Source organism: Paracoccus alcaliphilus, from assembly GCF_028553725.1.
In the GTDB taxonomy this organism is placed as follows: domain Bacteria; phylum Pseudomonadota; class Alphaproteobacteria; order Rhodobacterales; family Rhodobacteraceae; genus Paracoccus; species Paracoccus alcaliphilus.
The window spans coordinates 229,566-286,844 of sequence record NZ_CP067125.1 but is presented as its reverse complement, the minus strand read 5'-3'; the positions used below and the strand labels follow the sequence as shown (position 1 = coordinate 286,844).

The following is a 57,279-nucleotide window of genomic DNA, read 5'->3' as shown; positions in this document are numbered from 1 at the left end:
TTCCGCCTTCATCCTGCCCAAGGGCACGCCGGGCCTTGACGCCGGTCCGCCCGAGCGCACCATGGGATTGAAGGGCGGCCATGTCTTTACCCTGAACCTCGATTGCCAGCTGCCCGCAGATGCGCTGCTGGGCGAGGAAGGCAAGGGTTTCCGTACCGCCATGCAGGTGCTGGACAACGGCCGGATCGAGGTCGCGGCGCAATGTCTTGGCATGGCAAAGGCGGCGATGGATGCCGCCATCGCCTATGCCCGCGACCGGGTGATCGGCGGGCAGGCACTGTCCGAACGGCAGGGCATCCGCTGGATGATCGCCGATATGGGCGTGGCTTATCAGTCGGCGCTGCTTGTGGCGCAGGACGCAGCCCGGCAGCGCGATCTGGCGCATCAGGGCGGCGGGCGGTTTTCGCTGGCGGCCAGCATGGCGAAACTGGCGGCCAGCGAGGCGGCGGGGCGCATTGCCGATACCGCGCTGCAACTGCATGGCGGCTATGGCTATACCCGCGATTTTCCCATCGAGAGGATCAACCGCGATCTGCGCATCATGCGGATCTACGAAGGGTCCAGCGAAATTCAACGCATCATCATTTCCGGCAATATGCTGGCCTGAACGGAGACGAACATGGATAATCCCCGTCACAACACCCGCGACATCTTCCCCGCCACCGGCACCGAGATCACGGCAAAAAGCTGGCTGACCGAAGCGCCGATGCGGATGCTGATGAACAACCTGCATCCCGATGTGGCCGAGAACCCGCATGAACTGGTGGTCTATGGCGGCATCGGCCGCGCCGCCCGGACATGGAAGGATTTCGACCTGATCGTGGACAGTCTGCGCAAGCTGGAAGGCGATGAAACCCTGCTGGTCCAGTCGGGCAAGCCGGTGGGCGTGTTCAGGACCCACAAGGACGCACCGCGGGTGCTGATCGCGAACTCGAACCTTGTGCCGCATTGGGCGAACTGGGACCATTTCAACGAGTTGGATAAGAAGGGTCTGGCGATGTATGGCCAGATGACCGCCGGATCGTGGATCTATATCGGCGCGCAGGGCATCGTTCAGGGCACCTATGAAACCTTTGTCGAGGCGGGTCGCCAGCATTACGGCGGCGATCTGCGCGGCAAATGGGTGCTGACCGCGGGTCTGGGTGGCATGGGCGGCGCGCAGCCTCTGGCCGCCGTCATGGCCGGGGCCTGCTGTCTGGCCGTGGAATGCGACGAGACCCGCGCCGATTTCCGTATCCGCACCCGCTATTGCGACGAAAAGACCCATTCGCTGGACGAAGCTCTTGCGATGATCGACCGCTGGACCAAGGCGGGCGAGGTGAAATCGGTGGCGCTGATCGGCAATGCGGCGGATATTTTCCCCGAGCTTTACAAGCGCGGCATCCGTCCCGATATCGTCACCGACCAGACCAGCGCGCATGACCCGGTGCATGGCTATCTGCCGCAGGGCTGGACCGTGGCCGAATGGCGTGCGCGACAGGAAAGCGATCCCAAGGGCGTCGAGAAGGCCGCGCGGGCATCCATGCGCAAGCAGGTCGAGGCGATGGTGGCCTTCCACGATGCGGGCATCCCGACCGTGGATTACGGCAACAATATCCGCCAGATGGCGCTGGAAGAGGGGTTTGACCGCGCCTTTGCCTTCCCCGGCTTCGTGCCCGCCTATATCCGCCCGCTGTTCTGTCGGGGTGTCGGCCCGTTCCGTTGGGCGGCGCTGTCGGGCGACCCCGAGGACATCTACAAGACCGACCAACGGGTGAAAGAACTGGTCGATGACCCGCATCTGCACAACTGGCTGGACATGGCGCGGGAACGGATCGCGTTTCAGGGCCTGCCCGCGCGGATCTGCTGGGTCGGGCTTGGGGTGCGCCACAAGCTGGGCCTTGCCTTCAACGAAATGGTCCGCAATGGCGAATTGAAGGCGCCTATCGTGATCGGGCGCGACCATCTTGATTCGGGGTCAGTTGCCAGCCCGAACCGGGAAACCGAGGCGATGCGCGATGGCTCGGACGCCGTTTCCGACTGGCCGCTGCTGAATGCGCTGCTGAATACGGCGTCGGGTGCCACCTGGGTCAGCCTGCATCACGGCGGCGGCGTCGGCATGGGATTCAGCCAGCATTCCGGCATGGTCATCTGCTGCGACGGCACCGAGGATGCCGATGCGCGCCTTGCCCGCGTGCTGTGGAACGACCCCGCCACCGGGGTGATGCGGCACGCCGACGCGGGTTATGATATCGCGCTGGACTGCGCGCGGGAACACGGGTTGAATCTGCCCGGTATTCTCTGATCCATAAGGGCGCGGGGTCGCAACGCACCGGACCCGCCCCGCCAGCTTTCCAACAAGGAGAACGACATGACTTTCCAAACCAGCCTCAGGGCCGCCCTGTTCGGCCTGACCGCCTTGACGCTTGGCTCTGCCGCGCAGGCCGACCAGCTTGCCGATATTCAGGCCGCGGGCAAGATTGTCACCGCGACCGACATGCATTACGCTCCCTTCGACATGCTGGTGAACGGCACCTATGAGGGCATGACCAAGGACCTGTTCGACGAGGTCAGCAAGGAAATCGGGGTCGAGCCGGTCTATCAGGACATCCCCTGGACGGCCGAGCTGCCGGGGCTTGAAGTCGGCAAGTTCGACATCGTGATCGCCCCCGTCACCATCACCCCCGAACGACTGGAGCGTTACACCTTCACGCCGCCCATCGCCGATGCCACCGTGTCGCTGGTACGCGCGGCGGCCAACGACGCCATCGGCACGCCCGAGGATATCGCCGGCAAACGCGTCGGCGTGCAGCAGGGCACCGCGCAGTTCCGCCAGTTGCAGGCGTATGGCGAAACCCTTGGCGGGGTCGATGTCCGCGAATACGGCACCACCGACGAAGCCTATGCGGACCTTGCCGCGGGTCGTCTGGATGCGGTGGCCGGATCGCTGCCCAACCTGACCTATCTGGTCAAGAACCGCCCCGAAACCTTCGCGCTGTTCGAGCCTGCCTCGTTCGGTGAACCCACCTATTTCGCATGGGTGCTGCGCAAGGAAGAGGCCAGCGAAAGCTTTGCCGCCGCGATCCGGGATGCGATCCAGAAAATGACCGAGGATGGCCGCGTTCAGGCGATTCAGGAAAAATGGCTGGGTTCCTATACCGAACTGCCGCTGGACGTCGCGGCCGAGTGACGACCACGGGCAGGGACACCCCCTGCCCGCCTTTCAAACGGCGGAGGGCCCATGTTTTCCATCCCGACCTTCCTGACCAGTTTCGAGCCGCTTTTCTGGGCCGCACGCTATACGCTGCTGGTGTCCGGTCTGGGCATCGCGCTGGGGCTGGTCATCGGCGCGCTGATCTGCATCTCGGCGATGTCGCGCTGGATCTGGCTGCGCCGGTTTGCCGCGCTGTGGGTCAGCTTTCTGCGCGGGGTGCCGCTGCTGGTGCAACTGCTGCTGATGTATTACCTGCTGCCGGTCATCGGCATCGACGTGCCCGCGCTGGTCGCCGCCGTGGTGACGGTGGGTATCTGCGCCAGCGCCTATATCTCGGAAATCTGGCGCGGCGCGATTGCCGCCCTGCCACGCGGACAGGCCGAGGCCGCCGTCGCCATCGGCATGGGACCGCGCCATGTCTGGACGCGGGTGATCCTGCCGCAAGCAATGGTCATGTCACTGCCCGCGCTGGTCAATGAACTGATCCTGCTGGTCAAGGCATCCTCGCTGGTGTCCATCGTCGGCATCATGGAGATCACCCGCGCATCCCAGGCGCAGGCCGCCACCACCTTCCGCCCGATGGAGGTCTATCTGGCCGCCGCCTGCATCTATCTGATGATCAACCTGTGCCTTGCCGCGATCGGGCGCTATCTCGAACACAGGATGGCCGTGTGATGGAGTGGTCGATTTTCGCTCAATACGGCCCGATGCTGCTGCGCGGCTTTGGCCTGACGGTGATGTGCTGGCTGCTGGGCACGGCGTTTTCGATGGTTCTGGGGCTGGTGATTGCGCTGATCCAGCGTTACGCCCCCGCCCCCATCCGCTGGCTGATGCAGGTCTATATCGAGGTGATCCGGGGCACCCCCTTTCTGGTCCAGCTGTTCGTTCTCTATTACGGCGGGCCGCTGATCGGGCTGCGGCTGGACGCGGTGCCGGCGGGCATCCTTGGCCTGACCGTCTATGGCAGCCCCTATTTCGCCGAGATCTTCCGCTCGGGCTTTCGTGCGGTGCCGCTTGGCCAGATCGAGGCCGCCCGCGCCATCGGCATGGCAGAGCCCACGATCATCCGCCGTATCCTGCTGCCATTGGGGCTGGTGTCCGCCCTGCCTGCGCTGGTCAACTTCTCGATCATCCTGACCAAGGAAACCGTAATCCTGTCGATCATCACGGTCCCAGAACTGATGTATCAGGTGCAGCGCATGTCCACCGAAACCTTCCGCTATCTCGAAGCCAACCTTGTGCTGGCGCTGTTCTTCTGGCTGCTGGTCGAGACGATTTCCCGTTTCGGCCGCAGGCTGGAGACCCGCATCACCCGCCACCTGATCGAAAGGCCGTAACATGGTCCAAGCCTCTTCCGTCGAGATCAGCCGCGTCAACAAGTTCTATGGGCCGTTTCAGGCGCTGAAAGATGTCAGCATGTCCGTGCCGCCGGGCAAGGTGACCTGCCTGATCGGCCCATCGGGGTCCGGAAAATCCACCCTGCTGCGCTGCATCAACTTTCTTGAGGAATACGATTCCGGCGAGGTCCGCATCGACGGGCAGCTGATCGGCTATGACGCGCCGGGCCGGAAAATGTCCGCCCGCAAACTGCGCGAGATGCGCCGCTCGATCGGCATGGTTTTCCAGCAGTTCAACCTGTGGCCGCATATGACCGCGCTGCAAAACGTGGCCGAGGGGCTGATCCGCGTGCGCGGCCTGCCCCGCCGCGAGGCCGAGACGCGCGCCGCCGAGGCGCTGGAAAAGGTCGGGCTGGCGGACAAGATGGCCAACCACCCCTCGCGCCTGTCGGGCGGCCAGCAACAGCGCGTGGCCATCGCCCGCGCCGTTGCGATGGAACCCCGGCTGATGCTGTTCGACGAACCCACCAGCGCGCTGGACCCCGAACTGGTGGGCGAGGTGCTGAACGTGATGAAGGCGCTGGCATCCGAGGGCATGACAATGGTGGTGGTGACGCATGAGATGGGCTTTGCCGCCCATGTCGCCGATCAGGTGGCCTTCATGGAAAAGGGCGAACTGGTCGGCGTGGACGTTCCCAGCCGCATCCTGCACCAGCCCGAAGACCCGCGCATCCATGCCTTCCTGCGCACCTATCACGAACGCAACAGTTTCTGAGTGTCCAGCCGGGCGTGTGCAGGCAGATCACCGCCTGCACCACCGCCGGATCATTCGATGTCACCCGAAACGATCCTGATCGGCTCTTGCGGATCGCGGCGCGACAGAAAGGCCGGGCGCGGCCGGTCGGCGGCAAACGGTTCCTCGACCCGATTGGACCACGCATTATAGACGAAAAACGCGTTCGAGCGCGGAAACGGCGTGATATTGCCATTCGAGCCATGCATCGTATTGCATTCGAAAAGGATCACCGTGCCCGCCGGACCCGAGGCATATTCAATACCTAACCTGTCGGCCAGTTCGGTCAGCGCGGAGGGGCTGGGCACGCCGACCTCCTGCTTTTTCAGCGAAGCCTTATGATTGTCCTTCGGCGTTTCGCCAGCGCAGGACACATAGTGCTTATGCGATCCGGGCATCAGCATCAGCGGCCCGTTCAGCGCATCATTGTCGGTCAGAAGGATCGACGCCGAGATCGCCCGCATGCGCGGCATGCCATCCTCGGCGTGCCAGGTTTCGAAATCCGAATGCCAGTAGAATTCCTTGCCGGTAAAACCGGGCTTGTAGTTGAGGCGGCTTTGATGAAGGTAAAGATCGTCATCCAGCAGAAACCGGACCTTGCCCGCGATCCGTTCGTCGCGCGCCAGACGGTTGAAAAGCGCGCTTTCATCCTCCAGCCGGAAAATGGTGCGGACCGCGTCGGAACCGGGCTCGGTCACCACATTCCCGGCGCCAAGGCGGGCATCGCCCGACCGAAGCCGGTGCGATTCATCCTGAAGCCGTGCCACCTCGGCGGCTGAAAACACGTCGCGCAGGACCAGAAAGCCATTCTTTTCGAATTCGTCGGTCTGGGCGCGGGTCAGCGGCGCGGCGGGGGTCCATTTCCCCCAGAAAACCGGATCCTTGCGCTGCGACCAGGCCTCTTGCGCCGATCGGGTCGGATAGGTGTCAGGTCGGTTGTGAACGGCCGAGAGTGTCATTTCTTCTCCTTCTCTTTGGTTCGGATATGTGGCCCGCTGTCGTTTTCGCGGGCGGGAGGCAGCCTAACATGACCAGCGCCCGAAACTCCATGCTTCGGGGCGCGGTCCCAGATAACATATTGTTATATAATAAAAACGATTGGTTATCGGATGGCGCCCGGCCTGTCGAACCGGACCGCGCAAACCAAAGCCCGCACAGGGGAGTGCGGGCCAACTGTGGAAAAATGCAGACAGGACACCAGAACCAACCCGACCGCCGCCGTCAATAGTTCTGCCGTCCGGGCGGCGCTTTACCGCCAGTCGGGTGACAACGAACCGACCCCGCGTCAGCACCTGTTTTCGCGGCTTTCTGACACAGAACGGTGGCGCGCGACCTTCGGACCGGGTTATATCAGGCACCGCCACCGGGCGCCTATCCAAGGAGATCTGGCATGACCATCGCTTTGAACCGCCGTCAAACCCTTCTGGGCATGGGCGCCATGGGGGCTGCGGCCGCGCTTGGCACGCCCGCGCTGGCCTCCAGCCGCAATATGGCGGTGCTGCATCTGGGCAGTCATGCGCCCAGCTTCATCGCGTGGGAGCGCGGCTATTTCAAGGATGCCGGGATTGATCTGAATCTGAGGTTCTTCGAAGCCGCGCAGCCCATGGCCGTGGCCATCGCCTCGGGCGACGCGGATTTCGGCGTGACCGCCATGACCGGCGGGCTGATCAGTCTGGCCCAGAAGGACGCGGTCAAGGTGATCGGTGGTGCGCTGATCGAAAAGCCCGGCTCTCCCGGTTCGCTGGTGCTGGCCTCGAACAAGGCGTTCGAGGATGGGTTGACCGATCCCTCGCAACTGGCGGGCCGGTCCTTCGGCATCACCACCGCCGGGTCGTCCTTCCATTTCATGGCCCACAAGATCGCGCAGGCCAATGGCGTCGATCTGGCCGAGGTCGATCTGCGCCCGCTGCAAAAGCTGGGGGCGCTGGTCGGCGCGCTGTCCACCGGGCAGATCGACGCCTGGGCGATCCAGCCCAGCATCGCGACCAAGCTGCTGGCCGATGGCGCCGCGCAGCAGATCGGCACGGTGGCCGATTGTGCGCCTAACTATCAGGTGACGACCGCCTTCACCTCGACCGGCAATGCCGCGAATGAGGGCGAGCTGGTCACCGCCTTCGTCGCCGCCTATTCCCGCGCCATCGCCGATTACAACGCCGCCTTCATCGACCGCACCGCCCCCGCCGAAGAGGTCGATGAACTGGCCGCCATCGTCCACAAATATGTGGAAACCGACAGCCCGGCCGAGGTTGCGAAGGAAAACCTGATCAACGGTGCGCAGCGCATCAACGAAGGTCTGGCGCTGGCCGAGGACAGCATCATCGAACAGCTTGAATGGTATAAATCTGAAGACATGGTCGATCAGAGCGTCACGCGGGAACAGTTGCTGGATACGTCCTACGTCGAAACCATCTGAGACATGGACCTGCAACTTCGCAACATCAGCCATTCCTATGGCCCGGTCGAGGTCCTGCGCGATATCTCGCTTGATATTCCGCAGGGGCAGATCGTCTGCCTGATCGGCCCATCGGGCTGCGGGAAATCGACGCTGCTGCGCTTTCTGGGCGGGCTGGAACAGCCCCTGTCCGGGCAGGTGCTGCAACTGGGCGCCCCGCCTGCGGATTCGCTGAACCCGCTGACCTATGTGTTCCAGCATTTCGCCCTGCTGCCGTGGCGCACGGTCGAGGGGAATATCCGGCTGGTGCTGGAGGATCACGGATTGTCGCGCCGGGAGATGGACCAGATCGTTACCGACGTTCTGGCCCGCACCCGGCTCAGCGAGTTCCGCAAGGCCCTGCCCAAGCAGCTGTCGGGCGGGATGCGGCAAAGGGTGGCGATCAGCCGGGCGCTGGCGGTGCGCCCCGCCGTCATGCTGATGGATGAACCTCTGTCGGCGCTGGACAGCCAGACCCGCGAATTGCTGATGGACGATCTGGTCGCGCTGTGGATCCGCAAGCCCTTCACCTCGGTCTATGTCACCCATAACCTGAACGAGGCCGTCCGCCTTGGCCACCGGGTCGTGGTGCTGTCGCGCCGCCCCGGTCAGGTGCGGGAAATCGTCGATATCGACATCCCCTTGTCCGAACGTCATCTTGGCCATCCCGCGCTGGAGGACCGGCAGGCCCATCTGTGGGACCTGATGCGGGACGAGGCACGCGCCGCCGATCAGGAACTGCTTGATGGATAACAGCACGCAAACCGCCCGCCCGGTCCCCTTCCGGGGCGGCGGGTTCCAGCCCGTGCCGATCCGCGGCGTGGCCATCGCGCTGTTCGCCCTGCTGCTGATCGTAGCCGAGATCGGCACCCGCAGCGGCTGGATTTCGGCGCTGACCCTGCCCCGCCCCTCGGCCGTGTTCGGCACGCTTTACCGGCTGTGGGATACCGGCCTGTTATGGACGCATCTTCTGCCCTCGTTGCAGCGGCTGCTGGTGGGCGGCAGTCTGGGGCTGGCCGCCGGGATCGGGCTGGGGGTGATGATCGGGCTGTTCAGCCTTGTTCGCGCCGGTCTGGTGCCGCTGGTGGCGGCACTGTTCCCGATCCCCAAGATCGCGCTGCTGCCGCTGTTCGTGATCTGGTTCGGCATCGACGAGGCGTCGAAATACGCCCTGATCGCCTTTGGCACCTTCACCCCCACGGTGGTCGCGACCTATGGCGCGGTGGACAATGTTGACCGCACCCTGATCCGCATGGGGCAAAGCTTCGGGATGAGCTGGCTGTCCATCGTTCGCAAGATCGTGCTGCCGGGCGCCTTCCCCGCGATCCTGTCGGGCCTGCGGGTGTCGATCTCGATCGCCATCATCCTGCTGGTCGCGGCCGAGATGCTGGGCGCGCGCTATGGCGTCGGCTCCTATATCCTCGAAGCCGGGTCGCTTTATGATCTGGAAAAGCTGTTCGCGGGGGTCACCATCCTGTCGCTGATGGGCCTGATCGTGAACGCCGTGATCGGCTGGGTCGAGCGTTCCTTCATCAACTGGCGATGACACAACCCCGACCATAACAGAGTTGACGCGCCGGGTGCGCGTCACTACACGCACCCGTGACGGTTTCCGATTTCGGAATGAAAAGGGAACGCAGTGCGGACGCTTGTCCCATGCTGCGGCTGCCCCCGCAACTGTAGGCGGAGAGCCTTTGCCAACGGCCACTGGGTGCGATCCCGGGAAGGCGGCAAATGGTGTTGACCCGCAAGCCAGGAGACCTGCCGTCAGCCGTTGTCACGCGTGAACACATCGGGCGGGGTGCCCCGGTGGGACAGTCATCCGCCCGCAGATGGCGGGCAACCGGATGTCGCGTTTGCAGTGACGGTGAACCTATCGCTGGAGCCACATTCGTGCGCCATCAATCCGCTTTCCGGTCCACGCGCCGTCGCGCGCAGGACAATATCTCCGCTCATGCCCATATCCGAAACCGCAGCGCGGCCCTGCTGGCCCTGCTGATCGGTACGGCATCGCCCGCCGCCGCGCAGGATGATCTGGTGCTGGACACGATCACCGTCGAAGGACTGTCCTTTGGCGCGGGTCTGGATATTCAGACGCCTTCCACCGCGGGCAGCCGTCTGGGGCTGAGTTCCTTCGACACCCCTGCCAGCGTGCAGGTGATCGGGGCGCAGACCATCCGGCAGCGCGGGCAGCGCGATGTCAATCAGGCCATCGCCCAGAACGGCACCGGCATCAGCTTTCACGGGTCTCCGGGCAATGGCGGCACCTCGTTCAGCATGCGGGGCTTCAACGGTCATGCCTCGGTCACGCGGCTTTATGACGGCACCCGGTTATATCCGGGGTCGGGCACCATCACCTTTCCCTTCGACAGCTGGAGCGTGGAGCGGATCGAGATCCTCAGCGGTCCCGCCTCGGTCCTTTACGGCGAAGGCGGCGTCGGCGGCGCCATCAATATCATCCCGAAACGTCCCCTGACCGACCGCAGCCGGAACGAGATCCGCGCGACGGTGGGTACAGACGGCCAGCGCGGACTGGCCTTCGGCAGCGCCGGCCCGATCAACGAGGTTCTTGCCTACAGCTTCGACGTCAATGGCGCGGCAGCGGATGGCTGGCTGGACCGCAACGACACCTCCAGCCTGTCGCTGTCGGCGGCGCTGCGCTGGCAGGCGACCGAGGATCTGGCGCTGACGCTGTCCCATGATTATGGCGACAACAGGCCGGGCAGCTATTTCGGAACGCCACTGGTCGATGGTCGCATCGACGAACGCGTGCGTGATCGCAATTACAATGTCGGCGACGATCTGGTCCGCTTCAAGGACGCCTATACCCAGTTGCGGGCCGAATGGACGCCTGCGGATAACGTGACGATCCGCAGCAACAGCTATTACCTGACCAGCGACCGCAACTGGCGCAATGTCGAGGATTACCTCTATCGCCCCGAAACCGGCGATGTGCTGCGGCAGTTCTATATCGCGATCAACCATGATCTGGAACAGATCGGCAACCGCACCGACGCCACCATCCAGACCACGCCCGGCGGGATGGAAAACACCACCACCATCGGTTTCGACGTGAACCGGATCAAGTTCAGGAACACCAACAACTCACCCTATCCGGGCGAGTCGGAGGTGGATTTCCTCAATCCGCAGCCGGGTTCCTTCGGGCCGCATGACATGGCGACCACCGCCGATACGACCACCGATCAATATGCGCTGTTCATCGACAACCGGTTGCAGATCAACGACCAATGGGCACTCGTCGGCGGGCTGCGCTATGACAATCTGCGCGTCAGCCGCGTCGATCCGGCCTTTGTCCACCGGCTGGATTCCACCAGCTGGCGGTTGGGCGCGGTCTATAACCCGGTGCCCGATGTCGCCATCTATGCGCAATATTCCCGCGCGGCCGAACCGATCGGGAATGTCCTGTCGCTGTCCGAAAGTCAGGCGGATCTGAAGCTGACCAAGGCGCGACAGCAGGAAGTCGGCATCAAGTTCGGCTTTATGGACGGGCGCGGCGATGCCACGCTGGCGGCTTACCGGATCGTCAAGAACGATCTGCTGGCCCGCGACCCCGATGACCCGAACATCACCTTGCAGATCGGGCAGCAAAGCGCCAAGGGGGTCGAGGCGGCTGTCGGGTTCGAAATCACCCCGACCCTGCGCATCGACGTGAACGGGGCGCTGATCTCGCCGCGCTATGACGATTACCTGCAATCGGCGGGTGATTATTCCGGCAACCGTCCCCCGAATACCCCGCGCCGCGTGGCCAATATCTGGGGATCATGGGCCTTTGCCGAGGGTTGGGTGGCCCGCGCCGGCGCGCATTACGTGAGCGAGGTTTTCACCAATGACGCCAACACCACCACGCGCCCGTCCTACACCGTGGTCAATGCCGGGCTGCAATGGAAGCCGCGCGAGAACATGAGCCTGGACCTGAACATCCATAACCTGACCGACCGGCTTTATGCGACCTCGGGCGGGGCGACCCAATGGCTGCTGGCACCGCCGCGCAGCGCATCGCTCGATTTCCACGTCACCTTCTAGGATGGCCCAGGATCTGAAGGTGCGGGGCCTGTGCTGGGGCCCGCATCCCGCCCGGCGGATCATCGAAGAGATCAGCTTTGATGTATCCGCCGGTTCGACCACGGTGATCGTCGGTGCGAACGGGGCGGGGAAATCGACACTGCTGCGCAGCATCTATCGCCAGAACCGCCCCGATGCCGGGCAAGTCATGGTCGGCGGGCGCGATATCTGGCAGATCCCCGCGCGCGATTCCGCACGCCTGATCGCGGCAGTCCTGCAAGAGGTCGCGCCCGATTTCGCCTTTACCGTGCAAGAGGTCGTGGCGATGGGCCGCATCCCCCATCACGACAGCCTGTTTTCGCGCCGCAGGGCGGATGACGCGATCATCGCACAGGCCCTGTCCGATTTCGAGCTGGCGGATTTCGCCGACCGGCCCTTCAGCGGGTTGTCGGGGGGCGAAAAGCAGCGCGCCCTGCTGGCCCGCGCCATCGTCCAGCAGCCGCAACTGATCGTGCTGGACGAGCCGACGAACCATCTGGATATCCGCCATCAGCTTGAGATCATTCAGATGCTGCGGCGTCTGGACATGACCGTCCTGGTCACGCTGCACGACCTGAACCTTGCCGCCGCGCTGGCCGATCAGGTGCTGGTCATGCGCGACGGCCGCATCTGCGCGCTCGGTCCCCCCAAGGCGGTGCTGACGCCGGACACCATCCGCACCGCCTTCGAAGTCGCCGCCGATATCGACTGCCATCCCCGGACCGGCAGACCACGTTTTTCCTTCGATCTGCTGCCTTGAAAGGCCCGCCATGACCCGCCTTTTCGCCACCCTTGCCGCCCTTTGCCTGACCACCCTGCCCGCCACCGGCGCCGACTTCCCCGTCACCGTCACCAGTTGCGACCGTCAGATCAGCTTTGACGCCCCGCCCGAACGTGCCATCGCCCACGGCTCGAACCTGGTCGAGATCATGCTTGCGCTGGGGTTGGAGGATCGGATGCTGGGCTATAGCGGCCGGATCGAGCGGGTTCAGGCCGCGACCGATCTGTTCCCCGCCGCCGCAGCCCTGCGCCCGCTGCAACGCGATTACCCGACGCTGGAGGTGCTGCTGGAGGAAGAAACGGATTTCTATTTCGCGGGCTGGAGCTATGGCATGCGCGTCGGCGGAGAGGTCACCCCCGACAGTCTGGCCCGCTTTGGCATCCCGGTCTATGAGCTGTCGGAATCCTGCATCCGGCTGGGGCAGAAGAACCGGCCCGGCTTCGACTATCTGTTCCGCGATCTGGAAAATCTGGCGGCGATCTTCGGCGTGACGGAACGGGCGGATGCGCTGATCGCGGATTACCGCGCCCGACTTGACCGCGTGGCCCAAAAGGTCGCCGCGCAGGATCAGCGGCCCCGCATCTTCATCTATGATTCCGGCGACAAGGTGCCCATCACCGCGGGCGGCTATGCCATGCCGCAGGCGATCATGGAGGCGGCGGGCGGCACCAATATCGCCGGAGATATCCAGAACAGCTGGGTCCGCATCGACTGGGAAACCGTCGCCGAACGCGATCCGCAGGTGGTCGTGATCGTCGATTACGGAGAGGTTACGGCCGCCGAAAAGATCGCCTTCATGAAGGACCACCCCGCCTTTGCCCATATCGCCGCGATCCGCGACGACCGCTTTCTGGTGCTGGGCTATGACGACCTGACCCCCGGCCCGCGCAATATCCTCGCGGTCGAGCGTCTGGCCGATTTCCTTCACGGTGGTTGAGATGGATTTCCTGCGACAGCGCTTTGCCTTGGTCTGCATCATCGGGCTGGCCCTGTGCTTCGTCTCGGTCACGCTGTCGGTCAGCATCGGCTCGACCCCGATCCCGGCGGGCACGGTCTGGCGGGTCGTGCTGCACAAGCTGTCGCTGCTGCCAGTGACGCCCGACTGGACCGAAGGGCGGGCCAACATCATCTGGGATCTGCGCCTGCCGCGCGCCCTGCTGGCGGCGATGGTCGGCGCCGGGCTGGGCATGGCGGGGGCGGTAATGCAAAGCGTGACGCGAAATCCGCTGGCCGATCCGCATCTGCTGGGCGTGTCCGCCGGGGCGGGCTTCGGGGCCAATCTGGCGATCCTGATGCTGGGCAACCTGCTGGGCGTCTTTACCGTGCCGCTGCTGGCCTTTGCCGGGGCGCTGGCAGCCACCGGCATCGTGGTCTCGGTCGCGGGCTTCACCCACAGCACCGGCCCCACGCGGCTGGTGCTGGCCGGGCTGGCGGTGTCCTTCGTCATCGCGGCGGGCAGCAACGTGCTGATCATGCTGGCCGATCCCCGCGCGATCAGTTCCGTCGTGTTCTGGATGCTGGGGGGATTCGGCCTTGCGCAATGGGGCAATCTGATCTTTCCCGCCGTGGCCCTGCTGTTCAGCGGGGTGGTGTTCCTGCGCTTTGCCGAACCGCTGAACGCACTGGCCATGGGTGATGAAAGCGCGGCAACCCTTGGCGTCAATGTGCGCCGGTTGCGCATCCTGATCCTGACCGTCAGCGCCTTTCTGACCGGCGTGCTGGTCGCCTTTTCCGGAATGATCGGCTTTGTCGGGCTGATGATGCCGCATATCGCGCGGCTGCTGATCGGCGGAGACAATCGCCGCGTCCTGCCCGCCAGCGCGATTCTGGGGGCAATCTTTCTGGTGCTGGCCGATGTCGTGGCGCGGCGGCTGACCGCCCCCAACGACATGCCCATCGGGGTGGTGACCGGACTGATCGGCGGGTTGTTCTTCATCGCTCTGCTGACCCGACAGCGCGGCTGACGCCGCAAGCGGCGATCTGTTGCCTTCCTTGCGCCTTGTCTGCAGTTTGGCCGTTGCTGTTGAAGGTTTGTTGATAAGCTGACCAATTGGCGACGCGGTCGTCATCCAAGGGAATCACGATGAGCTCGGTCAATGTTCTTCTGCAAATGGCTGGATCGGTGGCCTTGCTGCTGTTCGGGTTGTCGCTGGTGCGCAGCGGCATGGACGAGGCCTTCGGCCTGCGCATGAAGATGATCCTGGGCTTCGGGACTCAAACCAGTCCGCGGGCCTTCCTGTCGGGCCTGATCGCGACGCTGGGACTGCAATCCTCGACCGCGACGGCGCTGCTGAGCGCGTCCTTCGTCAAGCGCGGCATGATCAGCGGCAAGATGGCGCAATTCGTGCTGCTGGGCGCGAATGTCGGAACCGCGCTGACGGCCCTGATCATTTCCACCGGGATCAGCGAATTCGCCCCGGTGCTGATCCTGATCGGCTATGTCCTGCGGCGGCGGAAGGGCGCGATCTGGACCGGGGGCGGCCATGCCTTCATCGGAATCGGGCTGATGCTGATCTCGCTCAGCCTGCTGGAACATGCCACCGCGCCGATCCGCGATTCGACCGAGCTTGCGGCCTTCCTGCCGGTTCTGCACAGCGCGCCGCTGGCCGCGCTGGCGCTGTCGGCGGTGATCGCGGTGCTTTGTTCATCCTCGCTGGCGGCGGTGCTGCTGGTGCTGTCACTGGCGCTGCCGCCGGAACTGGCCGTCATCATGGTGCTGGGGGCCAATCTGGGCGGCGCGGTGCCGCCGGTGCTGGCCACCACCGCCGATGGCCCGGCCTCGCGACGCCTGACGACGGGAAACCTGCTGGTGCGGGCGCTTGGCTGTCTGCTGGCCTTTCCCTTCGCCGGACAGATCGGGCATCTGCTGGAAACCCTGCCATTCCAGCCCACCGGACTGGCGGTCGAGGCGCATCTGATCTTCAACCTCGCCCTGACCGTGGTGCTGTGGCCCTTTGTCGGGCTGATTGCCCGGATCCTCCTAAGTCAATTGCCCGATGAGGAGCCGATCGAGGCCGAAGCCAGCCTGTGGCTGGACGAGACGCAGCTGGGCACGCCGCTTCTGGCACTGACCGGCGCCAGCCGCGAGGTGCTGGCCATCGGCGATCTGGCCGAAAGGATGATGATCCAGACATTGACCGCATTCCGGACCAACGACACCAGCTATCTGGCCGAGGTGGTCGAGCTGGAACAGCGCATCGACCGGCGCCAGCAAGAGGTCAAGAACTATCTGTCCCGGCTTGGCGCCCACGGCACCGAGGAAGAGCGGCGGCGGGCGATCAACATCCTCGATTACGTCATCAACCTCGAACATATCGGCGACATCATCGACAAGGGGCTGTGCCCGGACGTTCGCAAGAAGGCGGGTTTCGGGCTGCGTTTCTCGGATGACGGTTATGGCGAACTGGAGCGGATGTTCCTGATGACGCAGGAAAACCTGCGCATGGCCCAGACGGTGTTCATGACCAGCGACCGGGAAATGGCGCGCAAACTGGTCGAGTTGAAGGTCGATATCCGCAATTTCGAGAAGCAATCCTCGGAACGGCACCTGATCCGCCTGCGCGACGGCACATCGGCAAGCCGCGAAACGTCGTCCCTGCATCTGGATATCCTGCGGGACCTGAAGCGGATCAACGCCCATGCGGTCTCGGTCGCCTATCCGATACTGGACGAAGAGGGATTGCTGGTCGAAAGCCGCCTGCGCTCGCACGGGACCGAAGCTTGAAACGCCGGGGCGCATCCGCCCCGGTGTCACGCCTCAGGATGCAAAGGACAGCTGCACCTTGATCGCGCGGCAACGGTCCTGCGCCATATCGAAGGCCACAAGGGCCGAACCGATATCATGGGTCGCACTGATGATGGCCCGGACATCAATGGCGCGACGGTCGATCATCCGCACCGCAGCCGCATATTCCGCCGTAAAGCGATGCGTTCCGATAAAGGCGATCTCTTTGCCGACGATGAGGTTCAGCGGCACCGCAACCTCGCCCGCGACCCCCACGGCCACAACCGTCCCCTGCGGGCGGGTCGCCTGAATGGCGGCCCTGATCGCCGGGGCGGCAGCGGAACATTCGAATGCGACATCGAAATGCCCCTTGCCAGTGGCATAGCCCGCCAGCAGGTCGGGCTGGGTGCGGATGTTGATGGTTTCGGTCGCGCCCATGCGGCGGGCGATATCCAGCGGGTAATCCTCCAGATCGGTGACGACGATCTGCTCGGCCCCGGCATGGCGCAGGGCGGCAACGGTCAGCGCCCCGATCGGACCCGCCCCGGTGACCAGCACCCGTTTCCCCGCCAGATTGCCCGCACTGGTCCCGGCACGTTCAAGCGCATGCAGACAGACCGCCAGCGGTTCGGCGCAGGCGGCCTCGGCCAGCGAGACCTCGGGGTTTTCCAGCCGCACGCATTGCGCGGCATCCACCACCATCAGGTCGCGAAAACCGCCCTGCTCGTGCGGGAACCGCAGGGCAGAACCGAAAAAGCGCATGGTCAGGCAATGTTGCTGCAACCCCTGCCGGCAATAGGTGCAGGCGTTGCATGGGCGGCTGGGATTGATCGCAACGCGTTCGCCTTCCGCCAGCCCCTCGACCCCGGACCCAAGGCCACGGATGGTGCCCGCGACCTCGTGGCCCAGAATGATCGGCTCTTGCACGCGGATGGGACCGAAGCCACCATCCTTGAAGTAATGCAGATCCGACCCGCAGATCCCGCCCGCACCCATCGCGATCAGAACCTGACCGGGACCGGGGGCCGCCACGTCAATTTCCTCGATGCGGATATCGCCTTGGCCATGCAGCCTGCAAACACGGGTTTTCATCGGTTTTTCCCTATTGGCCCATCAGGGTGGTCGGCAGCCAGGTCGCGAAGGGCGGATAGTAAGAGACCATCAGCAGCACGATGATGTTCGAGATCAGGAACGGAATCACCGCCCGGATCACCCCCGCCAGTGGCACCCGCGCAATATTGCAGGCGACGAACAGACAGACCCCGACTGGCGGTGTCGTCAGACCGATCATCAGGTTCAGAACCGCGAAAGTCGCGAAATGCAGCGGATCGATGCCGACGCTGGTCGCCAGTCCCAGCAGCGGCACGAACAGGATGATCAGCGCGGCAATGGTCTCCATGAACATGCCGATGATCAGCAGCAGGATATTGATCAGCAGGATCACCAGAATCGGGTTCTCGGTGATCGACAGGACCGTGCGGACCAGCAGTTGCGGGATCCGCTCGGACGCGAGGATCGAGCCGAAGACATTGGCAAAGCCCACCAGCGCAAGGATCCCCGCCGAGGAAACCGCGCTGTTGATGACAATGCGCGGCACCGCGCGGATCGGCAATTCGCGATAGACGAAAGCGCCGATGATGAAGGCATAGATGCAGGCCACGATGGCCGTTTCCGTGGGTGTGGCCACCCCGGTCAGCAGCCCGCCGATGATCAGGCCGGTCATGGCCAGCGCCCAAAAGGCGGCAAGGAAGGCGGCCAGCAGTTCCCCCCAGCCCTTCCATGCCTGCCGCGGAAAGTTGCGGCGAATGGCAAGGATATAGCAGGTGATCCCCATGCCGATCCCCATCAGCACACCCGGCACCGCCCCGGCAAGGAACAGTTGCCCGACCGAAATGCCCGACAGCGCGCCCACGATGATCATCGGCACGCTGGGGGGCAGCATCGGTCCCACCGTCGAAGAGGCCGCCGTGATCGCCGCCGAGAAATCCGCCGGATAGCCGGACTTCTTCATCCCGGGGATCATCACGCCCCCGGTCGCGGCCACATCGGCGACTGCGGTGCCCGACACGCCGCCGAACATCATCGAATCCGCAACATTCGCCATCGCCAGCCCGCCGCGCATCCAGCCGACCAAGGCATTCGCCAGCCGGATGATCCGTTCGGTGATGCCGCCGAAATTCATCAGGTTCCCGGCAAGAATGAAGCCGGGGATGCACAGCAGCACGAACACATCCATGCCCGCATACATGCGCTGCGGGATGATGACGACCGGCAGCCCCGCCGCAAGAATATAGGCCAGAGACGACAGGCCAAGGCATATCGCAACCGGCACACCAATGGCGAGCGTCCCGAAGAACGTGGCCAGAAGCAGGAAAAGCTCCATTATTCGAAATCCTCGACAGGTTGGGGGCGCCCGTCATCGACGCCCGCAAGCATCGAGATCACACGCAGCAGCGCAAACAGGCAAAGCAGGACCGAAAGCACCAGGATCGACGCATGAATGATGTCCATCGGCCAGCGCAGGCTTGGTGATTGCTGGAACGAGCCGATTTTGGTGAACCGCCATGCAGGCAGGATCATCACCGCACCCAGAATTCCGGTCAGGACCGTGGCGACAAGGCGCATCACCCAGGCGACGCTTTCCGGCACGGTTTCCTGCAACAGATCCACGTTGACCAGTTCTCCGGTCATCAGCGACAGGCCGATGCCAAAGGCCACCATGTACAACAGCAGGTAACGCGAAAGCTCTTCGGTCCAGACCGGCGAGGGCAGCCCGAAGGTTCGGGTCACGATCTGGATCGTGACGACGGCGATCAGCGCGAAGAATGAAACCCCCACCGCCGCCCGGCTGACAAACGCCAGAAGGCGTTGCAGGAAAGCCAGTTTTTGCATCAGTTACAGACCTTTGTCGGCGGCCAAGCCGGGTTGGCCGCCTGTTTGACGGGTTAGTTGGCGAAAAGTTCCTCGACAATCGGACGGATGGTTTCGTCCACGCCTGCGATCACGGCATCGCGGGACGCTTCGGCAAAGGCCTGCTGGTCCACTTCGACAAAGGTCATGCCCTTGGCTTCCAGATCAGCGCGGATCAGCTGCTCATCCTCCAGAAACTGCTCACGCTCGAACGCCTGTGCGACGGCGGCGGCTTCAAGAACATGCGCCTGATCCTCTTCCGACATCTTCTGCCAGACCTGCTCGGCGATGGTCAGATAGATCCAGCCGCGCACATGTTCGGTCAGGTTCACATGGGTCTGCACCTCGTTGAACGACGCCGACTGGATCAGCGCCAGCGGGTTTTCCTGCCCCGCGATGGTGCCATTCTGAAGCGATGTGAAAACCTCGGAAAAGGCCATCGGCATCGGCTGCGCACCAAGCGCGGTCCAGGTATCGACGAACAGCGGCACATTCGGCACGCGCATCCGCATCCGCTGCAATTCCTCAGGGGTGGTGATCGCGCGATTGGCGGTCAGGTTGCGCGGACCACGGGCGAAATAGGCGATGGGGCGGACCTGCGCGCGGGCAATGATCTCGGCCTCGATCTGGTCGCCGATCTCGCCACTGGCAACCGCGTCCATCTCTTCCAGCGAGTTATGGGCATAGGGAATCGCCAGCAGCGCGGCCATCGGTGCCCAGTTTTGCAGGCTCTCGCCGGTAATGGTCATCTCGACCGTGCCCAGTTGCATGCCGTTGATCAGGTCGATCTCGCGGCCAAGCGAGTCGTTGGGATAGACCTCGACCGCGATGCGGCCATCGGTGCGGGCTGCAACCTCTTCGGCAAACAGCATCGAGGCCTTGTGCCACGAGTTCTGTTCATTCGCGAGATGGCCCAGCTTCAGCGTCATCTCCTGCGCCACGGCGCCGGTCGCGAATGCGGCGAATGCGGCGCCCGTCACCAACGTCTTGAACGTCCCGATTGAGATCATGTCCTTCTCCTCCTTGGCAGGTCTTTGGCGCAGCTATCGCGCCGTGTTGAACAGTTCCGGACGTGCTTTCTCCACCTCCGGCAGGGATTTCAGGATCTCTCGCAGATGGGCGCGCATCGCGGCCTCGGCCCCGGTCACGTCATTGGTGCAGATCGCGTCCACGATGCGGGCATGCTGGATGATCAGGGTGCGGATGTGGTCCTTCTGCACGCTGAGATATCGCACGCGGTCCATCTGAGCTTTCACATCTTCGACCACGCGCCACGCATAGGGATTGCCCGCCATCTCGGCCAGCGTGCGGTGGAAAAGCTCATCCAGCCGCACGAATGTGTCGTTGTCGTAATCGTCCATCCGCTTCTGGGCCGCGATCTGATCCTGCAGTTCAGCGCGGATGGGCCCGTCGCAGTTTTCGGCCACCATGCGGACCACATCCGCCTCGATCGCCTCGCGCACGAAACGGGCATCCATGACGGCCTGATGAGAGATGCGGGTGATCATCGTGCCGCGTTGCGGGCGGATCTGGACCAGCCCGGCCTCGGACAGCTTGATGAACGCTTCGCGTACCGGCTGGCGCGATACCTGATAGGCGCGCGCGATCTCGGTTTCCGAGATGACCTCGCCCGGCAGCAGTTCGGTGCGCACGATGCGGCCACGCAGCAGCTGATAGAGCTGCGGCGCAATCGCCACTCCCGCATCAAGGCCACCCGTGTCGTTCATCCGGTATCCTCCTGCTCTATCTATCTTGCATACTTCCATACTAGTCAACTTTATATCGCATGGCCGTCACGACTGCCCGCACATCCGCAAGGCGGTGCCCTATCTTCCATTGACATCACCCATAATAATCATTAGCTGGCTATCGAATAATTCATTAGCCAGCTAACTATTCTTCAAGGGGCGTGTCATGCCGCAGAATACCCGCGTTCTCGAAGTGCTGTTGCAGCTGATGCGCGAGCTTCGCCGCAATTATGATGCGCGGGCCGAAGCCGTGGGTCTGACCATGTCCCGCGCCCGCGCATTGACGACGCTGGTGCAGATGGAGGGGGCGACCCAGGCCGCGCTTGCCGCAAAGCTGGAGATCGAGGCACCGACGCTGAAACGGCAACTGGACGCGCTGGAACAGGGCGGCTTTATCGAGCGGCGCCCGCTGGAAGGCGATGCCCGCAAGAACGCCCTTTTCCTGACCGACCGCGCCCGCAATTCGGATATCGTCGAGTTCACCCGCCGCGTCCGGGCCGACCTGATCGACGGGTTGAGCGAGGCGGAGCTGGCCAATACCGCGCAGGTGCTGGAGCGGCTGCTGGACAACGTCAAGAAGCTGTCCCGGCAATGAGCGATACAGCGGCAAATCCCCCGGCGACGCCCGTTTCCCATCCGCCTTTGCCCGTCCCTGCGGCGCTGGCCTATATGGGTGCGGCGGTCGTGCTGGCCTTGTCGCAGGGTCTGGGTCAGGGCTTTGTTTCGACCAACATTCCCCAGATTGCAGGCGATCTGGGGATCACGACGACGCAGGCAAGCTGGCTGATGGCGGCCTATATGATCCCGCGCGCCTCATTGCCGCTGATGCTGATCAAGATCCGCACCCAGTTCGGTCTGCGCCGCTTTGCCGAAATCGGAATCGTCGCCTATGTCGCGGTGGCCTTCGCCTCGGTCTGGATCAGCGATTTCCGCTCGGCAGTGGTGGTGCAGGTCCTGTCCGGCGCGGCGGCCGCGCCGCTGTCCACATTGGCCTTCATGTACATGCTGGAGCCCTTGTCGCCGCAGTGGAAGATGCGGCTGGGACTGCCGATGGCGATGGCCGTGTTGATGGCGGGGCCGACGCTGGCGCGGGTCGTGTCGCCGGCACTGATCGGCGATGGTGGCCTGACATGGATACATCTGACGGCGCTTGGCATGGCGATGGTGTCGCTGATGCTGGTCTTCCGGCTGCCGCTGCGGCCAGTGCCGCATATGAAGGTGATCCAGCCGCTGGATTTCCTCAGCTTTGCGCTGATCGCCTTCGGGTTCTCGGGCATCACCATCGGCTTTGTCATGGGACCGATCCATTACTGGGGCGACGCCGCATGGATCGGCACGCTGATGGCGGCCTCAACAGGGGCGCTGGCGATCACCGTCGCGATAGAGCTGAACCGCGCCACCCCCCTGCTGGACATCCGCTGGCTTGCCAGTCCGGCCATCCTGCACCTGACGGCGACACTGTTCCTGTTCCGGCTGATCCTGTCGGAACAAAGCACCGGCGCGCCGCGGATGTTTCAGGTGCTGGGCATCGCCCCTTCGCAGATGACCGGGCTGTTCGCGATCATCACGCTGGCCAGCGTTCTGGGCGGGCTGGCCTGCGTGGCGTGGATCAGGCCGCAGCGGGTGCCGGCGTTCCATTTCATCGCGCTGATGCTGATCGCAACCGGCGCGTTCATGGACAGTCAGGCCACCATCGACACGCGCCCGGCGCAGATGGTGGTCAGTCAGGCGCTGATCGGCTTTGCCGGGATGCTGTTCATGCCGCCTGCGATGATGGCGGGGCTGATCTCGGCGCTGGCGAAAGGTCCGCAATACCTGCTGTCCTTCGTGATCGTGTTCATCGCCACGCAAGCCCTGGGCGGCGTGATCGGATCGGGTGCCTTCACCAGCTTCATCAACCACCGTCAGGCCGCGCATTACCAGACCCTGATCGAGCAGGTCTCGGCCACCGACACCCTCAGCACCCAGAGCATCGCCGCCCGGGCGGCAGGACTGGCGCCGCAGATCGGCGACATCGCGGCCCGCAATGCGCAGGCGGCGTCGCTGATCGCGCAGGATGCAACCAGTCAGGCCTATGTCATGGCCTATAACGACGCCTATCTGCTGACCGCGCTGATCGCGGTTCTTGCGGCAGCGGCACTGTCGCTGCATGTGGCCCGCGACCGGATGGCGGCGCGGATGACGCCTGCGCAGACGTATTCTTCGGACGTAAAATCATGAAAAAAGAAAACATCCTTCCCACCGCAATCGCCCTCATCATCGGTCTGGCCGGTGTCCTGCTGCTGCTTTTCGCATGGCACCTGCCGCCCTTCTCAGCCTCGCAGCCGACGACCGAGAACGCCTATATCCGGGGCAGGATCACCATGATTTCGCCTCAGGTCGCGGGCTATGTCAGCTCGGTCGAGGTGGACGATTTCCAAAGCGTCGCGGAAGGCGATGTGATCGCCCGTATCGACGACCGCATCCCGAAACAAAAGCTGGCGCAGGCCGAGGCCCAGCTGGCCGCCGCCCGCGCCGCCTTGCAGGTCGCCACGCAGAATGTCGCCTCGGCCGAAGCGGTGGTGCAGGCCGATCTGGCCGGGGTCGAGGCCGCGCGCTCGGCGCTGGTTTTGGCCCGGACCAGCCGGGACAGGTCCGAGGCGCTGCGGACCCGTGGCGTGGCCTCTCAATCCTCGGCCGATCAGTCCGAGATGTCCCTGCAACAGGCCGAGGCCGCCGTCACGCAGGCGCAGGCGCAACTGGATGTGCAGCACGAAGCCGTCAGATCGGCCCGCGTCGCCCTGCAATCGCGAAACGCCGATATCGCCAGCGCCAAAGCCGCCGTCGAGCTGGCCCGGATCGAGCTGGACAACGCGGTGATCCGTGCGCCCGCCGATGGCGAACTGGGTCAGATCAGCGTGCGCGTCGGGCAATATGTGACACCGGGAACCGCCATGGCCGCGCTGGTCGGTCAGGATGTCTGGATCATCGCGAATTTCATGGAGACCAGTCTCAAGGGACTTGAACCCGGCGAGGTGGTGCATTTCACCGTCGATGCCATGCGTCACCGCGCCTTTACCGGCAGGGTCGAGTCCTTCTCTCCGGCGACGGCATCGGAATACAGCCTGCTGTCGGGCACCAATACCAGCGGCAATTTCACCAAGATCGCACAGCGTCTTCCGGTGCGGATCTCGATCGACCCGGATCAGGACATGGCCCAATATCTGCGCCCCGGCATGTCGGTCATCGTCCGGGTGGATACCGACAGCGCGCCCCGCCACGGCTGACCGGGCGCGTCATGACCACCACTGAATCTGGATCGCGCGATCTGGCCCGACTGGACCCGATGCTGGACAGAGCCGGGGTCAGGGATACGTTGGGGCTGGCCTGACCGCCGGGCGACAAGATGTCGTGGCAGCACATCCATCCGGCGATTTGCGCGATAAAACTGTGCCACTGGGGCGAATGAGCAACAGCTTTGCCCCCTCGGGCCGCAAGCGTGACCTGTTCATGAAAACGCCGCGCTCGCCTGGTGTTTCCGCCAGCGTCTTATGAACCGGTGCTGACGAGGGCACCATTTGTCCAGCCTTCTAAACCGATTACGCCCTTGCCCCGGCAGGCGCCCTGCCCCTCATGCGCGCCCCTGGCGACCTTCGGGAAACAGTCCACCTGACGGGCAGCGGTATCTGGATTGCCGCTGAGTGAGATGGACGAATCGTGAATCCTGCCCACCTGCCCATTAATTCAACCGTCATATACAAATCGGCGGTTTACCGCCTATGGGTCGGTTTGCTATACTTTGCTGGCAGATTGGTCGCAAAGCACAAACAACAAGCAGAGCGGCCGCAAATAATGACGAAAATGTGCCGGACCCGGCCCGCAGGCGACCTCGCGTTGCTGTGGGAGCGTGTGGCTGCGTCCCGGCATCAGTGAGGCAGCGCGGTTGAAACGACTGAGTGGGTTCTGGGGGCTTCTGACCGGCTATTGGGCGTCGGAACGCTGGCGAGAGGCATGGCTGCTGACCGTGATCATCCTTGCGATGACCACGCTGCTCAGCAAGGCCAGCGTCTGGGTCGCCCTTGCCAGTGCCGACTTTCTGGCCTCGCTGGCGAATTTCCATGGCGCAGATGCCGGGATCAATCCCGGACGCACCGTCCTGCTGGCGGCCTCGGCCTATCTGGCCATCTTCCTCAGCCGTTCCACCGGGGTGGCGTTGCGGCATTTCATCTCGGCCACGCTGCATCGCCGGGCGCGGGGCTGGCTGGTCGGTCAGTTCAACGATGCGATCCTGTCCGATGAGCGCGTTGCGCTGGACCTGATGAGCGACCGCTCGGCAACGGGGGACAGCTCGCGGATGCCCGATGCCATCGACCAGCGGGTGGATGAAAGCTCTGCCAGCCTTTATGGCGGGATCATCGGGCTGGCGATGGGGCTGTGGGGGGCGGTCACCTCGATCTATTTCGTGTTCTCGGCCCTGCTGGAACGCAGCCAGACGGTGCCGTTTCTGGACCGCTGGGGGGCGCAGGCGAACAGCACGCTGGAACGCTGGGTCGGCACCGGGCATGTCGATCTGGTGCCGGGCGAATATGGCACGGCGCTGCTGTGTCTGACGCTGATCGTGATCTATGTCCCCACCATCACCTTCGTGGCGTGGAAACTGGGCCGCATCATCGAACGGCTGAGCATCCAGCGGCAGCGCCGCGATGGGGCATGGCGTGGCGAATGGGGCATCATGCTGAACCGGGTCGCGCAACTGGCCGCGGGTCGCGGCGAGCGCGCGCAAAGCCGGATCAACGAGCGGCTTTACACCGATCTGGACCAGACATGGGGCAAGCAGAACTGGCTGGCCGCCGGGATGATGCTGTTCAACAGCCTGTATAACTTCCTGTCCTCGCGCCTGCTGGCCTATCTGCCCGCGCTGCCGGCCTATATGGCGGGAAACCTGAATTTCCGCGATTTCGTGGCCAGCAGCGAACTGACGGCAGAGCTGATCGGCGATGTGTCGTGGTTCATCAACGTGATGCCCGCGATCGCCACGCTGCGCGCCAATGCCGCCCGCCTGACCGAACTGGCCCGCGCCATCGAGAGGGTGCGGGAACGCCAGGAATTCTATGCCGAAACCGGGATCAGCCGGTTCCGGCGCATCCGCAGCCCAAAGGGGCCGGTGCTGGCGCTGGAGGATCTGCACCTGCATCATCGCGGCCATGACACCGCCGCCTTCGTGACGGTGCCGCGACTGCGGCTGTATCCCGGCGACCGGATCTATCTGAACGGCCAGAATGGCTGCGGCAAAAGCAGCCTTCTGAAGGCCGTGGCCGGGATCTGGCCCTATGGCGAAGGACAGGTCGCAATGCGGCAGGGGGCGCGGCTTTTCTTTGCCGGGCAGGAGCCCGACGTGCCCGACCGCCTGTCGCTGAAGGCGCTGGTGACCTATCCCGACCACCCCGAGCAGCATTCCGACATCGCCGCCGCCTCGGCCCTGTCGCGGGTCGGGCTGGGCGGGTTCGTCCATTGCCTTGGCGATGACCTCTATCAAGGCAAGAACTGGCGCGACGTGTTTTCCGGCGGACAGAAGCAGCGTCTGGTTCTGGCGCGCATCCTGCTGGCCAAACCCGATATCCTGCTGCTGGACGAGGCGACCGCCGCGCTGGATGTCGATGCCATCGTGGAGTTCCACATGACGCTGTGCGAGTGCCTGCCCGAGACTGCGGTTCTGGCGGTGCTGCACAGCGAAACCGCACCATTTGACCCCGACGGCGCGCCCTTCTATTCCTCGGTGCTGGAGATCCGGAATGGCGTCGGGCAGTTGCGTCCGGTCCTTATGGGCGAATCCGACGCCCTCCGCCACGCCGCCGAATAGGAACGCAGCCACTGGGGAAGGCGCATGGACAGTCTCGCCGTCGTCAAGGATCTGATGGCCCGGATGACGCTGGATGAAAAGATCGGACAGCTGAACCTGCTGGCCGCGGGCGAAGGGCTGGTGACCGGCGCGCAACAGGCAACCCCGCTGTCGCAGCGGCTGGATGCGGGACAGGTCGGCGCCATCTTCGGCACCAAATCGCTGGCCACCGCCCGAGCCATGCAGGAACGCGCATTGGCCGGATCGAGACTGCGCATCCCGCTGTTCTTTGCCGAGGACGTGATCCACGGGCACCGCACCGTGTTTCCGCTGAACATCGCGCTGGCTTGCAGCTGGGACATGCGCCTGATCGAGGACACCGCCGCCTTTGCCGCCGCCGAGGCCGCAGCCGAGGGGCTGCATCAGGTCTATGCGCCGATGATCGACATCAGCCGCGATGCCCGCTGGGGCCGCATGGCCGAGGGTCCGGGCGAAGACCCCCTGCTGGCCTCGCGCATCGCCGCCGCCGCCACGCGCGGGTTTCAGGGATCCGGGCCGGGCGTGGCGGGTCGCGTCGCGGCCTGCCTGAAGCATTTCGTGGCCTATGGCGCGCCGCAAAGCGGGCGGGATTACGACAATGCCAGCCTGGCATGGGAGGATCTGCTGGAAACCCATTTGCCGCCTTTCGCCGCCGGGCTGGAGGCAGGCGCGGCCAGCGTCATGGTGGCCTTCAACGCCGTGAACAGGCTGCCGATGCACGCCAATGGTCCGCTGATACAGGGCTGGCTGCGCGGGCGGCAGGGCTTCGACGGGCTGGTGGTGTCGGACTATACCGGCGTGAAGGAACTTGTGTCGCACGGACTGGGGCCGGCTGCGGTTTCGGTGGCGCGGGCGATCCATGCGGGCGTGGACATGGATATGGTGGGCGAGGATTATCTGCGCGAATTGCCCGCACTGGCCCACCACGGGCTGCACGCCCCCGAGGCCGGGCTGTCCCTGCCCGCGCATCGGATCGTCGGGCTGATCGACAACGCCTGCCGCCGTGTGCTGACCTTCAAGGCCCGGCTGGGGCTGCTGGGCGATCCGTTCCGGGGAATGGGCAACACGGCGGCGCCTTCGCGCAGCGATGGCCGCAAGCTGGCGCGACAGGCCGCCGCGCAATCGGCGGTGCTGCTGAAGAATGACCGGCTGCTGCCGCTTTCGCCCACGACGAGGATCGCGCTGATCGGTCCCTTCGCAGCGGATCGGGCGAATATGCTGGGCACATGGGCGGTCTCGGGCCGGGCCGGGGATGTCGTCACGCTGAACGATGCCGTGACCGCGCTGACCGGCCAGACCCCGGCATGTGCATGGGGCGCAAATATCGTGGACGAGCCGTGGCTGGAACAGCGCCTGAATGTCCACGGCCAGACCGTGACCCGCGATCCCCGCGGCGAATCCGATCTGCTGGCCGAAGCTGTCGCGGCGGCCCGCGCGGCGGATGTGATCGTCGCGGCGGTGGGCGAGGCCAAGGAACATGCGGGCGAATCCTCGTCGCTTCTGTCGCCGGACCTGTCTGCCCCGCAACGCCGCCTGATCGCGGCGCTGGCCGGGACGGGCAAGCCGCTGCTGGTGGTGGTCTTTGCCGGACGACCGCTGGCCATCGGTGACATTGCCGGGCAGGCCGACGCGCTGCTTTATGCGTGGCATGGTGGCGTGGCAGGCCCCGAAGGCGTGGCGGATCTGATCTTTGGCGCAGCGGAACCTGCGGGGCGGCTGGCGGTGTCGCTGCCCGCGCATCCGGGCGAGGTGCCGCTGACCTATGCCAGCGACCCGACCGGGCGACCCTTTCCCGGACGCTTCGCCAAGTTCCTGACCGGCTGGCTGGACCTGCCCGACGATGCGCCGCGCTTTCCCTTCGGTTTCGGCCTTGGCTTCGGTCAGATCCGCTATGACCCGCCCGGCCTGTCGCAGGAAACCGCCGAGGCCGACCAGACCGTCACCCTGCGGATCACGGTTCAGAATACCGGCACCCGTCAGGCGATCGAGACCGTCCAGCTTTACGCCAGCGACCCGGTGGCCCGCGTCACCCGGCCGGGCCGCAAGCTGATCGATTTCACGCAGATCACGCTGGCCCCGGGGGAAAGCCGCGAGGTCTTGTTTCCGATCACGGCGGATCAGTTCCGCTATCCGCTGGCGCCTTCGCTGGAGGCCGCCGAATGGGTGCGCGATCCGGGCCTGATCCGGCTGCATGTCGGTCCCAACAGCCGCGACACCCAGACGTTGGAGCTGACATGGCTGTCCTGAGGGGCCTTGACGACGCCGCGCTGCGCGACCGCGTGGCGCAGGCCTCCGCGCTCTATTTCCTCGACTGGAGCCATCCTGTCAGCGGCATGGCGCGCGAACGCAGCGGCGGGGCCTTCGGCTATGACGTGGCGGAAACCGTCTGCACCGGCGGCACCGGCTTTGGCCTGCTGGCGCAGATCGTGGCGGCGGAGCGCGGCTGGCGGCCCCGGCGCGATATCCTTGACCGAACCGAGCGGCTGGTGGGCTTTCTGGAAACCGCCGACCGCTTTGACGGGGTGTTTCCGCATTTCCTGCATGGCACCACCGGCCGGGCGCTGCCCTTCATGCCCGGCGACGATGGCGGCGATCTGGTCGAGACCGCCTTTCTGATGCTGGGCCTGCTGGGCGCGGGGGTCTATTTCAGCGAAGAGCCGTCGCTGGCCGCCCGTATTCAGGCGCTGTTCGACGCCGTGAACTGGGCCGCGCATCTGCGCGATGACGGCGCGGTCATGTGGCATCGCCATCCCGACCGCCCCTGGCCCTCCAACGCCCTGCCGATCCGGGGCTGGAACGAGGCCCTGCCGGTCTTTGTCCTTGGTGCCGGTTCGCACAGCCACCCGATCCCTGCGCGATCCTATCATCAAAGCTGGGCGCGGGCCCCCGCCTTTCGGAACGGTCAACGCTATGGCACGGTGACGCTACCGCTTGGTCCCGACTGGGGCGGGCCGCTGTTTCTGTCGCAATATCCGTTTCTGGGCATCGATCCGCGCGGATTGCGCGACGACTATGCCGATTACGGCGTGCAGGCCCGCGCCCATGCGCTGGTCAATCGCCACCACTGTCTGCGCAACCCGCATGGCTGGAAGGGTTACGGCCCGGATCTCTGGGGTCTGACCGCCAGCGATGATCCGGACGGCTATGTCGCGCATTCCCCGACCGAGGATACCGGCACCATCACCCCCTCCGCCGCGCTTGGGTCGTTTCCCTTTGCCCCGGACGAGGCGATGCCGGTGCTGCGCCACATGCATGATGATCTGGGCGACTGGATCTGGGGCGACGCGGGCTTTGTGGACGCCTTCAGCCCGGCGCATGACTGGGCCGCCGACAGCCGGCTGGCCATCGATCAGGCACCCATCGTCATCGGGCTGGAGAACCACCGCTCGGGCCTTTTGTGGCGACTGGTCTCGGGGCGGCCCGAGGTGCGGCGCGGCTTGCAGGCCCTTGGCTTCACCGCCCCCTATCTGGCCTGAAGCGCGGCATCCCTTGCGGCCACGGCCTCCAGAAACGCCGCCGCCGACCATGTCAGGTCCATGCAGGAACGCGGCGCACCGGTGCGGCGGTCGAACTGCTCGGGCAGCGGGCCGGGCGGGCGCGGGGCAACCGTTTCGATCAGATGCATCCACGCCTCGGCCTTGGTGAATGCCGCCGCCTCGCCGCTGTCCGCAGCGATGCGATAGTGCAGCTCGGCAAAGCCGAGGGTCGTCGGATACCACGGATTGCCATCGAAATAGGCATCCCCCGCCCATCGCCCGATGGCGGGAACGGCCCTGCCGCCGTTGATCGGGTAAAGCGCGGTAAAGGTCTTTTCCAGCGCGGCAATCGTTGCGCGGGTTCGTGGGGCGGAGATGGCAAAAGGGCCGTGCCTGCGCCGGAGGTGCAGAATGGCAAGGCAGGTGGCGGCGTCCGTATGGCCCGCTGGCGCCTCGATGCTTTCCCGCCAGCCGCCGGTCGTGTCATCCTGCGCCGTCCCGATCAGCGCGGCAAGCCGGTCGGCGGAAGCCCGGCAATCCGGGCAGGCAGCCGCGCCCCGGTCCAGCGCATCCCATTGCGCCAGCAGGGTGAATGTCGTGCGACGCGGCGGGGCTTCCTCCCACGGGCCGACCGAGGGTCGACCGGCCATGCGCAGGGTATGGGCAAGGTCGCGGGCGATCAGCATTTCGGCCTGCGGGCTGGCGGCTTCGGGCAAATCCTCAAGGATCGCCATCATCGCCGACGCCCTCAGCGCGGGCCCGTCGTCCTGCGGCCTGCTCCATCGTTCAAGATCGGGCAATCCATCCGCCGCCACGCGCGGCTCGGCCAGCCACGCATCCCCTGTCAGGGCCGCAAGTTCCGCATCGGGGCGCAGGAATTCAGCGTGGCCGGGCCGGGTCGATGCCCGCAGCGGATTGACCGCCGGACCCTTGCGCTCCGGGTCCGAGACGGCCAGCGAAAAGGTGACGAAATCGGCGATGAAACGCAGCCAGAACGGCCGCGCCTGCGGGTCCGCCCTGATGGCCAGCGGAACGGCCCGCAGAACGATGGCGGAATCGCGGATCCAGTGATGGAAATAATCCGGCTCGGGGTCCCACCCGGCTATGCGCGGCGAAGCCAGAACCGAACCCGCCGCGGGCCGGACGCGCCAGCCAAAGCCCTCTCGGTGGTGGATCAGATGGGTGGCGGAACAGGCATTGCGCATGGCGCGGGCCGAGGCCAGCCGCTGCGCCTCGATCCAGCCCGGATCAGGTGCATCCATCCCCGACCCCAAGCGCCGAAAGCGCGGCGGCGAACATGCGGCCGCATGCCTCGCCCGCCGGGCAATGATGCGCGTTCGGCAGGGCGGCAAAGAAGCGCCCGTTCGCCGCTGCCGCGAAATAGGCGCGGGCATCGGGCAAGGGGATCAGCCCGTCCACCTCTCCGGTCACGACCGCAAGGGGCGCTGTCACGCTGTTCAGCGCGGGTTCGGCATCCGCCGTCTGCATCTCGACGAAATAGAGCGGTGACTCGCGCCGGGCGGCCTCGATCGCAGATGGCCCCATCGCCTCGCGCGCGCGCAGCAGAACCCGGCCCGACATGGGCGGCGACACGGCAAGAACGTGATGCGTGTCGGGCGAGGCGCTGGCCAGATGCGCGATGGCAAAGCCGCCAAGGCTGTGCCCCGCCAACCCGCGCGGCGCGTCCGGCCATTGCTGCGCGACCCAGGCCCAGACCCCGGCGGCGGCATCGGTATGGCCGGCGAATGTCACCTGTTCGGGCGGGCCGGACATGGGCAAAGCCGCCGAATTCGGCAGTTCCGGCGCAGCAACCCGCCATCCGCGCGCCAGATAGGCATCCGCGATCTCGGCGATCTGCGGCTGTCCGGGCGCGCCATTCCGGCCATGAACCAGCAGCACGGTGCCGTCCGGCCTGCCCTCCGGCTCGGCCACGACCACCGGCATGGCGCCAAGGGCGGTCGGCGCATCAAGGCGCCGGGCGGAGTCGGTCCAGATGGTTCGCGTCTGTGTCATCCCGCCGATCCTATCGCGATCCGTTGCCGGGTCAAATGCTGACTGGCCCGACCTTCGTGGGAGGCGACAGGGTCAGGTCATACGCGCGACGACCCGCGCATTCAGCTTGCCCAGCCCCAGCGCGGCACGGCTGCGGCGCGAAATCATGTCGATCACGATCGTCGCCAGCATGGTGACCAACAGCAGGAACACCGCCCGGTCCACCCGGATTTCCTGAATGGCCGCGCCGACATAGAAGCCAAGCGTGCCCATGCCCAACAGCCCGACGATGGCGGATTCGCGCACGATGATCTCCCACCGGTAAAAGCACAGGGCAAGGAAATTGCCATAGATCCTCGGCAGGATCTCCCACGCATACAGATCGACCCCCTTGGGCGCATCGGGTCGCAGATCCGCATGCACGCCCTCGGATTGCCGCCCCAGCAGATGGGCGATGATTGCACCGTTATGCAGGCCAAGGGCGATCACGGCAGGCAACATCGAGGGTCCGAACATCTGCAACATGATATAGGCCAGCATGTATTCCGGGGTCGAGCGTCCGATCACCAGCCCCAGATGCCCGGCCCATGCCCCCCAGCGCCCGACCAGAGGGCGCAGGATCAGCGGAAACCCGATCAGCGCCACCAGTCCCGCGACCACCAGCGCCAGCTGCGCGACGATCATCGTGGCGCCCAGTCCCGGCAGCGCCTGATTGAAGAACAGGTTTCCGATCCAGTCCCCGAAGCGCTGCCATGTCGTGGCATCACCCCATGCGCCGTAGCGCAGCGGGGCGGGCACGATGTCATGGCCCAGAAAACGCATCAGCGCGCCCGACGCCATCGGCGGGGTCTGAAGCCGGGACAGGAACCAGACCGACAGCAGGATATAGACCGGCGCCAGCGGCCAGCGCATCCACAGCCGGATCGTCGCGATCAGCAGGTAATAGATGATCAGCACCGCCGCCACCGCACCATACATCCCCTGCTTGAAGAAGGTGTCCAGCTCGAATCCAAGGGTGGGCAGGCCGACAAAGCCCAGAACCGCGCTGGACCTCAGCCCGCATTCCAGCCGGTACAGCGTATAGGTGCCGAATTCCCTCATCGCCAGCGGCAGCCGCGCGAAGAAAAACACCGAGATGAAATCCGAACCCGGAGGCATGGCGCGGGCAGGACGCGGGTCGGCCTCGTCAAGATATTCGGAATAGACCTTGGCGAAGATCCCGGCATAGGGGATCGCCAGCGCCAGAATGCCGGTCGTGGCCGACAGCCCGGTCACCTGCATCAGCAGGATGGCCCAGAACAACTCGTGGATCGAACGCGCCGCCACGCAAATGATCCGCACGGTGACGAAACGGTAAAGCGGCGCCAGCAGGAAACCGGCCAGCGCCCCCGCCGCCACGCCGCAGACACCAAAGGCGATGGTCAGGGCCGCCGCGCGCGACAGCGAACTGATGGCCGAGAAATCCGGCGACAGCAGCCCCTGCACCATCCGGCCCAACTCGGCCCAGGGGTCATGGCTGGCGATGCGCAGATCCGCGGCGGGCAGCAACGCGACGGCGATGGCGACAAAGACCAGCGAGGTGAATATGCGCCCCTTCGGCCAGCGCCAGCGGCGGTCAGAGACGATAGAGCGCATCGATCTCTCCATCGCTAACTTGCTGCGCGGGCCGGTCGATCATCAGCCGCCCGCCCTTGATCCCGACGATCCGCGTCGCGATCAGCCGCGCCAGCGCCACATCGTGCAGCGCCAGAACCAGGGTCTCGAACCGCTGGCCCAACCGCGCGATCAGCTCTGCCGCGTGACGCTCGTCCACCGCCGATACGGGCTCGTCGCCGATCAGAACCGTGCCGCCGTGATGGATGGCCCGCGCCAGTGCCGTGCGCTGTTTCTGCCCGCCCGACAGGGCGCCCACCGGCTTGCGCCCGAGCCCTTCAAGACCCACCGCGACCAGCGCCTTTTCGACCTGCCGGCGCTGCGAGGTCAGCGGCCAGACCAGATTGACCAGATTATAGGCCGCGCGATGCCGGTTCAGCCGCCCCATATAGACGTTGTGAAACACCGACAACTGCGGCACCAGACCATGTTCCTGCGGCACCAGCGCCAGATCCCGGCGCCCCTGCGCCACCAGCCGCGCATGGATGGTGTTCAGCAGCGTACTCTTGCCGCTTCCGCTGCGCCCCAGAAGCACCACACGCTCTGCCGGGCGCAGACGGAAATCCACATCCGGCAGAACCACATGATCCCCATAGGCGAGCCGTTCGCCCTGAAGATGCAGCATCGTCAGTCGAGGATGCCCAGAGCGCGTCCGGTTTCAAGGATCGGCTCGTAATCCTCGTTCCCGGCGGGCACGAAGGCCTTGCGCGGGAAAGAGGCCAGCAGCTCGGGATCGTCCATCCCCACCAGCGCCGCCTGCACCTTGTCGGCAAAGCCTTCGCCGAAACGCGCATCGACATCGCCGCGAATGGTCCAGTTGTAATCCGGATAGGGCGGGGTCTGCCAGATCACCCGGGTCGTCGCGATCTCGGGCGCGTTTTCCCGCACCGCGGTGTCATAGACGGTATAGTTGAGCGCCCCGACCTGATAGGCCCCGGTCGAAACCAGCCGCAGCGTCTGGCCGTGATCCCCCGAGAAACCCACCTGCGAAAAGAACTCGTCCGGCGCTTTGCCGGTCTCTTCGCGGATATAGAAATCCGGGAACAGCCGCCCCGAGGTCGAGGTCTGCGCGCCAAAGGTAAAGCTCAGCCCCTCGGCCTCCAGCGGGAAACCGTCGCCCTGTTCCAGCCCGGTGCTTTCATGGGCGATGAAATAGGAAATGAAGCTCATGTCCTCGTCGCCCTGCGCCAGCGCACGGGAATCCGGAACCGCCAGACGCGCCTGCACGCCCGAAAGCCCGCCGAACCAGCCCAACTGGATCTGATCGTTGCGAAAGGCCACGACCGAGGCCGCGTAATCCTTGACCGGAACATATTCGACCGGCACCCCCAGTTCGGTCTCCAGATAATCCGCGACGGCTGCAAACCGCTGCATCAGGCGGCTTTCGTCATCGTCGGGAATGGCCGAGAAATAGAGGGTCGGCGTGTCCTGCGCCTGTACCACCGGCGCCGCGCCCACCAGAAAGCCGAACGCTGAAACAGCACCGGCCAGCAGACCAAGCGTGGTCCGGCGTCCGAAGCTGTCCATGTCGACACAAACCTTGCCAGACTTGGACATTGCGATCTTTCCTTTGCAATAAGGGTTTCACATGATTGGAGTTTGCCCGCTTCATGGGCTGGGAAAAACTAGCCAACTACCCGTGATCCGACAACCCGTGACGGAAGCCGGACCGCAGATTCCCAATCAGGTGCCCCTCAGGGATAGATCATCACCGGCACGCCGGGACTCAGCATCGCATAGATATCCTCGATTTCCTCATCGGTGACGGTGATGCATCCTGCCGTCCAGTCGCGGTTCCTCGGCGCCAGCTTGTTGCCTTCCGGTCCACGGCCATGAAACATGATGTCGCCCCCCGGATGCCGCCCGAACTGCGCCGCATAGGCCCGGTCGTGCTCATTCGGATAAGAGATCCCGACCGACAGGTGATAGCGGCTGCGCGGATTGAAGCGGTCCACGAAATAGAGGCCCTCGGGTGTCTTGCCGTCGCCATCGAACTGCTTGTGCCCGACAGGCTGGTTGCCCAGACCGAAATCATAGGATTTCAGCACCGTCCGGCCGCTCAGCAGATGCATCCTGCGCTGGCCTTTATAGACGACGATCTGCGTGACCGGCGGCCCGGAATAGGTCTTGAACTGCGGGCGGGGCGGCTGCGCGCCGCAAGCCGCCAGAACGGCAAGCAGCGACAGGGAAAGCTGGCGTCGGCTCAGACGGAACATTCCGGTCATCGATCATTGTCCTTCATCCGGTCGCGCCTGATTTGCAGGTGATGGCGCTGATTGCGACCGATCATAACCGCTAACCCGGCCGCAGGTCGAAACACGAATGCGCTGGCGGCAAAAGCACGCCTGCCACTGCCGGAGCGATCGGGATCCGAAGGGTCCTGCGTCATGGTTTCAGGATCAGGAACAATCCGCTGATGATAGCAAAGGCAAGCACCGCAAAGCGCAGGAATGGGCCATTGATCCGCGAATGCGCCATCCGCGACAAGGCGCTGCCCAGCAGGACGGCGGGCACCAGAATCAGCGCCGCCAGCAATTGTTCGCCATGCAACCGGCCCGCGATGGCAAAAATGACCAGCGAGATCACCTCGCCCACCAGAAAGCAGGCCGCGACGGTCGCACGCAGGACCGGCCCCGCCGCATGTTGATACAGCAACGCCAGCGGCGGGCCACCGATGCCGGTCGCGGTCTCGGTCACGCCGGTGAACAGTCCGACCCCCAGCGCCGAGCTTTTGCCCGGCGAAAAGGGCGGTGCGATCAGCGCCACCAGCGCCGCCAGCACGGTGAACAACCCGACCGCCAGTTCCAGTTGTTCGATCGACAGCGCGATCAGGACGCCAAGGCCCAGAAAGGTGCCAAAGAACCGGCCAATGGTGATCCAGCCCGCGCCGCGACGGTCGATCCAGTGGCGTTCACGCCAGGCGACATGGAAGTTCAGCGGCAGCATCAGCAGCAGCAGCGTGACCGGCAGATAGCTGGCGTCAATCAGCCCGAAAACCGGCGCGACGATCAGCGCAAAGCCGATGCCGACCGCGCCCTGAACGAAAGCCGCCGCGCCGACGACGGCCGACAGCAGAAGGAAGGTGGCAAGGGTCACGATTGCCTCGTCATGGCGCGGTGGCGGTCGGCGACCGGGTGGATGCGCTGGATCGGGGCCTGCGCGATGGCCGCCGCCGTCACCTCGCGGATCTCGGCCAGCAGCGCGCTTGCGTCCCAGTCAACCGGCCAGCCCTGCCACATGCGCAGTCTGCCATTGGTGAACACCGCGTCGATCTGATCGCGGTTGCCGTATCGGACCAGTTCCCATGTCAGGTCGTGCGAGGGGGTGAATTCCGGCAGGTCCAGATCGACCAGCAGGAAATCGGCGGCAAGGCCCGGCGCGATCCGCCCGGTCACCCCGGCCAGCCCGCTGGCATCCGCCGCCATCCGGGTGGCCGCATCCAGCCACAGCCAGCCGCCGCCGCAGGAACTGTCGCCCGAGGCCAGCCCGTAACCCGTCCGTTGCAGCGTCTCGGCCGCGTCCATCAACCGGAAGCCGTCGGCGCGGGTGCCGTCGGTGCCCAGCCCGAACCGCACCCCCAGCGCCTGCATCTGCACGGCAGGCGCGATGGCATTGCCCTTCCAGACCGAGGCGACGGGATTATAGGCGATGGCGGTGCCGGTGTCGCGCAGGATGTTCAGCTCGGACGGCGTGACCAGTGTCGCATGGGCAATCAGCGCATGCGGCCCCAGCGCGCCGATATGGGCCAGATGCTCCAGCGGGCGGCGGCCATTGGCGACCAGCGACCGCTCGACCGCCACCAGATGCTCATTCACATGGGTCTGGAATATCGCCCCCGCCTCGCCTGCCATGGCCGAGATCCGGCGCAGCATGTCGTCGCTGCCGACCTCGGGGATCGAGATCGCCAGCGACGGGTGGATCAGCGGATCGCCGTCATAGGCGGCCAGATGGCGCCCGGCGGTCGCGGTGATTTCCGCCGGATCGGGCAGCAGCGCCGCCCCACCCAGATCGTTGCAGATCTGCGCGACCACCAGCCGCAGCCCGCTTTCGCGCGCCGCATCCACCAGCCGCCCGATATGCCCGGCGGAACGGGTCCCGGCATCGACCGCCGTGGTAAAGCCGCCGCGCAGACATTCCAACGCCGCCAGCCGCGAGGACAGATGCACCATATGTTCGTCAAGACTGCCCTCCAGCGGCACCCAGATGCGGCGGAAGATCTCGGACGGCTCGCCAAAAACCAGCGACTTGCCAAGCGATTGCGTCAGATGGGTGTGGCTGTCGATGAAGCCGGGCATCAACAGGTGATGCGGCAGTTCGATCCTGCGCATCTCCGGGTGGCGGGCGGTCAGTTCACCCACCGGGCCCACTTCGGCAAAGCGCCCGTCGCGCAGCAGTACCGCCATGCCGGGTCGGGTGCCCTCGTCCAGCAGCATCTGCCCGGGCAGGATCAGCAGGTCCTGCGTGTCGTCGAATATCCGCGGCTTGTCGGTCATCAGGCCCGCCCCTCGTTGGTTTCGGTTTTGTGGTTGTTCTGCGCCCCGATCTGGAACATCGCGTTGACCACGGCGGCGGTGATCGTGCCCATGGCCAGACCGTTGCCGAGGATCATCTGCGACCATTGCGGAAACTGGCTGTAGATCCCTGGCACAAGAATCGGCAGCATCCCCATCGCAAGCCCCGATGCCAGCGTGAACATCGCGCCATGTTCGCGCAGATCGGCGCGGCGCAGCAAGTCGATGCCGATAACCCCGATGATCGAGAAGACGATTACCGCCGTGCCGCCAACAACCGGCCCCGGCAGCGCCGTCGCCATGCGCGAAACCGGCGCCAATAGCGCGATCACCACAAGGATCACCCCGGCCATCGCCGTGACATAACGCGATTTCACATTGGTCGCGCGGACGATGCCGACATTCTCGCCCGAGGTGATGATCAGCGAGGTGCCGAACATGCCGCCGACCAGCGAGGCGGCTGCATCGCCGCGAATGGTGCGCGGCACGATGGCAAGGGGGTTGCCCTTGCGGCCCGCGATCTCGGCGGTGGCGATGGTCTGGCCGGTGGCCTCAGCCATCGAGATCACCGAGAAAACGATCAGCGGCAACGAGGCGATGATGTCGAATTTCGGCATCCCGAAGGGAAACAGCTGTGGCATCGTCAGGACCGATCCTTGCAACACCCCTGACGTATCGATCCGGCCCAGTGCGGCCGCCAACAGCGTGCCGCCGATCAGCCCCAGCATGACCGCGATCCGTTGCAGCGTCCCGGTGAAGATCCGCGCGAACAGGATCGTCATCCCGATGGTCGCCAGCGCCAGCCCGACATTCACCGGGTCGGCAAAATTCTCGCTGCCCGGCTTGCCGGTGATCGTGCCGCCATAGATCCGCACCAGATTGACCGCCACCAGCAGCAGCATCGTCCCCACGACGATGGGCGGAAAGAATCGCAGCAGCCGCTGAAAGACCGGCAGCGCCAGCAGATAAAAGACCGAGGTCAACAGCACCGCGCCCACCGCAGTCTGAATGTCGGTCTGCACCGCGATGGCCAGAAAGATCGCGATGGGCGCGCCGCCCGGCACCATGATGAAGGGCAGCTTCGCACCGAATCCGCCCGGCCCGAAGCTTTGCAAAATCGAGCCGAGCCCGCAGATCAGAAAGGTCGCGCTGATCAGCGAGGTGGTCAGTGCAGTGTCGAAATTCAGCGTCTGCGCGACCAGAAACACGGCGGTGATCGGAGAGGCGGCCATGACCAGCACGTGCTGAAGCCCGAAAAGGAACAGGCTGCGCGGCGGCAGGCGCTCATCCGCCGGATCGCCTGAACTTGCGAGTCGAGATGTCGTCTTCATTCGTTTGAACCCTGTTGGATATGCCACGCTTGGGACGTCCGACCGCTGCGTGATCGTTTCAATTGCGGTGGCAAAACGCTTTAGCAAAACGTTTTGCTATCGACTCGCATATCACTTTCGACGATTCTCGCAAAACGTTTTGTATGCATCTTGCGATTTTCCCCTCGGATATGCTTCCATTCCGGTCGGAACGGCGCCCATCGCGAATGAGAGAAAAGCATTGAGCAAACCCACGATCATCGATCTGGCCAAGGCCGCGGGCGTCTCGCCGACGACGATCTCGCATGCCTTCAGCGGCCGCCGCCCGGTGGATACCGAGACAAAGGAACGGATCCTGAAACTTGCGCAGGAAATCGGCTACCATCCCAGCAGCATGGCACGCGGCCTGCGCAGCGGGCGGACCGGCACCATCGCGATCGCCTCGTCAATGCCCTTCTCGGTTGCGGCTGGTCCGTCGCGGCTGGGCTTTCTGATGGAGATCGCGGCCTCGGCGGCGATGTCGGCGCTGACCCGCAATATCGCGCTGTGCCTGATCCCGCCGCTGGCACCGCAATCGAACCTCGATTCGCTCGGCTTCGACGGCGTCATTCTGGTTGAACCAAGCGCGAAGGACCCGCTGATTGCGCATTTCGAGGCCCGGCACACGCCAATCGTCTCGATCGGCAGGGTCGCGGGACGCGCGGACATTCCTTCGGTCGATCTGCGGTCTGGCGACACGGCCCGGATGATGCTGGACCACCTGCGCCAGATGGGCAGCCGTCATATCGCGCTGATCCTCGGCGCGGCTGAGCGGACCTCGCAGCTTGAGACAGAGGCCGCCTATGCCGCCTTCTGCGACGGATACGGCATAACACCCCATCTTGTCAGGCTGGACGAAAGCGGCGGAGAACAGGTCGCGCAGGACGCGACGCGGGATCTGCTGGCGGCGTTTCCGCATCTGGACGGGCTGCTGGTGCCGGTCGATGCCTTCGCCAGCGGCGCGCTGGCCGCCGCCCATGCGATGGGCCGCAAGGTGCCGCAGGACCTGCGGCTGGTGACCAGATATGACGGGTTGCGCGCCAAGCTGGCCAGACCCGGCCTGACGGCGATCGATCTGGGCCTGACCGAGGTCGCCGGTCTGGCGGTGGAACTGCTGCTTGCGCGACTGGACGGCACCCCCGCCGATGTCATGGCACCGTGGCCACGGCTGGTCGTCAGGGGATCCACGGACCCCGGTGCGGGGTCAGGCTGAACGTCAGGTTTCACGCGCGTCAGCCCGGCGGGCGTTTGCGACGGCGGCGGGCAAGCTCATAGGCGATCGCGCCGATGATGGTGACGGCGATCATGATCAGTGCCAGCGCGTTCACCGCCGGGGTCAGCCCGGTACGCACCTTGGTCGCGATGAACACCGTCAGCGGCGTCTCGAAGCCGCGCACGAACAGGGTGGTGTTGTAGTTCTCGAAGGATTGCAGCACCGCCAGCCCCGCCGAGGCCAGCAGCGCGGGGCGCAGGAACGGCAGCAGCACCCGGCGGAACACCATGAAGCGCGAGGCGCCAAGGCCAAGCGCGGCTTCCTCTTGCGTGCGGTCGAACCGTTGCAGCCGCGAGACGACCATCAGCATGACATAGCAGATGATGAAACTGGCCTGCGCCATCACGATCAGCAGCAGGCCCCCGCCCACGCCCACCTGCCGCCACAGGATCAGCGTGGCGATGCCGATCACCACCCCCGGCGTCAGCAGCGGCGACACCATCAACGCATAGGCGAAGCTGCGCGCGCGGGCGTGCAGTGTGGTCAGCACCAGCGCCGCCGCCGTGCCGACCGGGATCGAGATGACCACGACGAAGAACGCCACCACCGCCGAGGTCCACAGCGCGTCCCACATGGCGCGGTCGGCCCACATGGCGCGAAACCACTCCAGCGTCGTGCCCTGCCAGGGGATCACCGTCGGAAAGCGGCTTTCGTTGAAGGATGCCGCGCTCATGATGACCAGCGGCGCGAACATGTAAAAGGCGAACGCCGCGATGTAGAAGACGAACAGCGCCCGGAAGATGCGATCCACCCCGCTCATTTCGCGACATCCGCCAGGTTGACGCGGAAGATCCGCAGCGTGACCAGCACCACCAGCAGGCACAGCCCCAGCAGCACCAGCGCATAGGCGGCACCGCGGTTCCAGTCGCCGCCCTCGAAGAACCAGTTATAGATGATCTCGGTGAACCAGCGACTGCCGGGAGAACCCAGCAGGGCAGGCGCGACATAGGACCCCGCCGCCAGCATGAAGGTAAAGACGCAGCCGGTGGCGATACCCGCCTTGGCATGGGGGATCACCACACGCCAATGGGTGCGCCAGACCGGCGCGCCAAGATCGCGCGCGGCATCTATCTGCGCCTTCTCAAGGCTTTCGATGGCGTTGTAGATCGGCAGCAGCATGAACAGGATATAGGCATAGACCATCCCCGCCAGCACACCCAGATCGCCCTGCCAGCGCACCGGTCGGTCGATGATACCCAGTCCCAGCAACGCCGCGTTCAGCGGGCCGCGATAGGCAAGGATGATATACCAGCCAAGCGTGCGCAGCACCTCGTTGACGAAGAAAGGCACGATCAGCGCCATCAGCGCGATGGACAGTTGCGCGCGGGTGGCGCGTTGCGCCATCCAGAAGGCGATGGGATAGCAGACGACGAAGGTGGTCAGCGTGACCAGCCCGCTGGCCCAGATGGTTTTCAGGAAGATGGTCCGGTGGACGGCCTCATTCGCCAGATAGGTGAAATTCGCCAGCGAATAGATGTCATCCGGCCCGCCGATCCGTGCGGGCGGCAGGTTCGGGCGCAGCGCATAGTCCAGCGTCATCAGGTTCGGCGCCAGCACCATGCCAACCAGCCAGATCGCCACAAGGATCAGGAAGAACGAGGCCAGCCAGCCCCCGAAGCGCTGGAACAGGTCACGCATCGGCCAGCACCACGCCATGCCGGGGCTGGAACGAGAAACTGGCCCGCGCCCCCGGCTCGGGCGCGTCGGACAGCCGCGTACTGGGAACCGAAGCCGCCAGCGCCGCGCCGTCGTCGAAGCGGCCATGGACCAGCGCAAAGGCACCCTCGAAATCCACCCGCTCGATGGTGGCGGGCAGGTTGTTGGCGCCATCCGCGCCGGGGATCAGCGCCTCGGGGCGGACATAGAGCGTCGCCTGCCCGCCGACCTGCGCGCCCGGACCAGCGCGGCCGACGAGCGCGCCAAGCCCGGTTTCCAGCGTCGCGGTGCCACCGTCGATGGCGGTGATCCGGCCGGTGATGGCGTTGGTTTCGCCCACGAAACGGGCGACGAAGGGGGTGGCGGGGTCGTCGTAAAGCTGGCGCGGGGTGGCGACCTGTTGCAACAGACCCTCGCTCATGACCGCGACGCGGTCGGACATGGCCAGCGCCTCGGACTGGTCGTGGGTGATGTAGATGAAGGTGACACCGGTGCGCCGTTGCAGCGCGCGCAGCTCGGCCCGCATGTGCTGGCGCAGCTTCAGGTCCAGCGCGGACAGCGGCTCGTCCAGCAGCAGCACGCCCGGTTCCACGGCCAACGCGCGGGCGATGGCCACGCGCTGGCGCTGACCGCCCGACAGCTCACCCGGCATGCGGTCGCCGTAACCCTCCAGCGCGATCAGCTTCAGCAGCTCGTCGGCCTTGCGGCGGCGTTCGGCCCGGCCCACGCCGCGCGCCTCCAGCCCGAAGGCGATGTTTTCCCAGACCGGCATCAGCGGGAACAGTGCCAGCGACTGGAAGATCATCGCGGTGGGGCGTTGATTCGGACCCAGCCCCTGCATGTCGCGGTCACCGATCAGTATCCTGCCATCGGTCGGCTGGATGAAGCCCGCGATCATCCGCAGGATCGTGGTCTTGCCACAGCCCGACGGCCCGAGGATCGAGAAGAATTCCCCCGCCCCGACCTTGAAGGACACGTCGCTGACCGCGCGCGTCGTCCCGAAGCTCATGCCGATGCCGGACAGTTCCACCGAATGCGACATTGGTCCCCCGTTGCTGGTGACGGGGCGGGATGCGTGCCCCGCCCCTTGTTGCGATCATATCAAGCCGACAGGAAGCGGTCCTGATATTCGTTGCGCTTGGTGATGTACCAGTTTTCCTGAATCGGCCACCACCACAGCTTGTCCAGCGCGTCACCCGGATAGGCGGCGGCAAAGAAGGCCTTGGCCTCGTCCGACAGCAGGTCGGCAGAGCCCACCGCGGTCGAGTTGATCGAGGTGGCGTTGGTATACATCGCCCCGGCCTCTGGCGTCAGGAACCAGTTGATGAAGGCATAGGCCTCGTCCAGATTTTCCGCGCCCGAGGGGATCGACAGCCCCTCCATCCAGGCCAGCGCGCCTTCCTTGGGCGCGATGAAGCCCACAGGCAGACCCTCGCGTGACAGCGCGGCGGCGGTGGAATCCCAGGTCTGGCCAACTGCGGCGCCATTGACGCGGAAGGCGCCCTGCGCCTCGTTCTCGTTGTTCCAGAACTGGATGATGTTGCCCTTGCGGGCGACGGCCTCGGCCAGGATCGCGTCGAAGATCTCGATCTGCGCATCGGGATCGGTGAAGGCGTCCAGCAGCGGGCGCGGCAGTTTGCCCTCGGCCTCCAGCCACAGGCCGAGGCCGACCAGCGCCGAATGGGCGCGCACGGTGGCCAGACCGTCGGCGGCCTCGCCCCAGATGTCGCCATAGGAGGCGCTGCCATATTCCAGCGGCATCTGGTCGCGATCGAAGGCCACCGCCTCGGTGCCCCAGTCGGTCGGCACCTGATAGCGTTTACCCTCGACCACCGCGCCCAGATTGGTCGAGTTCTCCCACGCGCTTGGCAGGACCTTGGCGACCTCGATCTTCGATTCGTCCAGTTCCTGGACCAGCCCGAATTCGACATAGTTCGGCACGCGGTCCACGGTCGGCCAGATCAGGTCGAAGCCGCCGCCATTGTTGGCGCGCAGCTGGTTCAGCAATTCGTCATTGGTGCCATAGGGCGTATAGTTCGGCGTGATCCCGGTGGCCTCGCGGAAGGCGTTCAGGATCTCGTCGTTCAGATAGCCGGCCCAGGCGAAGATGTTCACCGTGCCCGCGCTCTGCGCCATTGCGCGCCGGGACAGATAGGGCGTGGCCAGCAGCGACAGCCCGGTCGTGGCTGCGGCGCCTTTCAGAAGCCCGCGCCGATGGATTCTGTTCATGGAAGAGACTCCTTGTTGGATAAACAGAATTCAGCCTCTAGTCGCTTCGCAAGTCAATACGGCGACAACCGTCGCAACGCGACCGGATCAGTTGCGCGCGCCGACCCTTGGGGCGCGAAAGACCCCGGTGCGGGCAAAGACATCCTCAAGCTGGTTCAGCCGCTCTTGAACCTGATCGGCCAGATGGCCCTGAACCTGCGCCAGCAGCGCCTCGACCACCACCATCAGCGTGGCGGTGGAATCCCATGCGGCGGGCATGCCGATCTGGCAGGGCAATGTGTGACGGGCATGGGTGGCGGCGGGCGACAGCCAGCGGTCGGTGATCAGCACCACCTCGGCCCCCTGACCGGTGGCGAGTTCGGCCAGATGGACCGCGCTGGCCTCATAGCGGCGGATATCGAAGATCACCACCACATCCCCGGCCCGCATGTCCAGCAGGGCCTGCTGCCAGTCGGTCAGATGATCCGAGAGATAGGAGACATCGGGGCGGATGACCCGCAGCAGCGTCGCCATGTAATCGGCATGGGCATGGGTCAGCCGCCCGCCCATCACCGCCACGCGCCGCGCCGTATCGGCCAGCAGGGCGGCCGCGCCGTTGAAGTCCTGCGCCGGTATATGGCCAAGCGTCGCCTCGATATTGCCGACGACCTGCGCGGCGAATGACTGGATCGGATGGGATTGCGGCTCTCGGGCGCCCTCGGGCAGCGACAGGGGGGCGACCAGCAGCCGCTCGACCTCGGCCCGCAGCACCGCCTGATAATCGGAATAGCCGCGAAAGCCCAGTTTCTGCACCAGCCGCACGATGGTGGGCGAGGATACCTCGGCGGCGCGGGCCAGCGCGGTGATCGACCCCAGCGCGGACATCGGGAAATGCGACAGGATATGCGTCGCCGCCTGCCGTTCGGCACGAGTCAGACGGCCAAGGGACGCCCGCATCCTTTCCTCGATCTTCATCCATCCCTCATCGCTTGTCGCCCCGTGGAGAACAGAAACGATTGTAACAGACAATGCCATTCAGAAATATTCTTGACAGAAGTGGCAAAGCGGGACGACCCTTGGTTCAAAAAACAGGGAGACGACTCGCATCATGGCACGGACATCCTCCGGGCATCGGCGCATCGGACCGGCGCGCACGCCCCATATCTCCGCCCGGTCAGGGCCGTAAGCGATGCCGCGCGCAGCCATCGCCTTCGTGCGCATCGTCGAGGCGCTGAATTACCGGGTCGGCCGCGTCGCCATGTACCTGATCTTCGTACTGGCCGGCGTGCTGATGTGGTCGGTGATCGCCAAGGCGTTCTTCCGCCCGGCATTGTGGACGCAGGAAATGGCGCAATTCACGATGGTCGCCTATTTCGTTCTTGGCGGTGCCTATTCGCTGCTGCTGGGGACCAATGTGCGGATGGATCTGCTTTATGGCCGCTGGTCGGTCAGAACCCGCGCCGCCGTCGATTGCGTGACCATCCTTGCGCTGATCTTCTTTCTTGCGGTGATGCTGTGGGGCGGGATCGACAGCACGATCTATGCCTTCGAGGTGAACGAGCGGTCCCGGACCGTCTGGCGGCCCTATATGGCGCCGATCAAGATCGTGATCTGCGTGGGCGTGCTGCTGATGCTGCTGCAATCGGTCGCGTTTCTGATCCGCGATATCGCCACCCTGCGCGGAGAGCGGATCTGATGTCCTATGAGATGATCGCCATCACCATGTTCCTTGGCATGATGGCCATGCTGCTGACCGGGCAGCGCGTCTTTGCCGGGATCGGCTTTGTCGCGGTGGTGGCGGCGTTGCTGCTGTGGGGCGACCGGGGCGGCCACGACATCGCCTTCACCAGCGCCATCAAGCTGATGAACTGGTATCCGATGCTGACCCTGCCGATGTTCGTCTGGATGGGTTATGTCATGTCGGAAACCCGGCTGGCGGATGATCTTTACCGGATGTTCCATGTCTGGTTCGGGCCGGTGCCGGGCGGGCTGGCCATCGGGACGATCCTGCTGATGGTGCTGGTCTCGGCAATGAACGGGCTGTCGGTGGCGGGGCTTGCCATCGGGGCCACCATCGCGCTGCCCGAACTGCTGAAGCGCGGCTATGACAAGCGCATGGTGACCGGGATCATTCAGGGCGGCTCGTCGCTTGGGATCCTTGTGCCGCCCTCGATCGTGCTGGTGCTTTACGCGATGATCGCGCGTCAGCCGGTGGGGCAACTGTGGCTGGCGGGCATCTTTCCGGGGCTGCTGATGGCGGGGCTGTTCCTGCTGTATGTCATCATCCGCTGCGGGCTGAACCCGCGCCTTGGTCCGGCCCTGCCGCGCGAGGAACTGGACGCCATCACATGGGCCGAACGGTTCAGCCTGCTGCGCGCGGGTATCCTGCCGGTGGTGATCTTCGCCTCGATGATGGGGCCGTTCGTGATGGGCTATGTCAGCCTTGTCGAAAGCTCGGTCATCGGGGCGACCATCGCCACGCTGGTCGCGGTGCTGAAACGGCGCATGACCCGCGCGGTGTGGGAGAAATGCACCGTCAGCTCGCTTGGCGTGTCCTGCATGTTCATGTGGATCCTGCTGGCGGCGCTGGCCTTTGGCGCGGTTTTCGACGGGCTGGGCGCGGTGCGGGCCATCGAGGCGTTCTTCCTTGAGGATCTTGGCCTGACGCGGTGGCAGATCATCATCCTGATGCAGGTGTCTTTCCTGCTGCTGGGGATGTTCCTCGACGACACAGCCATGCTGGTGATCGTCGCGCCGCTTTACATCCCGCTGGTGCGGGCGCTGGAATTCGACCTGATCTGGTATGGCGTCCTTTACACCATCACCTGCCAGATCGCCTATATCACGCCACCTTTCGGCTATAACCTGTTCCTGATGCGGGCGATGGCGCCCGATCAGGTATCGCTGACCGATATCTATCGCTCGATCGTGCCGATCGTGGGGATCATGCTGCTGACGCTGGTCATCATCATGGCCTTTCCGCAGATCGCACTGTGGCTGCCCCATCAGGTCTATGGACCATGACACCATGAGGGGCGGCCTGAACCGCCCCCGCCCCTTATGCCAACGGAGGTAACGACAATGACCACGACCAGACGGAAATTCCTGTCATCCGGCGCGCTTGCCGCAGGCGCCGCCACGCTTGCCGCCCCTGCCGTTCATGCGCAATCCACGCCGATCAGGTGGCGGATGCAGACCTATGCCGGCGCGGCGTTGGGCGAGCATGTCTGCAAACCCGCCATCGACAGGTTCAACGCGATCGCCGACGGGCAGATGGAGATCGAGCTTTACTATGCCGATCAGCTTGTCCCCACGTCCGAGCTGTTTCGCGCCATGCAGTCGGGCACCATCGACGCGGTGCAATCCGACGACGACTCGATGCAGTCGCCGACCGAGGTGACGGTCTTTGGCGGCTATTTCCCCTTTGCCAGCCGCTACAGTCTGGATGTGCCGGTGCTGTTCAACCAATACGGCCTGAAACAGATCTGGGAGGAAGAATACGCCGCCGTCGGAATCCAGCATATCTCGGCCGGGGCATGGGATCCCTGCCATTTCGCCACCAAGGACCCGATCAACAGCCTTGCCGATCTGGAGGGCAAGCGGGTCTTTACCTTCCCGACCGCTGGCCGCTTCCTTGCACAATTCGGCGTCGTCCCGATGCAGCTGCCGTGGGAGGATATTCAGGTCGCCCTGCAAACCGGGGAACTGGACGGCATCGCGTGGTGCGGCATCACCGAGGATTACACGGTCGGCTGGGCCGATGTGACAAGATACTTCCTGACCAACAATATCTCGGGCGCGTGGATCGGACATTTCTTCGCCAATTCAGAGCGTTGGGCCGAGGTTCCGGACAATCTGAAACTGCTGATGCAGGTCTGTTTCGAACAGTCGCATTACTATCGCCAGTGGTGGTATTGGGGCGGCGAGGCCGATCTGCGCGTGAACGGACCGCGGCTGGAGCTGACCTCGATCCCCGATGATGAATGGGCGACGGTCGAGGAAAAGGCCCGCGAATTCTGGGACGAGATCGCAGCGGAATCCGAGGTCAAGGCCAGGGTCGTCGAAATCTTCAAGCAATACAATGACGTGATGTCCAAGGCCGGGCGACCCTATCGCTATGGCTGATGCGCTTTGCCGGGCGGCGCAACCGTCGCCCGGCAGACAGACCACCCTTCCCCTGAACGGACAAGGTTCACATGCCCGCAAATCTGACGCTCGAGTCGCTGCAAGCCGCCTTTGACGCGGCAGAGATCGACACCGTTCTGGTGGTCGCCCCCGACATGCAGGGCCGCCTGATCGGCAAGCGTTTCCACGCCGCCTTCTTTCTGGATGGCGGACACAAGGAAACCCATTGCTGCAACTATCTGCTGGCGCTGGACATGGAGATGGCGACCGTGCCCGGTTATCGCAGCGCCAGCTGGTCGCAGGGCTATGGCGATTATGTCATGAAGCCCGACCTGTCCACGCTGCGCCGCCTGCCATGGCTGCCCGGCACGGCGATGGTCATGTGCGACCTGCTGGACCACCACACCCATGAGGAAATCGCGGTTTCACCCCGCGCGATCCTGAAACGTCAGGTGGCCCGCGCCCGCCAGATGGGGTTTCAGCCGATGATGGCGACAGAGCTGGAATTCTATCTGTTCGAGAACAGCTATGAGAGTTTCCGCGACCGGGGTTTCAACGACCTGACCGCGATCTCGGCCTATAACGAGGATTACCACATATTCCAGACCACCAAGGAAGAAGGGGTGATGCGCGCCATCCGCAACGGCCTTTTTGGCGCCGGCATCCCGGTCGAGAATACCAAGGGCGAGGCCGATGCCGGTCAGGCCGAGATCAACTATCGCTATTCCGACGCGCTGGACACGGCCGACAATCACACGATCATCAAACAGGCGGTAAAGGAAATCGCCTGGGCGCAGGGCCAGTCGGTCACCTTCATGGCCAAATACGACCACCGCAGGGCGGGGTCTTCCTCGCATGTGCATCAGAGTCTGTGGACGGCGGATGGCCAGCCCGTCTTTCACGACCCGACCGATCCGCATGGCATGTCGGCGCTGATGAGGCATTTCGTGGCCGGACAACTGGCGGCGGCGCGGGACATGACGGTGTTTCTTGCGCCCTATGTCAACAGCTACAAGCGGTTCACCATCGGCATGTTCGCCCCGACCCGCGCCGTGTGGTCCATCGACAACCGCACCGCCGGGTTCCGCGTCTGCGGCGCGGATAGCAAAGCGGTGCGGATCGAATGTCGCATTCCGGGATCGGACGTGAACCCCTATCTGGCCTGCGCTGCGCTGCTGGCGGCCGGGCTGGATGGGATCGAGCGCGAATTGCCGCTGGAACCCGAAATGACCGGCGACACCTATCACGCCGATGACGCGCCAGAGATCCCCCGCAACCTGCGCGACGCGGCGGCGGCGCTGAAAGGCTCTGATACCTTCCGGCGCGCCTTCGGCGATGAGGTCGTTGACCACTATCACCACGCCGCCGAATGGGAGATCGCCGAGACCGACCGCGTGGTCACCGATTTCGAGCTTCAGCGCCTGTTCGAGCGCTCGTAACCGCAGACCGCGCCCACAAGAGGACAAGATGAAACCGATCCAATTGATTTCCCCCGCGGATGGCACGGTCTATGCCGAACGAATGCCCCTGCCGCCCGCCGTGGCCGAAAACGCCGTGGCCCGCGCCCGCGCGGCACAGCGGGAATGGGCCGCCCGCCCGCTTGACGACCGCATCGCGCTGGTTCGCGCGGGCGTGGCGCAACTGACCGCGATGCAGGACCGGATCGCGCGGGATCTGGCCGGGCAGATGGGCCGCCCGATCCGCTTCGGCGCGGGCGAGATGGGCGGCGTCAATGCCCGCACCGACTATATGGCCGAAATCGCCGCCGAGACACTGGCGCCCAAGGTGATCGAGGACAGCGACGCCTTCCGCCGCCTGATCGCGCGCGAACCGCTTGGCGTGGTTTTCGTCATTGCACCGTGGAACTATCCCTATCTGACCGCGATCAACACCATCGTTCCGGCGCTGATCGCGGGTAACAGCGTGGTGCTGAAACATGCCAGCCAGACCCTGCTGGCGGGCGAGCATCTGGCCAAGGCCTTCCACGCGGCAGGCATCCCCGAGGACGTGTTCCAGAACATCGTGCTGGACCATGCCACGACCGAAAGCCTGATCGCGAGCCGGGCCTTCGATTTCGTCAACTTCACCGGCTCGGTCAGCGGCGGGCGCACCATCGAACGCGCGGCGGCGGGCACCTTCACGCCACTGGGGCTGGAGCTTGGCGGCAAGGATCCCGGCTATGTCCGCGCGGATGCCAATCTGGACGCGGCGGTGGATACGCTGATGGACGGGGCGATGTTCAATTCCGGCCAGTGCTGCTGCGGGATCGAGCGGATCTATGTCCATGACAGCCTTTATGACGCCTTTGTCGAAAAGGCCGTCGCATGGGTCAACGCGCTGAAACTGGGCGATCCCAACGATCCCGAAACGACGCTTGGCCCGATGGCGCATGTCCGTTTCGCGCAACTCGTGCGCGATCAGACCGCTGATGCCGTGGCGCAAGGCGCACGACCGCTGATCGACCCGGCGAATTTCCCCGCCGATGACGGTGGCGCCTATCTGGCGCCGCAGGTCCTTGTCGATGTCGATCACTCGATGCGGGTGATGCGCGAGGAAAGCTTTGGCCCCGTCGTCGGCATCATGAAGGTGTCCTCGGACGATGAGGCGATCGAACTGATGAATGACAGCCCCTATGGCCTGACCGCCAGCATCTGGACCGAAGATGCCGACCGTGCCGCCGAAATCGGCGCGCGGATCGAGACCGGCACCGTGTTCATGAACCGCGCCGATTACCTTGACCCGGCACTGTGCTGGACCGGCTGCAAGGATACCGGCCGGGGCGGTTCGCTGTCCTATCTGGGTTACCTGTCGGTCACCCGCGCCAAATCCTATCATATGAAGAAGGTGTGACATGAGCCACGGCGATCATGGCGTTCCCGACCGCAACTGGTCCTATCCGACCGCAATCAAATTCGGCGTGGGCCGGATCGCGGAACTGGCCGAACATGCGGCATCCCTTGGCATGGCCCGGCCGCTGCTGGTGACCGACAGGGCGCTGGCCAGCCTGCCGATCACCGCCGCCGCGCTGGATGTCCTGGACGGCGCGGGCCTGGGTCGAGCGGTGTTCTCGGATGTCGATCCGAACCCGGATGAGGCCAACATGACGGCGGGCATCGCCGCCTTCAAGGCGGGCGGCCATGACGGGGTGATCTGCTTTGGCGGCGGCTCGGCGCTGGATCTGGGCAAGATGATCGCGCTGATGGCGGATCAGCGCCCCGATCTGCCGGTCTGGGATCTGGAAGATATCGACGATTGGTGGACCCGCGCCGATGCCGACCGGATCGCGCCCATCATCGCCGTGCCGACCACCGCCGGCACCGGCTCCGAGGTCGGCCGTGCAGGCGTGCTGACCGATTCCACGACGCATAGAAAGAAGATCATCTTCCACCCGAAGCTGATGCCCGGCGTCACGATCTGCGACCCGGCGCTGACGGTGGGGATGCCGCCAGCCATCACCGCAGGCACCGGCATGGACGCGCTGGCGCATTGCCTCGAGGCCTATTCCTCGCCGCATTATCACCCCATGTCGCAGGGCATCGCGCTGGAAGGGATGCGGCTGGTGCTGGAAAACCTGCCGCTGGTCTATCGCGAACCGGATAACCTGATGGCCCGCGCCCATATGATGAGCGCGGCGGCAATGGGCGCGGTTGCCTTCCAGAAGGGGCTGGGCGCGATCCATTCCCTGTCCCACCCGGTGGGCGCGGTCTATGGCACCCATCACGGCACCACGAATGCCGTGGTGATGCCGATGGTGCTGGATTTCAACCGTCCCGCCATCGAGGACCGCATCGCACGGGCCGCCGCCTATCTGGGCATTGACGGGGGCTTTGACGGCTTTCGCGCGCGGATCATGGAGTTGCGCGCCGAACTGGCGATCCCGGAAAACCTGAAAGCGCTGGGGGTAGAGGAATCGCGTCTGGACGAGTTGACCGCGATGGCGCTCGAGGACCCCTCTTGCGGCGGCAACCCGATCCCGATGATGCAGGAAAACACCCGCACGCTCTATCAGTCCTGCATGTAGGCAGAGTTCACGATCATCCACCGTCCGAGGCGCGTTCCAGCGTGGCGATCAGGGCCTGCGCTTCGGGGCGGGGCTCATCGCTGGCGCGCAGGGAAATGCCGACCGGGCCGCCCAGCAATTCGTTGCGGATCGGCAGGATGACCAGCGCGCCGGTCTCGATCTCGGCCCGGACCACACCTTCCGAGATGAACCAGACCGTATCGGATCGCAGCACCACCTCGCGCCCGAAACTGAGCGACACGTTCTCATAGGCGGGCTGCGGTTCGATGATGCCCACCGAATGCAGCCATGTGCGTACCGAATTCGCGATCAGCGCCCCGGCGGGCGGCAGCATCAGCGGGTGGCGGGTCAGATCGGCATAATCCCAATCCTGCCGTCGCAGCAGCGGATGGCCCGCCCGCACCACCGGCACGACCCGCTCCCAGTAAAGACGGCGGAAATTCAGCCCCTCGGTATTACCGGCAGATGGCATCCGGCCAACCACCAGATCAAGCTGCCCCTCGCGCAGCAGCGACAGCAGCAGCCAGTTCGGCCCGGTCATCACATCCAGCAGAACCTCGGGATGGGTATCGCGAAAGGCCAGCGCCGCGCGCGGCACCAGCCCGGTCGCCGCCGTCGGCAGGACACCGACATGCAGGCGCGGGCGTTCGAGCGGCGGCGACAGGACAAGGCGCTGCGCCCGCTCCAGATCGGCCAGCGCGGTGCCCGCATGGGTCTGATAGACCTTGCCCGCCGCAGACAGCACCAGCTTGCGCCCCGAACGGTCGAACAGCTGCGCGCCAAGGATCTCTTCCAACTCGCGGATGGTTTTGGAGGCGGCGGGCTGGCTGACATGCAAAGCCTCGGCAGCCGCGGACAGGCTGCCCAGCCGGGCCGTTTCCAGAAAGCAGCGCAGGTGGCGCAGACGCAGGTGGCTGTGCAGCATGAATAACCCTTGGGTTATGTGACTTTTGCATCATTATAATTTTCATCGCCCGTCCTGTCATGCCATAATTGCCCAAGGGGGATATCATGCAAACCATTTCCACATCCGAAATCCGGCTGCATATCCGCGACGAAGGACCGCGCGACGGTCGCGTAGTGATGTTCGGCAACTCACTGGGCACCGATCTGCGGGTCTGGGACGCGCTGCTGCCGCTGCTGCCTGCCGGACTGCGGATCATCCGCTTTGACAAGCGCGGCCACGGGTTGTCGGACGCCACGCCCGCACCCTATGCGATGGATGATCTGGTCGCTGATGCCGAGGCGGTCTGTGACGGGCTTGGGCTGCGCGACATCACTTTCGTGGGCCTGTCCATCGGCGGGCTGATCGGTCAGGGGCTGGCGGCGAAACGCCCCGATCTGCTGCGGGCGCTGGTGCTGATGGATACGGCGGCGAAGATCGGCACGGCCGACATGTGGCAGGACCGGATCGACACCATCAACCGCGACGGCATCGACGCGCTGGCGGGTCCAATTCTGGAACGCTGGTTCACGCCCGGCTTTCGCGCAGACAATCCCGAATTCGCGCTGTGGCGCAATATGCTGAACCGCACCACGGTCGCGGGCTATAGCGGCTGCTGCGCGGCCATCGCGGGGGCGGACCTGACCGAAAACACCCGTGCGCTGCACCTGCCGGTGATGGCGATGGCAGGCGATCAGGACGGCTCGACCTCGCCCGATCTGGTCCGCGCGACGGCGGAACTGTGCGGCGCGGAATTCCACCTGATCGCGGATGCGGGCCATATTCCCTGCGTCGAACAGCCCGGCGCGACTGCGAAACTGCTGACCGATTTTCTGGAAAGGACCGCCTGATGAGTGACCGTTATGCCATGGGCATGCAGACCCGCCGCGAGGTTCTGGGCAATGCGCATGTGGACCGGGCCGAGGCGGCGAAATCCGATCTGGACCAGCCCTTTCAGGACCTGATCACCGAATCCGCCTGGGGTACCGTCTGGGCCTCGGACGCGATCACGAAACGGGAACGCTCGATGCTGACGCTGGCGCTGCTGGCCGCGACCGGCAATTTCGAGGAAATCCCGATGCATATCCGGGCCACCGCCCGAACCGGCGCAAGCAAGCGCGATGTCATGGAGGCCTTCCAGCACGTCGCCATCTATGCCGGGGTGCCACGCGCGAACCACGCCATCAAACTGGCGAAACAGACCTATGCCGAGATGGAGGCGGCATCCGAATGACAGACCTTGGCCCGCTGATCCCTCGCAACCGCGAGGCACACCCGCTAGCTTACTATCCCGATTACAAGACCAGCATCGCAAGGTCGCCGAACCTGCCACTGCTGTCGATGGAATCGGGTCCGTCCGAGGAAACCGGCCCGACCTTCGGGCACGGCATCATCGGCGCGCTGGACAACAACCTGATCCTGAACTGGACCAAGGGCGCGGCCCCCGCCGTGGGCGAACGCATCCTGATGCATGGTCGCGTGCTGGACGAGAACGCCCGGCCCGTGCCCAATACGCTGGTCGAGATCTGGCAGGCCAATGCCGGTGGCCGCTATCGCCACAAGAAGGACAGCTATCTTGCGCCGCTGGACCCGAATTTCGGCGGCTGCGGACGGACACTGACGGATGAGAACGGCTATTATCAGTTCCTGACCATCCGCCCCGGCGCCTATCCCTGGCCGAACCGGGGCAATGACTGGCGGCCGATGCATATCCACATCTCGGTCTATGGTCACAGCTTCGGCCAGCGCCTCATTACCCAGATGTATTTCGAGGGCGATCCGCTGATCGACCGCTGCCCGATCGCGGCGACGATCCGCAACCGGTCGCAGCTTGACCGGCTGGTCGCGCCGCTGGACATGGCATCTTCGCGCCCGCTGGATTTTCTGGCCTACAAGTTCGACATCGTCCTGCGCGGTCGCCGCCAATCCATGTTCGAAAACAAGATCGAGGGGATGTAAGATGGTCCAGCCGCTGAATTATCTGCCCGAGACGGCCTCGCAGACCGCCGGACCCTACGTCCATATCGGGCTGATGCCAACCTATGCGGGCAATGCGAACTATTACCAGCAAGAGATCGGCGTGTCCCCGATCTCGGGCGAGGCGAAGGGCCAGATCATCGAGATCGTGGGCTCCGTCTATGACGGCACCGGCTGGGCGCTGCGCGATGCGCTGATCGAAAGCTGGCAACCCGACGCGGCGGGGAAATTCCCCGGGCAGGAGGGCGCCGACCCTGCGGTCAGTGGGCTGTGCCGTTTCGCCGCCGATGCCGTCACCGGCGAATTCACCCTGCGCACGGTCAAGCCGGGCGCGGTGCCGTCGCGCTATGGCAAGCCCTTCGCGCCGCATATCTCGCTTTGGATCGTGTCGCGCGGGATCAATATCGGCCTGCAAACCCGCATCTATTTCGAGGATGAGGACAATAGCGAGGACCCGCTGCTGGCCCGGATCGAACAGCGCCCGCGCGTCGATACGCTGATCGCCCGAAAGACCGGCGAGGGGACATACCGTTTCGATATCCGCCTGCAGGGCGAGGGCGAGACGGTGTTTCTCGACATCTGATCGGCTGATAAGGATGGAAACGGCGCGGGGCTCTCGCGCCGTTTTGCCATGTTCGCAAAGGGGCACCCATGACCGATGTTTTCGATCACCCGTGGCTTGGCGGCCTGTTCGCTGACGCCGAAATGGCCGCATTGTGGTCGCCCGATGCGCAACTGGCCGGGATGCGCGCCTTCGAGGCCGCCTTCAGCCGCGCGCTTGGCCGCGCCGGTCTGGCCGGGACCGCGCAGGCCGAGGCCGCGGCGCAGGCCATCGAGGCAATGGATTTCGACATGGCCGACCTGCGCGCGGGCAGCGGCAATGACGGCGTCGTCGTGCCGCGCCTGGTGGCGCAGATGAAGGCAGCGGCGGGCGATGCGGCGGGCGCGGTCCACAAGGGCGCGACGTCGCAGGACGTGATCGATACGGCCACGGCGATGGCGATGCGGGACAGCCTGTCGCTGATCGACAACCGGCTGGCCACGCTGACCCGCGCGCTTCAGGCGCTGGACGCCCGCTTCGGGGATGCGCCGCTGATGGGCCGCACCCGGATGCAGGCCGCGACCGAAATCACCGTGCGCGACCGGATCGCGCCGTGGCTGCTGCCGCTGGCCGATCACCGTGCCCGCATCACCGATGCCCGCCCCCGCATCGCCCGGCTGCAACTGGGGGGCGCCTCGGGCGACCGCAAGGCGCTTGG

Annotated in this window: 53 protein-coding genes and 1 riboswitch (2 of these 54 running past the window's edge); of the genes, 32 read left to right on the top strand and 21 right to left on the bottom strand. The window is 64.9% G+C overall.

Annotated features, from left to right (window positions below; all coding sequences use genetic code 11):
• The 6 genes from JHW40_RS19710 to JHW40_RS19685 all read left to right on the top strand — a co-directional run.
• Positions 1-607, top strand: partial view of an acyl-CoA dehydrogenase family protein gene (locus tag JHW40_RS19710; RefSeq protein ID WP_090610447.1) — the 3' portion only. Its footprint begins 551 nt before the window's first position; the window shows 607 of its 1,158 coding nt (coding positions 552-1,158); its start codon lies off the left edge, out of view; the stop codon is at positions 605-607.
• Positions 608-619: 12 nt separating this feature from the next.
• Complete coding sequence (hutU, locus tag JHW40_RS19705) at positions 620-2,284, top strand: urocanate hydratase (protein WP_090610448.1); 1,665 nt, start codon at positions 620-622, stop codon at positions 2,282-2,284.
• Positions 2,285-2,350: 66 nt separating this feature from the next.
• Positions 2,351-3,169, top strand: a complete 819-nt coding sequence (locus JHW40_RS19700; RefSeq protein WP_090610449.1) for a transporter substrate-binding domain-containing protein — start codon at positions 2,351-2,353, stop codon at positions 3,167-3,169.
• 51 nt (positions 3,170-3,220) lie between these two features.
• Positions 3,221-3,868 (top strand): amino acid ABC transporter permease, encoded by a 648-nt coding sequence (locus tag JHW40_RS19695; RefSeq protein ID WP_090610450.1) that lies wholly within the window; start codon positions 3,221-3,223, stop codon positions 3,866-3,868.
• Positions 3,868-4,530, top strand: coding sequence for an amino acid ABC transporter permease (locus tag JHW40_RS19690; protein ID WP_090610451.1), 663 nt, complete (start codon positions 3,868-3,870; stop codon positions 4,528-4,530). The genes JHW40_RS19695 and JHW40_RS19690 overlap by 1 nt, the downstream gene beginning before the upstream one ends.
• Before the next feature lies 1 nt (position 4,531).
• Positions 4,532-5,305, top strand: coding sequence for an amino acid ABC transporter ATP-binding protein (locus JHW40_RS19685; RefSeq protein WP_090610452.1), 774 nt, complete (start codon positions 4,532-4,534; stop codon positions 5,303-5,305).
• A gap of 50 nt (positions 5,306-5,355) precedes the next feature.
• On the opposite strand, the gene thpD is transcribed toward JHW40_RS19685, so the two are convergent.
• Positions 5,356-6,282 (bottom strand): ectoine hydroxylase, encoded by a 927-nt coding sequence (thpD, locus tag JHW40_RS19680; protein WP_090610453.1) that lies wholly within the window; start codon positions 6,280-6,282, stop codon positions 5,356-5,358.
• A gap of 431 nt (positions 6,283-6,713) precedes the next feature.
• Here thpD and JHW40_RS19675 point away from each other — a divergent pair, with 431 nt between their 5' ends.
• The 8 genes from JHW40_RS19675 to JHW40_RS19640 all read left to right on the top strand — a co-directional run bounded on the left by JHW40_RS19675 (position 6,714) and on the right by JHW40_RS19640 (position 16,321).
• Positions 6,714-7,736 carry an ABC transporter substrate-binding protein gene (locus JHW40_RS19675; RefSeq protein ID WP_090610454.1) on the top strand — a complete coding sequence of 341 codons (1,023 nt, stop codon included), beginning with the start codon at positions 6,714-6,716 and terminating at the stop codon, positions 7,734-7,736.
• Positions 7,737-7,739: 3 nt separating this feature from the next.
• The gene (locus tag JHW40_RS19670) at positions 7,740-8,507 is read left to right on the top strand and encodes an ABC transporter ATP-binding protein (RefSeq protein ID WP_090610455.1); all 768 of its coding nucleotides are present in this window, start codon (positions 7,740-7,742) and stop codon (positions 8,505-8,507) included.
• Positions 8,500-9,300 (top strand): ABC transporter permease, encoded by an 801-nt coding sequence (locus JHW40_RS19665; protein ID WP_090610456.1) that lies wholly within the window; start codon positions 8,500-8,502, stop codon positions 9,298-9,300. Before JHW40_RS19670 ends, JHW40_RS19665 begins: the two co-directional genes overlap by 8 nt.
• Positions 9,301-9,343: 43 nt before the next feature.
• A riboswitch (cobalamin riboswitch) is annotated at positions 9,344-9,537 on the top strand.
• Positions 9,538-9,647: 110 nt separating this feature from the next.
• Positions 9,648-11,798 (top strand): TonB-dependent receptor, encoded by a 2,151-nt coding sequence (locus JHW40_RS19660; protein WP_244519101.1) that lies wholly within the window; start codon positions 9,648-9,650, stop codon positions 11,796-11,798.
• Between the two features lies 1 nt (position 11,799).
• Complete coding sequence (locus JHW40_RS19655) at positions 11,800-12,576, top strand: ABC transporter ATP-binding protein (RefSeq protein ID WP_090610457.1); 777 nt, start codon at positions 11,800-11,802, stop codon at positions 12,574-12,576.
• 10 nt (positions 12,577-12,586) lie between these two features.
• Positions 12,587-13,534, top strand: a complete 948-nt coding sequence (locus tag JHW40_RS19650; protein ID WP_090610458.1) for an ABC transporter substrate-binding protein — start codon at positions 12,587-12,589, stop codon at positions 13,532-13,534.
• 1 nt (position 13,535) lies between these two features.
• The gene (locus JHW40_RS19645) at positions 13,536-14,561 is read left to right on the top strand and encodes a FecCD family ABC transporter permease (RefSeq protein ID WP_090610459.1); all 1,026 of its coding nucleotides are present in this window, start codon (positions 13,536-13,538) and stop codon (positions 14,559-14,561) included.
• Positions 14,562-14,680: 119 nt separating this feature from the next.
• Positions 14,681-16,321, top strand: a complete 1,641-nt coding sequence (locus tag JHW40_RS19640) for a Na/Pi cotransporter family protein (protein WP_090610460.1) — start codon at positions 14,681-14,683, stop codon at positions 16,319-16,321.
• A 33-nt stretch (positions 16,322-16,354) separates the two neighbouring features.
• Here JHW40_RS19640 and JHW40_RS19635 read toward each other — a convergent pair whose 3' ends face one another.
• The 5 genes from JHW40_RS19635 to JHW40_RS19615 are packed head-to-tail and all read right to left on the bottom strand — an operon-like array spanning position 16,355 to position 20,958.
• A complete protein-coding gene (locus JHW40_RS19635; protein WP_090610461.1) occupies positions 16,355-17,413 on the bottom strand; it encodes an L-idonate 5-dehydrogenase in 1,059 nt (352 codons plus the stop codon).
• 10 nt (positions 17,414-17,423) lie between these two features.
• Positions 17,424-18,704 (bottom strand): TRAP transporter large permease, encoded by a 1,281-nt coding sequence (locus JHW40_RS19630; RefSeq protein WP_090610462.1) that lies wholly within the window; start codon positions 18,702-18,704, stop codon positions 17,424-17,426.
• Positions 18,704-19,213: a TRAP transporter small permease gene (locus JHW40_RS19625; protein ID WP_090610463.1), complete on the bottom strand. Its 510-nt coding sequence runs from the start codon at positions 19,211-19,213 to the stop codon at positions 18,704-18,706. Before JHW40_RS19625 ends, JHW40_RS19630 begins: the two co-directional genes overlap by 1 nt.
• Positions 19,214-19,266: 53 nt before the next feature.
• On the bottom strand, positions 19,267-20,241 hold the full coding sequence (locus JHW40_RS19620; RefSeq protein ID WP_090610464.1) for a TRAP transporter substrate-binding protein: 975 nt from the start codon (positions 20,239-20,241) through the stop codon (positions 19,267-19,269).
• A 33-nt stretch (positions 20,242-20,274) separates the two neighbouring features.
• Positions 20,275-20,958 carry a GntR family transcriptional regulator gene (locus tag JHW40_RS19615; RefSeq protein ID WP_090610465.1) on the bottom strand — a complete coding sequence of 228 codons (684 nt, stop codon included), beginning with the start codon at positions 20,956-20,958 and terminating at the stop codon, positions 20,275-20,277.
• A 187-nt stretch (positions 20,959-21,145) separates the two neighbouring features.
• On the opposite strand from JHW40_RS19615, the gene JHW40_RS19610 reads away from it, so the two are divergent.
• From JHW40_RS19610 to JHW40_RS19585, 6 genes are all read left to right on the top strand, one after another.
• Positions 21,146-21,574 carry a MarR family winged helix-turn-helix transcriptional regulator gene (locus tag JHW40_RS19610; protein WP_090610466.1) on the top strand — a complete coding sequence of 143 codons (429 nt, stop codon included), beginning with the start codon at positions 21,146-21,148 and terminating at the stop codon, positions 21,572-21,574.
• Positions 21,571-23,199, top strand: a complete 1,629-nt coding sequence (locus JHW40_RS19605) for an MFS transporter (RefSeq protein WP_090610467.1) — start codon at positions 21,571-21,573, stop codon at positions 23,197-23,199. The genes JHW40_RS19610 and JHW40_RS19605 overlap by 4 nt, the downstream gene beginning before the upstream one ends.
• Positions 23,196-24,245, top strand: coding sequence for an HlyD family secretion protein (locus JHW40_RS19600; RefSeq protein ID WP_090610468.1), 1,050 nt, complete (start codon positions 23,196-23,198; stop codon positions 24,243-24,245). Before JHW40_RS19605 ends, JHW40_RS19600 begins: the two co-directional genes overlap by 4 nt.
• 656 nt (positions 24,246-24,901) lie before the next feature.
• Positions 24,902-26,818, top strand: a complete 1,917-nt coding sequence (locus JHW40_RS19595; protein WP_170851724.1) for an ATP-binding cassette domain-containing protein — start codon at positions 24,902-24,904, stop codon at positions 26,816-26,818.
• Between the two features lie 24 nt (positions 26,819-26,842).
• On the top strand, positions 26,843-29,083 hold the full coding sequence (locus JHW40_RS19590; RefSeq protein WP_090610470.1) for a glycoside hydrolase family 3 N-terminal domain-containing protein: 2,241 nt from the start codon (positions 26,843-26,845) through the stop codon (positions 29,081-29,083).
• Positions 29,071-30,312: a glucoamylase family protein gene (locus tag JHW40_RS19585; RefSeq protein ID WP_090610471.1), complete on the top strand. Its 1,242-nt coding sequence runs from the start codon at positions 29,071-29,073 to the stop codon at positions 30,310-30,312. Before JHW40_RS19590 ends, JHW40_RS19585 begins: the two co-directional genes overlap by 13 nt.
• Here JHW40_RS19585 and JHW40_RS19580 read toward each other — a convergent pair.
• The 9 genes from JHW40_RS19580 to JHW40_RS19540 form a co-directional block, all read right to left on the bottom strand.
• Positions 30,300-31,574, bottom strand: coding sequence for a glycoside hydrolase family 15 protein (locus JHW40_RS19580; protein WP_090610472.1), 1,275 nt, complete (start codon positions 31,572-31,574; stop codon positions 30,300-30,302). The genes JHW40_RS19585 and JHW40_RS19580 overlap by 13 nt on opposite strands.
• Entirely contained in the window at positions 31,561-32,325 is a 765-nt protein-coding gene (locus JHW40_RS19575) for an alpha/beta hydrolase (RefSeq protein WP_090610473.1), read from the bottom strand. Before JHW40_RS19575 ends, JHW40_RS19580 begins: the two co-directional genes overlap by 14 nt.
• Before the next feature lie 72 nt (positions 32,326-32,397).
• Entirely contained in the window at positions 32,398-33,939 is a 1,542-nt protein-coding gene (locus JHW40_RS19570; protein WP_090610474.1) for a PhnE/PtxC family ABC transporter permease, read from the bottom strand.
• On the bottom strand, positions 33,920-34,582 hold the full coding sequence (locus tag JHW40_RS19565) for an ATP-binding cassette domain-containing protein (RefSeq protein ID WP_090610475.1): 663 nt from the start codon (positions 34,580-34,582) through the stop codon (positions 33,920-33,922). Before JHW40_RS19565 ends, JHW40_RS19570 begins: the two co-directional genes overlap by 20 nt.
• A gap of 2 nt (positions 34,583-34,584) precedes the next feature.
• A complete protein-coding gene (locus JHW40_RS19560; protein ID WP_090610593.1) occupies positions 34,585-35,484 on the bottom strand; it encodes a putative selenate ABC transporter substrate-binding protein in 900 nt (299 codons plus the stop codon).
• A 167-nt stretch (positions 35,485-35,651) separates the two neighbouring features.
• Complete coding sequence (locus tag JHW40_RS19555) at positions 35,652-36,173, bottom strand: L,D-transpeptidase family protein (RefSeq protein WP_090610594.1); 522 nt, start codon at positions 36,171-36,173, stop codon at positions 35,652-35,654.
• A gap of 169 nt (positions 36,174-36,342) precedes the next feature.
• A complete protein-coding gene (locus JHW40_RS19550) occupies positions 36,343-37,053 on the bottom strand; it encodes a sulfite exporter TauE/SafE family protein (RefSeq protein WP_090610476.1) in 711 nt (236 codons plus the stop codon).
• Positions 37,050-38,450, bottom strand: coding sequence for an amidohydrolase family protein (locus JHW40_RS19545; RefSeq protein WP_090610477.1), 1,401 nt, complete (start codon positions 38,448-38,450; stop codon positions 37,050-37,052). The genes JHW40_RS19550 and JHW40_RS19545 overlap by 4 nt, the downstream gene beginning before the upstream one ends.
• Complete coding sequence (locus JHW40_RS19540; protein WP_090610478.1) at positions 38,450-39,799, bottom strand: uracil-xanthine permease family protein; 1,350 nt, start codon at positions 39,797-39,799, stop codon at positions 38,450-38,452. Before JHW40_RS19540 ends, JHW40_RS19545 begins: the two co-directional genes overlap by 1 nt.
• A gap of 220 nt (positions 39,800-40,019) precedes the next feature.
• Between JHW40_RS19540 and JHW40_RS19535 the strand changes: the two genes are divergently transcribed.
• A complete protein-coding gene (locus JHW40_RS19535) occupies positions 40,020-41,030 on the top strand; it encodes a substrate-binding domain-containing protein (protein ID WP_090610479.1) in 1,011 nt (336 codons plus the stop codon).
• A gap of 19 nt (positions 41,031-41,049) precedes the next feature.
• Here JHW40_RS19535 and JHW40_RS19530 read toward each other — a convergent pair whose 3' ends face one another.
• The 5 genes from JHW40_RS19530 to JHW40_RS19510 form a co-directional block, all read right to left on the bottom strand.
• Positions 41,050-41,850: an ABC transporter permease gene (locus tag JHW40_RS19530; protein ID WP_090610480.1), complete on the bottom strand. Its 801-nt coding sequence runs from the start codon at positions 41,848-41,850 to the stop codon at positions 41,050-41,052.
• Entirely contained in the window at positions 41,847-42,728 is an 882-nt protein-coding gene (locus tag JHW40_RS19525; RefSeq protein ID WP_090610481.1) for an ABC transporter permease, read from the bottom strand. The genes JHW40_RS19530 and JHW40_RS19525 overlap by 4 nt, the downstream gene beginning before the upstream one ends.
• Positions 42,721-43,788, bottom strand: coding sequence for an ABC transporter ATP-binding protein (locus JHW40_RS19520; RefSeq protein WP_090610482.1), 1,068 nt, complete (start codon positions 43,786-43,788; stop codon positions 42,721-42,723). The genes JHW40_RS19525 and JHW40_RS19520 overlap by 8 nt, the downstream gene beginning before the upstream one ends.
• Positions 43,789-43,847: 59 nt before the next feature.
• On the bottom strand, positions 43,848-44,975 hold the full coding sequence (locus JHW40_RS19515; RefSeq protein WP_090610483.1) for an extracellular solute-binding protein: 1,128 nt from the start codon (positions 44,973-44,975) through the stop codon (positions 43,848-43,850).
• A gap of 87 nt (positions 44,976-45,062) precedes the next feature.
• Entirely contained in the window at positions 45,063-45,929 is an 867-nt protein-coding gene (locus JHW40_RS19510; RefSeq protein ID WP_090610484.1) for a MurR/RpiR family transcriptional regulator, read from the bottom strand.
• Positions 45,930-46,143: 214 nt separating this feature from the next.
• Here JHW40_RS19510 and JHW40_RS19505 point away from each other — a divergent pair, with 214 nt between their 5' ends.
• From JHW40_RS19505 to JHW40_RS19480, 6 genes are all read left to right on the top strand, one after another.
• Entirely contained in the window at positions 46,144-46,650 is a 507-nt protein-coding gene (locus JHW40_RS19505) for a TRAP transporter small permease subunit (protein WP_090610485.1), read from the top strand.
• On the top strand, positions 46,650-47,978 hold the full coding sequence (locus JHW40_RS19500) for a TRAP transporter large permease (RefSeq protein ID WP_090610486.1): 1,329 nt from the start codon (positions 46,650-46,652) through the stop codon (positions 47,976-47,978). Before JHW40_RS19505 ends, JHW40_RS19500 begins: the two co-directional genes overlap by 1 nt.
• Positions 47,979-48,035: 57 nt before the next feature.
• A complete protein-coding gene (locus JHW40_RS19495) occupies positions 48,036-49,079 on the top strand; it encodes a TRAP transporter substrate-binding protein (protein ID WP_090610487.1) in 1,044 nt (347 codons plus the stop codon).
• Between the two features lie 71 nt (positions 49,080-49,150).
• Positions 49,151-50,518 (top strand): glutamine synthetase family protein, encoded by a 1,368-nt coding sequence (locus tag JHW40_RS19490; protein ID WP_090610488.1) that lies wholly within the window; start codon positions 49,151-49,153, stop codon positions 50,516-50,518.
• Between the two features lie 28 nt (positions 50,519-50,546).
• Positions 50,547-51,929 (top strand): aldehyde dehydrogenase family protein, encoded by a 1,383-nt coding sequence (locus JHW40_RS19485; RefSeq protein WP_090610489.1) that lies wholly within the window; start codon positions 50,547-50,549, stop codon positions 51,927-51,929.
• A gap of 1 nt (position 51,930) precedes the next feature.
• The gene (locus tag JHW40_RS19480; protein ID WP_090610490.1) at positions 51,931-53,100 is read left to right on the top strand and encodes an iron-containing alcohol dehydrogenase; all 1,170 of its coding nucleotides are present in this window, start codon (positions 51,931-51,933) and stop codon (positions 53,098-53,100) included.
• Positions 53,101-53,113: 13 nt separating this feature from the next.
• On the opposite strand, the gene JHW40_RS19475 is transcribed toward JHW40_RS19480, so the two are convergent.
• Positions 53,114-54,025 carry a LysR substrate-binding domain-containing protein gene (locus JHW40_RS19475; RefSeq protein ID WP_090610491.1) on the bottom strand — a complete coding sequence of 304 codons (912 nt, stop codon included), beginning with the start codon at positions 54,023-54,025 and terminating at the stop codon, positions 53,114-53,116.
• An 86-nt stretch (positions 54,026-54,111) separates the two neighbouring features.
• Between JHW40_RS19475 and pcaD the strand changes: the two genes are divergently transcribed.
• From pcaD to JHW40_RS19450, 5 genes are all read left to right on the top strand, one after another.
• Positions 54,112-54,894: a 3-oxoadipate enol-lactonase gene (gene pcaD, locus JHW40_RS19470; protein WP_090610492.1), complete on the top strand. Its 783-nt coding sequence runs from the start codon at positions 54,112-54,114 to the stop codon at positions 54,892-54,894.
• A complete protein-coding gene (gene pcaC / locus JHW40_RS19465) occupies positions 54,894-55,277 on the top strand; it encodes a 4-carboxymuconolactone decarboxylase (RefSeq protein WP_090610493.1) in 384 nt (127 codons plus the stop codon). The genes pcaD and pcaC overlap by 1 nt, the downstream gene beginning before the upstream one ends.
• Complete coding sequence (gene pcaH / locus JHW40_RS19460; RefSeq protein WP_090610494.1) at positions 55,274-56,002, top strand: protocatechuate 3,4-dioxygenase subunit beta; 729 nt, start codon at positions 55,274-55,276, stop codon at positions 56,000-56,002. The genes pcaC and pcaH overlap by 4 nt, the downstream gene beginning before the upstream one ends.
• 1 nt (position 56,003) lies before the next feature.
• Positions 56,004-56,603, top strand: coding sequence for a protocatechuate 3,4-dioxygenase subunit alpha (gene pcaG, locus JHW40_RS19455; protein WP_090610495.1), 600 nt, complete (start codon positions 56,004-56,006; stop codon positions 56,601-56,603).
• 68 nt (positions 56,604-56,671) lie between these two features.
• Positions 56,672-57,279: the 5' portion of a 3-carboxy-cis,cis-muconate cycloisomerase gene (locus JHW40_RS19450; protein ID WP_090610496.1), read on the top strand. It continues 451 nt past the right edge of the window; 608 of the gene's 1,059 nt are visible here — the first part of the coding sequence; its start codon is at positions 56,672-56,674; its stop codon lies off the right edge, out of view.

Excerpts from the sequence above, each read along its gene's own strand:
- JHW40_RS19700 (WP_090610449.1), top strand. The coding sequence starts at position 2,351 with ATGACTTTCCAAACCAGCCTCAGGGCCGCCCTGTTCGGCCTGACCGCC.
- JHW40_RS19480 (WP_090610490.1), top strand. The coding sequence starts at position 51,931 with ATGAGCCACGGCGATCATGGCGTTCCCGACCGCAACTGGTCCTATCCG.
- JHW40_RS19685 (WP_090610452.1), top strand. The coding sequence starts at position 4,532 with ATGGTCCAAGCCTCTTCCGTCGAGATCAGCCGCGTCAACAAGTTCTAT.
- JHW40_RS19580 (WP_090610472.1), bottom strand. The coding sequence starts at position 31,574 with ATGGATGCACCTGATCCGGGCTGGATCGAGGCGCAGCGGCTGGCCTCG.
- JHW40_RS19590 (WP_090610470.1), top strand. The coding sequence starts at position 26,843 with ATGGACAGTCTCGCCGTCGTCAAGGATCTGATGGCCCGGATGACGCTG.
- JHW40_RS19630 (WP_090610462.1), bottom strand. The coding sequence starts at position 18,704 with ATGGAGCTTTTCCTGCTTCTGGCCACGTTCTTCGGGACGCTCGCCATT.
- JHW40_RS19540 (WP_090610478.1), bottom strand. The coding sequence starts at position 39,799 with ATGAAGACGACATCTCGACTCGCAAGTTCAGGCGATCCGGCGGATGAG.
- JHW40_RS19675 (WP_090610454.1), top strand. The coding sequence starts at position 6,714 with ATGACCATCGCTTTGAACCGCCGTCAAACCCTTCTGGGCATGGGCGCC.
- JHW40_RS19655 (WP_090610457.1), top strand. The coding sequence starts at position 11,800 with ATGGCCCAGGATCTGAAGGTGCGGGGCCTGTGCTGGGGCCCGCATCCC.
- pcaH (WP_090610494.1), top strand. The coding sequence starts at position 55,274 with ATGACAGACCTTGGCCCGCTGATCCCTCGCAACCGCGAGGCACACCCG.
- thpD (WP_090610453.1), bottom strand. The coding sequence starts at position 6,282 with ATGACACTCTCGGCCGTTCACAACCGACCTGACACCTATCCGACCCGA.
- JHW40_RS19650 (WP_090610458.1), top strand. The coding sequence starts at position 12,587 with ATGACCCGCCTTTTCGCCACCCTTGCCGCCCTTTGCCTGACCACCCTG.
- JHW40_RS19605 (WP_090610467.1), top strand. The coding sequence starts at position 21,571 with ATGAGCGATACAGCGGCAAATCCCCCGGCGACGCCCGTTTCCCATCCG.
- JHW40_RS19530 (WP_090610480.1), bottom strand. The coding sequence starts at position 41,850 with ATGAGCGGGGTGGATCGCATCTTCCGGGCGCTGTTCGTCTTCTACATC.
- JHW40_RS19635 (WP_090610461.1), bottom strand. The coding sequence starts at position 17,413 with ATGAAAACCCGTGTTTGCAGGCTGCATGGCCAAGGCGATATCCGCATC.
- JHW40_RS19505 (WP_090610485.1), top strand. The coding sequence starts at position 46,144 with ATGCCGCGCGCAGCCATCGCCTTCGTGCGCATCGTCGAGGCGCTGAAT.
- JHW40_RS19485 (WP_090610489.1), top strand. The coding sequence starts at position 50,547 with ATGAAACCGATCCAATTGATTTCCCCCGCGGATGGCACGGTCTATGCC.
- JHW40_RS19665 (WP_090610456.1), top strand. The coding sequence starts at position 8,500 with ATGGATAACAGCACGCAAACCGCCCGCCCGGTCCCCTTCCGGGGCGGC.
- JHW40_RS19565 (WP_090610475.1), bottom strand. The coding sequence starts at position 34,582 with ATGCTGCATCTTCAGGGCGAACGGCTCGCCTATGGGGATCATGTGGTT.
- JHW40_RS19585 (WP_090610471.1), top strand. The coding sequence starts at position 29,071 with ATGGCTGTCCTGAGGGGCCTTGACGACGCCGCGCTGCGCGACCGCGTG.
- JHW40_RS19620 (WP_090610464.1), bottom strand. The coding sequence starts at position 20,241 with ATGATCTCAATCGGGACGTTCAAGACGTTGGTGACGGGCGCCGCATTC.
- JHW40_RS19695 (WP_090610450.1), top strand. The coding sequence starts at position 3,221 with ATGTTTTCCATCCCGACCTTCCTGACCAGTTTCGAGCCGCTTTTCTGG.
- JHW40_RS19520 (WP_090610482.1), bottom strand. The coding sequence starts at position 43,788 with ATGTCGCATTCGGTGGAACTGTCCGGCATCGGCATGAGCTTCGGGACG.
- JHW40_RS19515 (WP_090610483.1), bottom strand. The coding sequence starts at position 44,975 with ATGAACAGAATCCATCGGCGCGGGCTTCTGAAAGGCGCCGCAGCCACG.
- pcaD (WP_090610492.1), top strand. The coding sequence starts at position 54,112 with ATGCAAACCATTTCCACATCCGAAATCCGGCTGCATATCCGCGACGAA.
- JHW40_RS19555 (WP_090610594.1), bottom strand. The coding sequence starts at position 36,173 with ATGTTCCGTCTGAGCCGACGCCAGCTTTCCCTGTCGCTGCTTGCCGTT.
- JHW40_RS19545 (WP_090610477.1), bottom strand. The coding sequence starts at position 38,450 with ATGACCGACAAGCCGCGGATATTCGACGACACGCAGGACCTGCTGATC.
- JHW40_RS19570 (WP_090610474.1), bottom strand. The coding sequence starts at position 33,939 with ATGCGCTCTATCGTCTCTGACCGCCGCTGGCGCTGGCCGAAGGGGCGC.
- JHW40_RS19490 (WP_090610488.1), top strand. The coding sequence starts at position 49,151 with ATGCCCGCAAATCTGACGCTCGAGTCGCTGCAAGCCGCCTTTGACGCG.
- JHW40_RS19575 (WP_090610473.1), bottom strand. The coding sequence starts at position 32,325 with ATGACACAGACGCGAACCATCTGGACCGACTCCGCCCGGCGCCTTGAT.
- JHW40_RS19475 (WP_090610491.1), bottom strand. The coding sequence starts at position 54,025 with ATGCTGCACAGCCACCTGCGTCTGCGCCACCTGCGCTGCTTTCTGGAA.
- JHW40_RS19600 (WP_090610468.1), top strand. The coding sequence starts at position 23,196 with ATGAAAAAAGAAAACATCCTTCCCACCGCAATCGCCCTCATCATCGGT.
- JHW40_RS19690 (WP_090610451.1), top strand. The coding sequence starts at position 3,868 with ATGGAGTGGTCGATTTTCGCTCAATACGGCCCGATGCTGCTGCGCGGC.
- JHW40_RS19615 (WP_090610465.1), bottom strand. The coding sequence starts at position 20,958 with ATGAACGACACGGGTGGCCTTGATGCGGGAGTGGCGATTGCGCCGCAG.
- JHW40_RS19510 (WP_090610484.1), bottom strand. The coding sequence starts at position 45,929 with ATGAAGATCGAGGAAAGGATGCGGGCGTCCCTTGGCCGTCTGACTCGT.
- JHW40_RS19560 (WP_090610593.1), bottom strand. The coding sequence starts at position 35,484 with ATGGACAGCTTCGGACGCCGGACCACGCTTGGTCTGCTGGCCGGTGCT.
- JHW40_RS19610 (WP_090610466.1), top strand. The coding sequence starts at position 21,146 with ATGCCGCAGAATACCCGCGTTCTCGAAGTGCTGTTGCAGCTGATGCGC.
- pcaG (WP_090610495.1), top strand. The coding sequence starts at position 56,004 with ATGGTCCAGCCGCTGAATTATCTGCCCGAGACGGCCTCGCAGACCGCC.
- JHW40_RS19625 (WP_090610463.1), bottom strand. The coding sequence starts at position 19,213 with ATGCAAAAACTGGCTTTCCTGCAACGCCTTCTGGCGTTTGTCAGCCGG.
- JHW40_RS19640 (WP_090610460.1), top strand. The coding sequence starts at position 14,681 with ATGAGCTCGGTCAATGTTCTTCTGCAAATGGCTGGATCGGTGGCCTTG.
- JHW40_RS19495 (WP_090610487.1), top strand. The coding sequence starts at position 48,036 with ATGACCACGACCAGACGGAAATTCCTGTCATCCGGCGCGCTTGCCGCA.
- JHW40_RS19670 (WP_090610455.1), top strand. The coding sequence starts at position 7,740 with ATGGACCTGCAACTTCGCAACATCAGCCATTCCTATGGCCCGGTCGAG.
- JHW40_RS19525 (WP_090610481.1), bottom strand. The coding sequence starts at position 42,728 with ATGCGTGACCTGTTCCAGCGCTTCGGGGGCTGGCTGGCCTCGTTCTTC.
- JHW40_RS19645 (WP_090610459.1), top strand. The coding sequence starts at position 13,536 with ATGGATTTCCTGCGACAGCGCTTTGCCTTGGTCTGCATCATCGGGCTG.
- hutU (WP_090610448.1), top strand. The coding sequence starts at position 620 with ATGGATAATCCCCGTCACAACACCCGCGACATCTTCCCCGCCACCGGC.
- pcaC (WP_090610493.1), top strand. The coding sequence starts at position 54,894 with ATGAGTGACCGTTATGCCATGGGCATGCAGACCCGCCGCGAGGTTCTG.
- JHW40_RS19500 (WP_090610486.1), top strand. The coding sequence starts at position 46,650 with ATGTCCTATGAGATGATCGCCATCACCATGTTCCTTGGCATGATGGCC.